The organism is Actinosynnema sp. NPDC002837 (assembly GCF_040295345.1).
In the GTDB taxonomy this organism is placed as follows: Bacteria; Actinomycetota; Actinomycetes; order Mycobacteriales; family Pseudonocardiaceae; genus Actinosynnema.
The window spans coordinates 171,717-223,296 of the sequence record NZ_JBEOVG010000006.1 but is presented as its reverse complement, the minus strand read 5'-3'; the positions used below and the strand labels follow the sequence as shown (position 1 = coordinate 223,296).

The 51,580-nt window shown below is 71.6% G+C and carries 44 protein-coding genes and 2 pseudogenes (1 of these 46 running past the window's edge); 26 read left to right on the top strand and 20 right to left on the bottom strand.

The features are described from left to right. The 5 genes from ABTZ99_RS07325 to ABTZ99_RS07305 all read right to left on the bottom strand — a co-directional run. Positions 1 to 265 (bottom strand): integrase (locus ABTZ99_RS07325; RefSeq protein WP_499609033.1); only part of this gene is annotated, 265 nt, incomplete at its 3' end. Positions 266 to 450: 185 nt separating this feature from the next. Further along, positions 451 to 1,533 (bottom strand): alpha-hydroxy acid oxidase, encoded by a 1,083-nt coding sequence (locus tag ABTZ99_RS07320; RefSeq protein WP_499609031.1) that lies wholly within the window; start codon positions 1,531 to 1,533, stop codon positions 451 to 453. Then, positions 1,526 to 3,313, bottom strand: coding sequence for an ABC transporter ATP-binding protein (locus ABTZ99_RS07315; RefSeq protein WP_498782280.1), 1,788 nt, complete (start codon positions 3,311 to 3,313; stop codon positions 1,526 to 1,528). Before ABTZ99_RS07315 ends, ABTZ99_RS07320 begins: the two co-directional genes overlap by 8 nt. Beyond that, the gene (locus ABTZ99_RS07310) at positions 3,310 to 5,307 is read right to left on the bottom strand and encodes an ABC transporter ATP-binding protein (RefSeq protein ID WP_499609028.1); all 1,998 of its coding nucleotides are present in this window, start codon (positions 5,305 to 5,307) and stop codon (positions 3,310 to 3,312) included. The genes ABTZ99_RS07315 and ABTZ99_RS07310 overlap by 4 nt, the downstream gene beginning before the upstream one ends. Before the next feature lie 641 nt (positions 5,308 to 5,948). Next, positions 5,949 to 7,091 carry a glycosyltransferase gene (locus ABTZ99_RS07305; protein WP_499609026.1) on the bottom strand — a complete coding sequence of 381 codons (1,143 nt, stop codon included), beginning with the start codon at positions 7,089 to 7,091 and terminating at the stop codon, positions 5,949 to 5,951. 523 nt (positions 7,092 to 7,614) lie between these two features. Between ABTZ99_RS07305 and ABTZ99_RS07300 the strand changes: the two genes are divergently transcribed. Then, positions 7,615 to 8,766, top strand: a complete 1,152-nt coding sequence (locus ABTZ99_RS07300) for a serine hydrolase domain-containing protein (RefSeq protein WP_499609024.1) — start codon at positions 7,615 to 7,617, stop codon at positions 8,764 to 8,766. Between the two features lie 240 nt (positions 8,767 to 9,006). Here the strand turns inward: ABTZ99_RS07300 and ABTZ99_RS07295 are convergent, their stop codons facing one another. From ABTZ99_RS07295 to ABTZ99_RS07270, 6 genes are read right to left on the bottom strand one after another with little or no spacing between them, the layout of a single operon-like run. Further along, a complete protein-coding gene (locus ABTZ99_RS07295; RefSeq protein ID WP_499609021.1) occupies positions 9,007 to 10,761 on the bottom strand; it encodes a condensation domain-containing protein in 1,755 nt (584 codons plus the stop codon). Between the two features lie 5 nt (positions 10,762 to 10,766). After that, entirely contained in the window at positions 10,767 to 11,696 is a 930-nt protein-coding gene (locus tag ABTZ99_RS07290) for a thioesterase domain-containing protein (RefSeq protein WP_499609019.1), read from the bottom strand. Beyond that, a complete protein-coding gene (locus ABTZ99_RS07285) occupies positions 11,693 to 13,162 on the bottom strand; it encodes an AMP-binding protein (RefSeq protein WP_498782292.1) in 1,470 nt (489 codons plus the stop codon). Before ABTZ99_RS07285 ends, ABTZ99_RS07290 begins: the two co-directional genes overlap by 4 nt. A gap of 2 nt (positions 13,163 to 13,164) precedes the next feature. After that, on the bottom strand, positions 13,165 to 13,674 hold the full coding sequence (locus tag ABTZ99_RS07280; protein WP_499609016.1) for a phosphopantetheine-binding protein: 510 nt from the start codon (positions 13,672 to 13,674) through the stop codon (positions 13,165 to 13,167). Further along, positions 13,668 to 14,444 (bottom strand): alpha/beta hydrolase family protein, encoded by a 777-nt coding sequence (locus ABTZ99_RS07275; RefSeq protein WP_499609014.1) that lies wholly within the window; start codon positions 14,442 to 14,444, stop codon positions 13,668 to 13,670. The genes ABTZ99_RS07280 and ABTZ99_RS07275 overlap by 7 nt, the downstream gene beginning before the upstream one ends. Then, complete coding sequence (locus ABTZ99_RS07270; RefSeq protein ID WP_498782297.1) at positions 14,444 to 15,853, bottom strand: AMP-binding protein; 1,410 nt, start codon at positions 15,851 to 15,853, stop codon at positions 14,444 to 14,446. Before ABTZ99_RS07270 ends, ABTZ99_RS07275 begins: the two co-directional genes overlap by 1 nt. A gap of 151 nt (positions 15,854 to 16,004) precedes the next feature. Between ABTZ99_RS07270 and ABTZ99_RS07265 the strand changes: the two genes are divergently transcribed. Genes ABTZ99_RS07265 through ABTZ99_RS07255 form a run of 3 tightly spaced genes read left to right on the top strand, consistent with a single transcriptional unit; the run spans position 16,005 to position 18,902 of the window. Continuing rightward, positions 16,005 to 16,265 carry a phosphopantetheine-binding protein gene (locus ABTZ99_RS07265; RefSeq protein ID WP_499609012.1) on the top strand — a complete coding sequence of 87 codons (261 nt, stop codon included), beginning with the start codon at positions 16,005 to 16,007 and terminating at the stop codon, positions 16,263 to 16,265. Further along, positions 16,262 to 17,497, top strand: a complete 1,236-nt coding sequence (locus ABTZ99_RS07260) for a beta-ketoacyl-[acyl-carrier-protein] synthase family protein (RefSeq protein ID WP_499609010.1) — start codon at positions 16,262 to 16,264, stop codon at positions 17,495 to 17,497. The genes ABTZ99_RS07265 and ABTZ99_RS07260 overlap by 4 nt, the downstream gene beginning before the upstream one ends. Beyond that, positions 17,490 to 18,902 (top strand): condensation domain-containing protein, encoded by a 1,413-nt coding sequence (locus tag ABTZ99_RS07255; protein ID WP_499609008.1) that lies wholly within the window; start codon positions 17,490 to 17,492, stop codon positions 18,900 to 18,902. Before ABTZ99_RS07260 ends, ABTZ99_RS07255 begins: the two co-directional genes overlap by 8 nt. A gap of 13 nt (positions 18,903 to 18,915) precedes the next feature. Here the strand turns inward: ABTZ99_RS07255 and ABTZ99_RS07250 are convergent, their stop codons facing one another. From ABTZ99_RS07250 to ABTZ99_RS07240, 3 genes are read right to left on the bottom strand one after another with little or no spacing between them, the layout of a single operon-like run. Beyond that, complete coding sequence (locus tag ABTZ99_RS07250; protein WP_499609005.1) at positions 18,916 to 19,710, bottom strand: hypothetical protein; 795 nt, start codon at positions 19,708 to 19,710, stop codon at positions 18,916 to 18,918. Beyond that, positions 19,707 to 19,988, bottom strand: a complete 282-nt coding sequence (locus tag ABTZ99_RS07245) for a phosphopantetheine-binding protein (protein WP_498782306.1) — start codon at positions 19,986 to 19,988, stop codon at positions 19,707 to 19,709. Before ABTZ99_RS07245 ends, ABTZ99_RS07250 begins: the two co-directional genes overlap by 4 nt. Positions 19,989 to 20,014: 26 nt before the next feature. After that, on the bottom strand, positions 20,015 to 20,941 hold the full coding sequence (locus tag ABTZ99_RS07240; protein WP_499609002.1) for a 3-oxoacyl-[acyl-carrier-protein] synthase III C-terminal domain-containing protein: 927 nt from the start codon (positions 20,939 to 20,941) through the stop codon (positions 20,015 to 20,017). A 57-nt stretch (positions 20,942 to 20,998) separates the two neighbouring features. On the opposite strand from ABTZ99_RS07240, the gene ABTZ99_RS07235 reads away from it, so the two are divergent. From ABTZ99_RS07235 to ABTZ99_RS07165, 15 genes are all read left to right on the top strand, one after another. Continuing rightward, positions 20,999 to 22,141 carry a glycosyltransferase gene (locus tag ABTZ99_RS07235; RefSeq protein WP_499609000.1) on the top strand — a complete coding sequence of 381 codons (1,143 nt, stop codon included), beginning with the start codon at positions 20,999 to 21,001 and terminating at the stop codon, positions 22,139 to 22,141. Beyond that, positions 22,138 to 23,115, top strand: a complete 978-nt coding sequence (locus ABTZ99_RS07230) for an alpha/beta fold hydrolase (RefSeq protein WP_498782312.1) — start codon at positions 22,138 to 22,140, stop codon at positions 23,113 to 23,115. The genes ABTZ99_RS07235 and ABTZ99_RS07230 overlap by 4 nt, the downstream gene beginning before the upstream one ends. Before the next feature lie 162 nt (positions 23,116 to 23,277). Then, positions 23,278 to 24,924, top strand: a complete 1,647-nt coding sequence (locus ABTZ99_RS07225) for a class I adenylate-forming enzyme family protein (protein ID WP_499608996.1) — start codon at positions 23,278 to 23,280, stop codon at positions 24,922 to 24,924. Between the two features lie 3 nt (positions 24,925 to 24,927). Beyond that, the gene (locus ABTZ99_RS07220) at positions 24,928 to 26,574 is read left to right on the top strand and encodes a condensation domain-containing protein (RefSeq protein ID WP_499608994.1); all 1,647 of its coding nucleotides are present in this window, start codon (positions 24,928 to 24,930) and stop codon (positions 26,572 to 26,574) included. After that, the gene (locus ABTZ99_RS07215; RefSeq protein WP_499608992.1) at positions 26,571 to 27,902 is read left to right on the top strand and encodes an aminotransferase-like domain-containing protein; all 1,332 of its coding nucleotides are present in this window, start codon (positions 26,571 to 26,573) and stop codon (positions 27,900 to 27,902) included. The genes ABTZ99_RS07220 and ABTZ99_RS07215 overlap by 4 nt, the downstream gene beginning before the upstream one ends. Before the next feature lie 132 nt (positions 27,903 to 28,034). Next, positions 28,035 to 29,447 (top strand): class I adenylate-forming enzyme family protein, encoded by a 1,413-nt coding sequence (locus tag ABTZ99_RS07210; RefSeq protein ID WP_499608990.1) that lies wholly within the window; start codon positions 28,035 to 28,037, stop codon positions 29,445 to 29,447. Further along, complete coding sequence (locus ABTZ99_RS07205; protein WP_316034295.1) at positions 29,444 to 29,692, top strand: hypothetical protein; 249 nt, start codon at positions 29,444 to 29,446, stop codon at positions 29,690 to 29,692. The genes ABTZ99_RS07210 and ABTZ99_RS07205 overlap by 4 nt, the downstream gene beginning before the upstream one ends. Continuing rightward, on the top strand, positions 29,673 to 30,761 hold the full coding sequence (hppD, locus tag ABTZ99_RS07200; protein WP_498782322.1) for a 4-hydroxyphenylpyruvate dioxygenase: 1,089 nt from the start codon (positions 29,673 to 29,675) through the stop codon (positions 30,759 to 30,761). Before ABTZ99_RS07205 ends, hppD begins: the two co-directional genes overlap by 20 nt. Positions 30,762 to 30,774: 13 nt before the next feature. After that, complete coding sequence (locus ABTZ99_RS07195; RefSeq protein WP_499608986.1) at positions 30,775 to 31,674, top strand: phytanoyl-CoA dioxygenase family protein; 900 nt, start codon at positions 30,775 to 30,777, stop codon at positions 31,672 to 31,674. 5 nt (positions 31,675 to 31,679) lie between these two features. Further along, on the top strand, positions 31,680 to 32,663 hold the full coding sequence (locus tag ABTZ99_RS07190) for a thiamine pyrophosphate-dependent dehydrogenase E1 component subunit alpha (protein WP_499608984.1): 984 nt from the start codon (positions 31,680 to 31,682) through the stop codon (positions 32,661 to 32,663). After that, positions 32,663 to 33,631 (top strand): alpha-ketoacid dehydrogenase subunit beta, encoded by a 969-nt coding sequence (locus ABTZ99_RS07185; RefSeq protein WP_498782328.1) that lies wholly within the window; start codon positions 32,663 to 32,665, stop codon positions 33,629 to 33,631. Before ABTZ99_RS07190 ends, ABTZ99_RS07185 begins: the two co-directional genes overlap by 1 nt. A 14-nt stretch (positions 33,632 to 33,645) precedes the next feature. Further along, positions 33,646 to 34,554: a LipP1 family hormone-sensitive lipase gene (lipP1, locus tag ABTZ99_RS07180; RefSeq protein ID WP_499608982.1), complete on the top strand. Its 909-nt coding sequence runs from the start codon at positions 33,646 to 33,648 to the stop codon at positions 34,552 to 34,554. A gap of 42 nt (positions 34,555 to 34,596) precedes the next feature. Continuing rightward, on the top strand, positions 34,597 to 35,742 hold the full coding sequence (locus tag ABTZ99_RS07175) for a glycosyltransferase (protein WP_499608980.1): 1,146 nt from the start codon (positions 34,597 to 34,599) through the stop codon (positions 35,740 to 35,742). A 318-nt stretch (positions 35,743 to 36,060) separates the two neighbouring features. Continuing rightward, entirely contained in the window at positions 36,061 to 36,384 is a 324-nt protein-coding gene (locus ABTZ99_RS07170) for a VOC family protein (RefSeq protein WP_499608978.1), read from the top strand. A 136-nt stretch (positions 36,385 to 36,520) separates the two neighbouring features. Next, entirely contained in the window at positions 36,521 to 37,546 is a 1,026-nt protein-coding gene (locus ABTZ99_RS07165) for a hypothetical protein (RefSeq protein WP_499608976.1), read from the top strand. A gap of 5 nt (positions 37,547 to 37,551) precedes the next feature. Here ABTZ99_RS07165 and ABTZ99_RS07160 read toward each other — a convergent pair whose 3' ends face one another. Beyond that, entirely contained in the window at positions 37,552 to 38,247 is a 696-nt protein-coding gene (locus ABTZ99_RS07160) for a hypothetical protein (protein WP_499608974.1), read from the bottom strand. Positions 38,248 to 38,506: 259 nt separating this feature from the next. Then, on the bottom strand, positions 38,507 to 40,561 hold the full coding sequence (locus ABTZ99_RS07155; protein ID WP_499608972.1) for an acyltransferase family protein: 2,055 nt from the start codon (positions 40,559 to 40,561) through the stop codon (positions 38,507 to 38,509). A 314-nt stretch (positions 40,562 to 40,875) separates the two neighbouring features. Between ABTZ99_RS07155 and ABTZ99_RS07150 the strand changes: the two genes are divergently transcribed. From ABTZ99_RS07150 to ABTZ99_RS07120, 7 genes are all read left to right on the top strand, one after another. Further along, positions 40,876 to 41,523 (top strand): NAD-binding protein, encoded by a 648-nt coding sequence (locus ABTZ99_RS07150; RefSeq protein WP_499608970.1) that lies wholly within the window; start codon positions 40,876 to 40,878, stop codon positions 41,521 to 41,523. A 364-nt stretch (positions 41,524 to 41,887) separates the two neighbouring features. After that, complete coding sequence (locus tag ABTZ99_RS07145; protein WP_499608968.1) at positions 41,888 to 42,028, top strand: hypothetical protein; 141 nt, start codon at positions 41,888 to 41,890, stop codon at positions 42,026 to 42,028. Between the two features lie 74 nt (positions 42,029 to 42,102). Then, a complete protein-coding gene (locus ABTZ99_RS07140; protein ID WP_499608965.1) occupies positions 42,103 to 43,179 on the top strand; it encodes an IS630 family transposase in 1,077 nt (358 codons plus the stop codon). 68 nt (positions 43,180 to 43,247) lie between these two features. Further along, a complete protein-coding gene (locus ABTZ99_RS07135; protein WP_499608963.1) occupies positions 43,248 to 43,520 on the top strand; it encodes a cellulose binding domain-containing protein in 273 nt (90 codons plus the stop codon). Positions 43,521 to 44,025: 505 nt separating this feature from the next. Beyond that, complete coding sequence (locus tag ABTZ99_RS07130; RefSeq protein WP_499608961.1) at positions 44,026 to 45,264, top strand: hypothetical protein; 1,239 nt, start codon at positions 44,026 to 44,028, stop codon at positions 45,262 to 45,264. Positions 45,265 to 45,459: 195 nt separating this feature from the next. Continuing rightward, positions 45,460 to 45,927 (top strand): calcium-binding protein, encoded by a 468-nt coding sequence (locus tag ABTZ99_RS07125; RefSeq protein ID WP_499608959.1) that lies wholly within the window; start codon positions 45,460 to 45,462, stop codon positions 45,925 to 45,927. Positions 45,928 to 46,208: 281 nt separating this feature from the next. Then, positions 46,209 to 47,039 carry an AfsR/SARP family transcriptional regulator gene (locus ABTZ99_RS07120; RefSeq protein ID WP_499608957.1) on the top strand — a complete coding sequence of 277 codons (831 nt, stop codon included), beginning with the start codon at positions 46,209 to 46,211 and terminating at the stop codon, positions 47,037 to 47,039. 205 nt (positions 47,040 to 47,244) lie between these two features. Here the strand turns inward: ABTZ99_RS07120 and ABTZ99_RS07115 are convergent, their stop codons facing one another. The 4 genes and pseudogenes from ABTZ99_RS07115 to ABTZ99_RS07100 form a co-directional block, all read right to left on the bottom strand. Beyond that, entirely contained in the window at positions 47,245 to 47,796 is a 552-nt protein-coding gene (locus ABTZ99_RS07115; RefSeq protein ID WP_499608955.1) for an EF-hand domain-containing protein, read from the bottom strand. A gap of 755 nt (positions 47,797 to 48,551) precedes the next feature. Then, positions 48,552 to 49,958 (bottom strand): annotated as a pseudogene (locus ABTZ99_RS07110) (molybdopterin-dependent oxidoreductase). Between the two features lie 70 nt (positions 49,959 to 50,028). Next, positions 50,029 to 50,115 (bottom strand): annotated as a pseudogene (locus tag ABTZ99_RS07105) (hypothetical protein); the annotation flags it as partial. 435 nt (positions 50,116 to 50,550) lie between these two features. Beyond that, positions 50,551 to 51,580, bottom strand: partial view of a fatty acid desaturase family protein gene (locus tag ABTZ99_RS07100; RefSeq protein WP_499608952.1) — the 3' portion only. 14 nt of this gene lie beyond the right edge of the window; 1,030 of the gene's 1,044 nt are visible here — the last part of the coding sequence; its start codon lies beyond the right edge, outside the window; its stop codon occupies positions 50,551 to 50,553.

The following is a 51,580-nucleotide window of genomic DNA, read 5'->3' as shown; positions in this document are numbered from 1 at the left end:
CGACCAGGCGTCGGTGCCACCGCAGGACGGTGCCCGGCGTCACCAACCGGTGGAGTCGTAACCAGCCGGGTAGGCGTCGCACCAACGCGGCGAGCGACGCACGATCGGCCCAATCCAGTCGCGGACGAGGGTTGGCCCGACGCAGCACGGCGATCTCGTGCCGCAGCACCAGCAGCTCCACGTCTTTGGTCGCCGACGACCGGCCGAGCAGAACCAGCCAGCCAACGACCCGGGCGAAGATCAGGTACAGCAGTCGTAACGCCACGCTCCATAATCGTGCCCCTACCGCCCATGATGCGCGATCGCTGCAGCTCATCGCCCGAGGGCGGAGTTCTGGAACCCCACAGGGTCCTGCTGCTGTGCGTGGCGGCGACCTGGAGCGGTGCGCTGCGCGGTCTCGACCAGTCCCCGGAGGGCGGTGGGCGACCCGCCTGACGGGTTCACGGCCGGCTATGTCGTGGCACCCGGACTCTCGGCGACGGTCAGCCGGCGTGCCGACGCGACGTCCGGGCAGCCCGCCAGGCGCAAGGCCGTCACGAACTCGAGCCGCAGCACGTCCAGCACCGCTGCCACACCCCGCTCACCGCCCGCCGCGAGCCCCCACAGCACAGGCCTGCCGACCAAGACCGCGGTCGCGCCGAGCGCCAACGCCCGCAGGACGTCCACCCCGCTGCGGACACCGCTGTCCAGCAGTACCGGGCACCGCCCGCGCACCGCGGCGACGACCTGCGGCAGCGCGACCGCGCTCGGCACCGCACCGTCCAACTGCCGCCCACCGTGGTTGGACACCACGACACCCTGCACCCCGAGGTCGACGGCGCGGGCCGCGTCACCGGCGTCGAGCACCCCCTTGAGCACCAGCGGCAGGTTCGTGTGCGCCCGGATCCACTCCAGGTCACGCCAGCTCAACGACGGGTCGAACACCGCGCTGGTGTGCCGGGCGATCACCGAGTCACCGGGCACCCGTCCGCCGACCTCGCCGTCGGTGTTCACCGGCTTGACCCACGACGGCAGCGCGAACCCGTTGCGCAGGTCCCGCAGCCGCCGCCCGAGCACCGGCACGTCGACTGTCAGCACCACCGCACGGCACCCCGCCTCCTCGGCACGGCGCAGCAGCTTCACCACCACCTCGCGGTCGCGCAGCCAGTACAGCTGGAACCACGTCGTGCCGCCCGCCGCGGCCACGTCCTCGATCGGGTCGGAGCTGAGCGTGCTCACCACGTACGGCACACCTGCCGCCGCCGCGGCAGCCGCGACCGCGCGCTCGCCACCGTCGTGGATCAGCCGCTGGTAGGCCATCGGGGCCACGGCCAGCGGCAGGGAGGACGTGACGCCGAACAGCTCGCAGCCCGTGTCACAGGCCGAGACGTCCACCAGCGCCCGCGGCACGACCGCGACCCGGTCCAACGCGGCCCGGTTCGCGGCGAGCGTGACCTCCTCGCCGCTGCCGCCCGCGATGTAGTCCCACACGTCCGGCGCGGACCGCTCGGCGGCCGACCGCTCGACGTCGGCCGTCGACCACACCTCACGCATAAGCTGCCGCCTGCATCGAGTACAGCTCGGCGTACAGGCCGTTCGCGGCCATGAGCTGGTCGTGCGAACCCTGTTCCCGCACGCGTCCGTCGGCCACCACCACGATCAGGTCGGCCATGCGCACGGTGGAGAACCGGTGCGAGACCAGCAACGTGATGGCACCGGTCCGCCGGCCGACCTCACGCGCACCGGCCGCGTACCGCTCGAACAACCGGTGCTCGGCCTGCGCGTCGAGCGCCGCGGTCGGTTCGTCGAGGACCAGCAGCAACGGGTCGCGACGCATCATCGCCCGGCCGAGCGCGAGCTTCTGCCACTGTCCGCCGGACAGCTCCACGCCGTCGGCGTAGGTCTTGCCGAGCTGGGTCTCGACACCGTCCTCGAGGCGGTCCAGGACGTCCTCGGCGCGTGCGCGGCGCAGGGCGTCGTGCACGGCGTCGGCCGACTCGATCTCGGCCAGCTCGCCGACACCGACGTTCTCGCGGGCGAGCAGCTCGAACCGGGCGAAGTCCTGGAACCCGGTGGCGACGCGGGCACGCCACCCGTCCACGGGAAAGCGGGCGAAGTCCGTGCCGTCCAACGAGATCGTGCCCGTGGTGACCGGGTAGAACCGGCACAGCAGCTTGATCAGGGTGGTCTTCCCGGCGCCGTTCTCACCGACGAACGCGACCGTGCCGCCGGCGGGCAGGGTGAGGTCGACGTCGGCGATGACCGGCCGGTCGGTGCCCGGGTAGGTGAACGACACACCACGCACCTCGATGCCCTCGCGGATGCGTCGGGGCACGTCCCGGTCGGGCGGGGGAGGTGCCTGGCTCGCGACCAGCGCGCGGACCCAGCGCACGTTGCCCATGACCCGCCCGGTGCGCTGCATCTCCTGCAACGTGGCGACGGACGAGGTCACCTGCTGGTTCACCTGGGACGCCAAGGTCAGCACGAGCAGGACGTCGCCCACGCCGCGGCGACCGGCCACCGCGTCCCGCAGCACGAGCAGCGTGCCCAGCACGTAGGCCACCGCGAAGAACAGCTCGCCGCTGGTGCGCAGCACCACGGCCCGGCGCTCACCGCGCCACAGCTGTGCCGACGCCTCGTCCCAGGCCCGGCGCTGGCGCGAGCGCAGCTCCGACTGCAGCCCGCTGACGCGCAGCTCCTTGGCCGAGGCCGCGTTCGCGACGAGTTCGAACAGGTGCTTGGCGTGCCGGGACGGCGGTGCCGAACGCTCGCGTGCGGCGTTGACGATCGACTCCGCCCGCCGCCCGAGCAGCAGCGGCGGCACGGCGGCCAGCGGCAGCAGCAACAGCAGCGGGTTGAGCCGTGCCAGCAGGATCGCGGTGATCGAGATCGCCACCAGCAGGCCGAGGCTGTTCAGCAGGCCCTCCATCGAGCCCCACCCGGCCCGGTGCAGTTCCTGGCGCAGCAGCTGGATCTTGTCGGCGTACTCGGGCCGCTCGTGGTGCTCCAACCCGGCCGAGCCGTTGGTCATCTCGATCAGCTCGCGCTCCAGGCGCGGCACGGCGCGGTCGCCCAGCTCGAAGTAGAAGATGTGGGCGAAGTGCCCGGCGGTGAGCGCGGCGATCACCGCGACCACGACCAGCACCGCCGCCACGGTCGCACCCCGGACGTCGCCGGCCAGCGCCGAGTCGGTGAGCGCGGCCAGGGCGGGCGCGGCCAGCGGCATCGCCGACGCCTGGGCGATCATGAGCACGACGGCGAGCACCAACCGGTACCGGCTCTCCTGCCAGGCGATGAGGAACAGCTCCCAGCCACCGCGGACGACCTCGATCACCGGCTGACCCCCTCCACCACGGCGTCCGCCGCCGCGCCGTCGACCGCCGGGTACCCGGTGGCCGTGTCACCGTCCGGCACGTCGTCGGCTTCCGAGTCGTCCAGGCCGTGCGCGAACCGCTTCGCCTGCAAGGTGAACAGGCGCGCGTAGTGGCCGCCCGCCGCGATCAGCTCGTCGTGCGTGCCGCGCTCGACCACGTGCCCGCCGTCCACCACCACGATGTGGTCGGCCCGCCGGACGCTGGAGAACCGGTGCGAGATCAGCAGCGAGGTCACCCCGCGCGTCAGCTCCACGAACCGGTCGAAGAACGCCACCTCGGCGCGGACGTCCAGCGCCGAGGTGGGCTCGTCCAGCACCAGGACCGTGGCACCCGCGTCCAAGGCGTAGAGCGCACGGGCGATGGCGATCCGCTGCCACTGCCCGCCGGACAGGTCCGTCCCGCCCGGGTAGGCCCGCGAGAGCGGCGTGTCCAGGCCGTCGGGCAGGGCGAGCAGTGCTTCGGCGATCCCGGCGCGTTCGGCGGCGCGCAGCACCACCGCGCGGTCGACCGGGACGTGCGCCGCGCCCAGCGCGATGTTCTCCGCCGCGGTCAGCTCGTAGCGCACGAAGTCCTGGAAGATCACGCCGATCTGACGCCGCCAGAGCACCGGGTCGAACTCCGCGATGTCCACGCCGTCCGCGCGCACCGCACCCGATGTCGGCTCGTACAGCCGCGCGAGCAGCTTCACCAGCGTGGTCTTGCCCGCGCCGTTGACGCCAACCACGGCCGTGCACCGCCCGGCGGGCAGGTCCAGCTCGATGCCGTCGAGCACGGTGCGGTCCGAACCGGGGTAGTGGAAGCCGACGCGGTCGAACCTGAGCGACGCGGCCGGCGTGCCCGGCGGCACCTGCGCCCGACCCGGCGGGGGCTGACCGTCGTCCAACTCGTCCAGCCGGTCGCGCAACCGTTGCAGGGCCGTCAGCGACAGCATCGCGAACTGGGTGCTGGTGTCCGCCTCGGCGTAGTAGCCGCCCAGCGAGATCGCCAGCACCACCGCCTGCACCCCGAGCGCCAACGCGGTCAGGCCCACCCGCCCGGTCGCGGCGAGCTGGGCGGCGTACACCATCGCGCCACCCGCCGCCAACAGGCCCAGCGCCGTCAGCAGCAGGTACGGGGTCAGGTAGACGCGGCGGCGCGCACGTTCGAAGGTGTTGCGCACGGTCTCCCACACGGCCGCGTAGCGATCCGCGAGCCAGCCGGTGAGGCCGAACACCCGGATCTCCTTCGCCGCCACGTCGGTCATCGTGAGCTCGTGCAGGTAACCGATCTCGCGCATCCTGCCGATGAGGTCGCGCCCCACCCGCGAGTACTTGCGCAGCCCGCCGCGCTGGCCGTAGCGGAACGCCAGCACCGCCGCACCGACCCCGAGCCCCGCGGGCCAACCGATCGTCAGCCCGATGGCCACCACCAGCGCCACCAGCCGGGTGTAGCGGGCGATCAGCGCCACCAGGCCGAAACACGCCTGCCCCGGTGTGCCCCAGTCGCGCTCGAAAGCGCGCACGGCCTCGTTCAGCTCGTCCAGCGTGCGCTGGTCCTCCAACGGTCCGGTGCCGACCGGCCGCAGCATCAACGCCATCGCGTCGTCCCGCAGCGCGCTGTCCACCCGTCGCCGCAACTGCTGGCCCAGGGCGTTGCCCACGGGGGTGAGGATCTGGGTGAGCAGGAACGCGCCGGCGGCGAGCAGGAAGATCGAGGTCAGCCGGTCCCAGGCCGCGCTGCCGACCCCGCCGCCGACCGCGGCGGGCACCTCGCCGAGCATCACGCTCGTCGCGACCACGAAGGCCACCGGCAACAGGCCCAACACGAAGTGGAGCACGGCCAGGAACACGACCAGCCCCACACCACCGGACGGCAACAGCCTCGCGATCCGCAACCGCGGCCGCACCGCCTCGTCCACCCAGTTCGCCCACGTGACGCGCAACCCGGCCGTCGCGGGAGGTGTTCCGGTCGTCATGGCGCTCCCGCGGATCCTCTGGTGGTGCGGTTCGTCGACCAACCGCTCGTCGAATCGGCCGCAGGTGCATTGCCGCGTTCTCTCACGTCGTACGGGCACCGATCCTCAACCGGCTGCCAGGAGTCCCCGGGGCATACAAGCACAGGGGTGCGAGCACCTCCAAGGAAGTGATTTCGTGGATCCGCACGGTCTTCTCGCGCACCTCACCGGATGTTGCTCCGGTCGGTCCAGCGGCTCGTTGGACTACGGTGATCCGGATGGCGTCTCGTGTGTCCGGTGGAAGTCGCGCGGTTATGGGGAACTTTTGGCCGGCAAGGACGATGTCCCGGGCGGTGAGTTGAACGAGGGCTGTCGTCGGTGCGCGCCGCCGGATGTGCCGTCGCCGTAGTCGTTGTCACCGGCGACGGTGTCCAACGGCTCGGCTCTGCCTGCGTTGACCTGGCGCTGCGACGAGCTGATCGCCACCGGGCAGCTGCTGGAGACGACCAGCATCGACAACGTCGCACTCGTCGGCGGATCGCCGAGCTCGATGCCAAGATGGCGTCCAACGGCGTGCTACCGAGTTGCCGGAGGAGGCCGGGGACCCCAACGTGGTCCGAGGCCACCGAAAGTGCGCCCGAGCCATTCGTTCCACAGTCCCGTCAGGCGTAGTCGGGCAGCGTGCGGGCCACGTCGTGCGGTGACGGCATGGTGGCCACTTCGGCGGCGACGGCCCGGGTCGCGCCGAGCACGGCGTCGTCGGTGAGCAGTCGTTTCGCCTTGGCCGTGAACACCTCGGCGGTCACGTCCGCGCCGAGCACGCGGTCGCCGAGCCCGGCCTCGGTCACCATGTCGGCGTTGTTGAACTGGTCCGCCGCCTGCGGTATGACCAGTTGCGGCACGCCCGCGCCCAGCGTGCCCATGGTCGTGCCGGACCCGCCATGGTGCACCACGAGGTCGACGTGCGGCAGCAGGTCGGCCTGCGGGACCCACGGGAGCACCACGACGTTGTCCGGCAGTTCGCCGAGCGCGTCCGGTTCCACCGTCGGTCCGGTCGCCACGAGCACCTTCACGTCCAACGCGGCCAGACCCTCCACAGCGGTGCGCAGCACCTCCACGACGCCGAAGGCCGTGCCCAGCGTCAGGTACACCAGGGTTTCGCGGTGTTCGAGCACCCACGAAGGCAGCTCGCCGGGCTCGGTGAACGGCACCGGCCGCAGTGGGGTTCGGTGCACCGACGAGGTCAGGAACGCCGGGTTCTGCAACGACGGTGGGCAGATGTCGAGGTACGGGTGGCCGAGCACCAGGGGATCGCTCCGCGGGATCTCGACGCCCAACTCCGCGCCGAGGTCGGTGAGGTGGGCGAGCGCGGCCTCGGCGAAGTCGGGCTCCTGCCACATCCGGCCGAACGAGTGGCACAGCGCGGGTACGCCCGCGACGTCGGCGGCGAGGCCCGCGCCCGGGTTGCCGAACTCGTGCACGACCAGGTTCGGCTTGCGGTCGGCGATGACCGGCGCGAGTTCGGTGGCGAAGCGGCGCGGCATCACCGAGGCGAAGGTGTACGCGACCCGCTCGGTGACGTCCTCCGGCCTCCTCGGCCGGGCGTCACTGGTCGCGATGGCGAACGCCTCAGGCACCTCGATGCCGCCGACGATGTGCTCGATGCCGCGCGCGGTGAGGGTGTTGGCGAACGCGGCGCCGGTGAAGTAGCCGACGTCGTGGCCCAGCTCCCTCGCGGCGATCGCGAGCGGCAACAGGGGGTAGGTGTGCCCGTAATGGCCGAGGCTGGAGAAGAGGATCCGCACGGTACGAGGGTAACCGGGCGATGTCCGGCAGCGGGTGAACCTGTCCGTGTCCGGGACCTTCCCGCATACGGCCCTGAACCTGCGATTCGACGCCCGTCGGTCCCACACTGATCACGCAGCCATTGGTCGGAGATCCTTCTGTCGCAAGAAGATCTCCAACCAAGGGCTGTACCTATGATCAACCAGGGTGCCGAACGATCCCCGATCCTCGGGTCCGGCGAACCCGAGCAGGGTGTCGTCGGCATAGCGGACGTACGGCAACCGCCGGAAGCCCGTCTGCCGATGATTCCGGATCGAGCGGATGCCCGACCACGTGCACCGAACCTGGCATGTCGACGAACATCCGCACATGCCGAAGGGCGTGCAGCCGAACGTGCCGCCAAGCCGTAGTGGCGGGACGAAGTCTTCTCCCGGCCTGGTCGCGGAAGGGCTACGGTCGTTGCGCGACAGGCGAGCGCGGACGGATGGGATGAGGTGCGGGGGAGTGGTCACCGGTGGCTTCTCGTCGAGAGGGCTGGCTCGGGTGCGAGAGCTGCTGGAGCGCCAAGTCGAGTCCGGCTTCGTGCCCGGTGCGGTGGCGGTTCTCGGCCGCCACGGCGAGGTGCACGTCGAAGCGGCGGGCACCATCGCCTTCGAGGGCGAGGGCGCGGGGACGCCGATGGCGGCCGACACGATCTGCCGCACGGCCTCGATGACCAAGCCGATGGTCGCCGCGTGCGCGATGACACTCGTGGACGACGGCACCCTGCGCCTGGACGAGCCGGTTGACGACCTGCTCCCGGAGCTGGCGGACATGACCGTGCTCGCCGATTTCCACGGGCCGCTGGACGACACCGTCGCGGCGCAACGCCCGATCACGCTGTGGGATCTGCTGTCGTTCACCTGCGGCATCGGCATGATCCCGACCAGACCGGGAAGGGTACCGATCGTCGACGCGCTGAACGCACTCGACTACACGTCGCCGGACGAGTGGATGCGAGGGCTGGGCGCGCTTCCGCTCGCCTACCAACCGGGTGAGCGCTGGATGTACGACACCGCCTCCAACGTGATCGGCGTGCTCATCGCCAGGGCCACCGGCATGTCCTTCGGAGACGCCCTCCGCGAGCGGATCTGCGATCCGCTCGGGATGAAGGACACCGCCTTCAGCGTGCGCGGCGAGGACATCGGCCGGTTCGCGACGGCGTACCAACGTGCCAGTGCGGTCACCGGCGGGCAGGTCGTGGACGACGGCCCCGACGGGCAGTGGAGCCGGCCGCCGACGTTCGAATCAGGTGCCGCCGGACTGGTCTCGACCGCCCAGGACTACTTCGCCTTCGCTTCGGCTCTGTTGGCCGGCGGCTCCCACGGCGGCAGGAGGGTGCTCTCCCGACCGTCGGTCACGCTGATGACCACCGACCAGCTCACCTCGGAGCAGCGGGCCGGCTCCGGGTTCCACCCGGGGTTCTTCGACGAGATGGGTTGGGGTCTCGGGATGTCGGTCCGGTCCCACCGCAGCCCGTTCGGCCAGTCGGTCGGCAGCTACGGGTGGTGCGGCTTCTACGGCACCGCCTGGTACAACGATCCTGAGCAGGACATGACGGCGATCTTCTTCATGCAGCGAGCGCACACTGGTGACCAGAGGTTGCCGATGTGGCACGACCTCTGGACCGCTGTCTACCAGGCGATCGAGAACTGACTGCGGGGGTGCTGCCTCACCTGGTGTCGGTACTCGGTGGCGGCCACAGCCCGGTGGCAACCCGCGCCGCACGAGGCCGAACCGCCGTAGTCCAGGATCTTCGGCGGGCCGTACGGCCCGCCGAACTCGCCGCTCGACCACCCGAACGGCCCGCAGGCCCAGTCCGAACCGCGGCAGAACTGCCAAGCGGATCGCTGCACGTCGCGCATGACGCCATTGCCGTGCTGGGCTTCGGAGTGGTCAACGCCCGGTGCCGGTGGTGAGGGGTGGCGGCCACGCGGCGGGGTCCGACGCGTCGGACGGGGCGGTGGGGCACAGGACGTAGTGGCGTGGGGCGATGGCGTTGAGACGGCCGGGTAGTGCGGCCAGGCAACGGGCATGGGCCTGTTCGGGTGTCCGCACGGCGTCGGTCGCGGTCAGGTAGGCGACCAGGTCGCGGCCGTCGACCGAGCCGAAGACGCGGGCCGTCGAAGGCGCCAGGGCTTCGTCCAGCAGTTGTTGCACCTCGGCGAGGTCGACCCAGCACGAGTCGACCAGCACCCAGTTCGAGGTGCGGGTGACGGGGTCCAGGCCGATGACCTCGCGGGTGCGCGAGGCGTCGAGGTCACCCACGGCCGCACCGACCAGCAGGCGCTCGACGGCCAGCAACAACGACTCTACCTCGGCCCGGGGCACCAGTCCGGTGTCCGCGCACCACAGGTCGAGCAGGACCCGGCCGTCCACCTCGTGCAGGTTCAACCGCACCGGCGTCGCGTCGTAGGGCAACGGACGCCACCGCAGCGCCGTCCGCCGCAGCGCGGCGGTGATCTCCTCCGGCCGGTGCCGGAGGCCCGCAGTGACCCCGGACCACGACTCGGGCACGAGGCTGTTGAACAACGGGTCGTAGAGGAAGTGCACACCTCGCTCGTATTGGATCCGCTCGTCCGACGCGCCGCGCTCGACGCCGTCGTACCTGGCGTGCCTGCTCGCCTCCAGCACCGCGGTCCACGTGTGCTTGACCAGTGCGTCGAAGCTCCGGTCGCCGACCTCGACGGCGACGAGGTTGCCCTGCGCCAGGGGACCGACGAAGTCGACCAGGTGGCGGTCGAAGCGGTTGCTCGACAGCGACGGGAACACCAGCTCCCGGTAGCCGGTGCGCCGTGCCAGCACCGCGCACGTCGCGGCGAGCACGACGGAGGACCGGCTGGACCGGGTGCGTGCCGCCACCTGTCGCACCGCCATCGCGGCGGCCGGCGACGACAGCTCCACCGCCAGCGACTCGCCGGACCGCGTGGCCCCCGGCAGCGCGAGCAGGCAGCGGGGTTGCCGCCGCGCCAGCTCCCGCACGTAGTCGTTCGCCGCACGGGTCCGACGCCGCTCGGCGGGTGTCGCCTCCAGCTCGGCCTGGTCCAGCGGCTGGTGGCGGGGCTCGCCCACCTGCCGGAGGTCCGGGTGCGCGAGCATCTCGGTGAACTCGCGCTTGAGCACCTCGATGGCGCCGAAGTCGACGGCCAGGTGAGAGAACCCCGCGACGCAGGCGATGACCGTGCCCTGCTCGTCGGTGGCCACCGCCATCCGCAGCGTGGTGGCCGCCGTGTCGCGCCGTTCCCCCAACCACACGAGCAGCCTCCCGGCCACCGCCGAGCGGTCGCGAGGCCCCCACGGACCCCCGTCGAGGGCGCACACGTGGAGCGTGAACGTGCTCGTCGCCGCGACCACCTGACGGGGGTGCTCGCCCCGGACGTAGGTGGTCCGCAGGGATTCGTGCCTGGCCACCAGCACGGCGGCCGTCTCGACCACGTCGTCCACGGACCTGCCGTCGAGCACGGGCAGTTCGACGCGCAGGACCGCGTTGGGGTGGTCGGCGTCGCGCCCCAACCACTGCAGGATGTTGAGCTGGCCGAGGGTGACGGGTCCCTCGCCCGCGCGCGATCCCTCGGAGCTGACCTGGATGGCGTCGACGGGCGTGAGCCGCACGCGCCGCCTGCGCTGACCGGTGTCGATCGAGGTGCTCATCCCGATCAGCCGATCAACCCGCGCAGCGCGCCGGCCACGTCATGCGGCGTGTGCTCGCGCGTCACCGCCGATGGCCAGTCCGCGAACGCCGGCCGGTCTCCCGACGGGCTGAGGAAGACGTCGAGCGGACCGGAGTACGGCCGGGGTTCCCAGTCGCGGACGGCGACCTCGTTCGCCTGCCACACGCGCGCCGAACGCCGGACGAACTCGGGGGTCGCGTCCGACGGCACGAGGTCGAGTTCCTTCCACCGGTCCAGGACCGCGACCAGGTCATCGGGCGGCTGGTCGAACCGGGGTCCGATGTCCAGGAGCTCGGCGTCGACCAGGACCAGCAGCCGAACCTCGGCGCCGCCCTCGGTGAGCCGGGCGGCCATCTCGTGGGCGACCGCCGCACCGGTAGAACAGCCGCCGAGCAGGTAGGGGCCGGTCGGCCACGCCGCGCGGACGGCTTCGACGTAGGTCTGCGCCAGGGAACCTGCAGAGGCGACCGGGTCGACTTCGGAGTAGAGCCCGGCCGCCTGGAGCCCGAACACGGTGAACTCCTCGCCCAGCGCCTGAGCGAGCCCGGCGTACGGGCCGACCTGCCCGTTGGCCGGGTGGACCAGGAACAACGGGGGAGCGGTCCCGTCGCCGCGCTGGATCTCCACCAGCGGGTCGGACAGCTGCCCGTTGTGGTCGCGCAGCCGGGCGGCGAGGCCTTCCACGGTGGGGTGCTCGGTCATCACGTTCAGGGGCAGCTGGACGCCCAGTTCCTCGAACACGGCGTTGACGACCCGCGCCGCGTCCAGGGAGTTGCCGCCCAGCTCGAAGAAGTTCTCCCGGATGCCGACGGCGAACCCGATGACCTCCTGCCACTGCCGGGCCAGCCACAGCTCCACCGGGTCGCGGGGGTGCCGGTAACCGGTGTCGAGCACGTCGTCCACGGTCGGGTTCATGGTGTGGGTGCACCGCCTTCGTGATCGGCGGCGAGCCGCCAGCGCTGGATCTTCCCGGCCGCCGAGCGGGGGAGTCGGTCGACGAACGCGAAGTGCTTGGGAATCTTGTAGCCGGCCAGGCGCCGGCCGCAGTGCGCGGCGAGTTCGGCCTTGCGGACGCTCACCTCGGGTAGCAGCACCACCTGCACGCCGACCACCGACCCAAGGGTCCCGTGCGGCACGGCCAGCGCGACGGCGTCCACCACCGCGGGGTGGGCCAGCAACGCGGCCTCGACCTCGTTCGGGTCGACCTTCTCACCACCGACGTTGATCGTGCCGTGGTCGCGGGGTTCGAGGTAGAGGTAGCCGTCGCGGTCGAGTCTGCCGCGGTCGCCCACCGTGGCGAACCCGTCCGGGGTGGTGCGGACGACCTGGTCGTTGACGTAGTCGGACCGGCCCACCCGCAGGGGGGTGCGCATGAACACGGTGCCGGCCTCGCCCGGCGCGACGGGCCTGCCGTCGTCGTCCAGGACGCGGAGCTGGGTCAGCACACCGCGCCCGACGGTGCCGGGCCGGGCCAGCCACTCGTCGCCGCGGGCCAGCGTCACGCCGATGCCCTCGGTCGCGCCGTACAGCTCGAAGACCCGCTCGGGGCCGAGCAGGTCGATCCACCCGCGCTTGGTCTCCGCGTCGCAGGCGGCCGCGGTGTGCAGGAGCGCGCGCACGCTGGTGAAGGCCGCCGGGTCCGCGTCGGCGAGCATCAGGATCTCGCGCATGTGCGTCGGCGTCAGCTGCACCCACTCGATGCGGCGCTGCCGCACCAGGTCGACGGTCCACTGCGCAGCGAAGAACGGTTGCAGCACAACGGTGTTCAGGTCCAGCAGCGCGTCCACGAACACGGTGAACGGCGCCGCGTGGTACAGCGGACCGACGATGAGCTGCCGCTGGCCGGTCCGCCAACCGGTCTGCCGGATCACCAGCGACGGCGTCCGCGCGGGGTCGTAGCGCAACGGCCCCGGTCGCGCCGAGACCTTCGGCACGCCCGTGCTCGCGCCGGTCGCCAGCAGGTAGGCCGCGGCGCCGTCCCGGGTTGACGGCGGCGTGGCCGACACGATCGGCGGCCCCGGCCGGTTCCAGGCGTCCATCAGGTGGACGTGCCCGTACCGGCGGCCGATCAGTCCGAACAGGACGTCCCGCTCGGCCGCGGGGGTGGCCGGGTTCAGCGCGAAGACGGGCACCTCGGCCGCGAGCGCCGCCGCGATGCCGGTCGCGGCGGCCAGGGTGTTGGCCGCCTCCACGACGACGCACGACGGCACGTCCGGGTCGAGCGCCGCCCGCAGCGCGGCCACCGCGTCGTCAACCGACCCGGCGAGTTCCCCCCACGACATGGTCTGCTCGGCCAGGTCGGCGTCGAACCCGATCAGGGCCGTCCGACCGGGTTCGGCGCGGGCGATGTCGGCGATCCGCCGGTGCACGGAGAGGGTCATCGCTACCGCAGGACCTCGGCCAGCCGCCGGACGTTGGACGCGCTCATGAACTCGTACACGTCCAACGGCCGGTCGAACTCCGCTTCGAGCGCGGCGATGATGCCGAGCGCGGACAGCGAGTCGCCGCCCAGCTCCAGGAAGTCGTCGGTCGCGCCGACCGGCCGCACGTCCATCTGCGCCGACCAGATCTCCGCGACCCGCCGCTCGACGTCGTCGCGCGGATCCTCGAACAGGGTGCACCGGCCGTCGGCGACGGCCGCCGCCAACTGCCCGGCGTCCACCGCGCCGTCCATCATCGGGACCTGGTCCACGACGAACACACCGTTGAGCCCGCAGTCCTCGCCCAGCTGTCGGTGCACGTGGTTGCGGAGCACCGGCCCGCTCAGGTACTCGGTCAGCTCGACCGCGGCGACCGTGACGTCTCGGCCGTCGTGGCGCACGACGGCGACCTCGGCCCGGCTGACGCCGGGGTGCGCGGACAGGACGTCGGCTATCTCGGCCACGTTCACCACGGGCGCTCTCCTATCAGCAGTTCGGCGACGAGGTCGTGCACCGCGGGCTCGCGCAGCAGGTCGGCGTGGTCGAAGTCCAGCTGGAGGCGTCGGACGTCGTCCACGGGCGGCTCGTGGTCCTTCGAGGACACGGACAACGGCGTCCCGGAGCGCGTGTCGAACCGGCCCTGGGCGGCCAGCAGCATGTAGTCGACGTAAGCGGTGAACCCGCCGGTGAGCTGCTGCCGGAAGAACTGGTTGAGCGACAGCCGGGCGGCGACCTCGCCCATCAACGCGTCGTACCGGTCGACCAGGGCCGCGGCGATGCGGGGCAGGTCGTCCGGGTGCGCCTCGACCAGCCCGTCCGCCAAGGCACGAGCGTCGTCCAGCTCCTCGGCGGTCAGGTGGTCCGCGGAGGTCTCGATGGTGGACGTGAACTGGTCGCCGAACGAACCGGCCGTGGTCGCCGCGGCGTCGAAGAGCAGGGTCACCGGCGCGGGCGCCGACTCGGCGACGGCATCGGCGACGCAGGTGGCCAGCGACGACCCGGCGCAGTACCCCAGCACCGCGCGCACCGGGCGGCCGGTCGCCGCCACGTCTGCCACCCAGCGGTCGACGCACGCGTCGAGCGATGCCGAGCCCGGCTGGGCGATGTGCAGGAAGCAGGCGTCCACCGGGACACCGGACGCCAGGTCCGCGAACCCCGCCGCGGCCCGTCCGCCAGGGAAGTCGAGGCACAGCACGAGGTCCGGGCCGCGATCGGACAGCTGTCGCCAGTGCGTCAGTTCCACTACCCGACCTCCCGGGCGTCCACGGCCGCCGCCAGCGCCGGGTAGTCGACCTTGCCGCCGGGGGTCCGCGGCAGGCGGTCGACGTGGCGGACCGCCACGTGCCGGCTCGGCACCCCCAGCGCCTCGGCGAGGTGCCGCCGCTGCTGCTCGTGCACATCCGGGTCGCCCGCGCCGAACAGGTACACCACGTCGTCGTCGGAGACCACGGCGGACGGGTGGTCGGACCGCTCGACCATCCGCTCCAGGTCGTCCAGGCTCGTGCGGACACCGAGCACCTTGACGATCCGCTTGGTGCGGCCGGTGAGGTAGAGGTAGCCGTCGCGCAGGTATCCGAGGTCGCCCGTGTCCAGGACGTCCACCTCGGCCCCTCGGCCGAGGTCGTCGCGACCGGTCGCGTAGCCGAGCATCACGCCCGGACCGCGGTAGTGCACGGCGCCCTCGCCGGGTGCGGCCCGGCCGTGTGCTTCGACGGGCGCGATGGTGACGACGCCGCCGGGCACCGCCGTCCCGACCGAGCCGAGGCGGTCGGGGAGGGCGGCCGGGTCAAGGCACGTGATCCGCGAGGTGGCCTCGGTCTGGCCGTACATGGGGAAGAACCGGCCCTGCCGCCGCTGCATCATCCGCACCAGCCGCATCGTCAGCTCGTCGCCGAGGCGTGCGCCCGCTTGGGTCATCGTGCGGATCTCGGTGCGTTCCAACAAGTTCACGTGCGCCGGTCCGAACGCCGCGTAGGTCGTCGGCACGGCGGCGAACGAGGTGGCACCCGCCCTCGTCACGTGGTCCCACAGCGCCAACGACAACGGCGACCGGTCGGTCAGCACGATGCTCGCCCCCGCGCTCAGGTGGCTGTTCACCACCGATAAGCCATAGGCATGGGTGATCGGCAACGTGGTCGGCGCCCGTTCGGCGGACGTGACGCCCAACGCGCGGACGATGGCGTCGGCGTTCTCGGCCATCGCGTCGTACGACAGCCGCACCGCTTTGGGGCTCCCCGTCGTACCGGAGGTCGACAGCAGCAGCGCCGTGTCCGGGAAGATGCCACCCGCCGGTCGCGCCGAACGCCTGCGGAAGACGTGCGATCCTCCCACCTCGCCGACGGGCACGTAGCCACGGGCAGCCAGGTCCGACCCGCCGCCGGGCTCCGGCACGACGAATTCCGGGTGGTACTTCGAAAGTATTTCGGAGGAGGTGGGAAGGAATGCGACCGTGTGGCCGAGCCGCAGCGCGGCCAGGTAGGTCAACAGGGTGGGCAGGTCACGATCCCCCGCGCACAGCACCAACGCCTTGGTGTCGTGGCGCAGTGATCTCTCGGCCTCGCCGACGAGCGCGGCCAAGTCGCCGTACGACAGCGTCTTCCCGCCGACGAGGTGGACAGCAGGGGACCCCGGCGGCGCCTCTCCGAGCGTCACGAGATCCAGTATCGCCGAGGGCATGGCGCACATTCTGAGGCTGTTCCGAACCGCGGTCCATAGCCCATATTCGGGTACGGGCTCGTGCTTGACGGCCAAGACCCCCGTGGGGCAGATTCCCGTTGACCTCCCGGAGAGGGGAAGTGCCGCCATGAATTCGGAGATCCGCCAGTTCCTTTTCGACTCGTTGACGATCATGAAGTACAGCACCGCCGACATGGACGACGACACGGTGCTCGGCCCGGCAGGCGCCGACCTCGAGTCGCTGGCCCTGGCCGAGCTCTCGCTGCGGGTGGAGGACCACTTCGGCGTCCGGTTCGACGAGGACGAGGCCGAGCGGTTCGCCGCCATGACGGTCGGCGAGTTCTGCGCCGAGGTGGCCCGGCGCGCGCAGACCGCAACGGCGACGTGAGCGCGAGCGTCGCCGTGACGGGGATCGGGCTGGTCAGTCCGGTCGGCGCGGTGGTCGAGGAGGTCTTCGAGGCGGTGTGCTCCGGTCGGTCCGCGATCGTGCGCCCGCCGGAGGACCACCCGCTGCACGGCGTGCTCGACGCGGCCGCGATCGGACCGGCCATCGACCCGGAAAGCGTTCTGCCGCCGAAGGAATCGCGCGTCGTGGACCGCTCGATCGTGATGGCCGTGCGGGCCGCGGACGACGCCCTGGCCGACGCCGGGATCGAGATCGGCCGCGACGTCGACCCGTACCGCGTCGCGGTGGTGCTCTCCGGGGTCGGCGGGCTCGCGACGCTCGCGGAACAAGCCGTGGAGCGGTCCCGGCGCGGCCGGCTGGGCGTGAGCCCGTTGCTGCTGCCCGGCGTGCTGCCCAACATGGCCGCGGCGCGGGTCGCCATCAAGTTCGGCATCCGGGGGTACACGTCGTCCTCCGGCACTGCGTGCGCCGCCGGTGGGCAGTCCATCGGCGAGGCGATGCGCATCCTCCGGGCGGGCGAAGCGGACGTGGTGGTGTGCGGGTGCACCGAGGCACCGCTGTTCCCGACGTTCGCCGACGCCTTCGGCAACGCGCTCGCCCTCGCCCGCGGTTGGCCCGACCCGACCACCGCGAGCCGCCCGTTCGACCGGCGCCGCAACGGTTTCGTGCTCGGTGAGGGCGCCGGCGTGCTCGTGCTGGAGCGGTCCGACTTCGCGCGGGCGCGCGGCGCGGCAGTGCACGCCGAGGTGCTCGGCTGGGGTGCGACGAGCGACGCGCACCACCCGACCACGCCCCGGCCCGACGGCTCCAGCGCGGCGCAGAGCATGCGGATCGCACTTCGGGATGCCGGACTGTCCACAGGCGACATCGACTACCTCAACGCGCACGGCACGGGCACGAAGGCGGGTGACTCCGCCGAGGCGGCGGCGATCCGCGGCGTGTACGGCGACGCCATGCCGCCGGTCAGCTCGACCAAGGGTGTCACCGGGCACATGCTCGGCGCGTCGGGTGTGGTCGAAGCGGCGATCGGCATCGTCGCCATGCGCAAAGGGCTGCTCCCACCGACCCACAACCTGGACGATCCCGACCCGGCCTGCGACCTCAACCACGTCCGCGGTGAGGCGCTGCCCGCCGCGGTGGGCGCGGTCATGTCCAACTCGTTCGGCTTCGGTGGCCACAACGTGAGCGTGATCTTCGGGAGAGCCGATGGGTAAACGGATCGTCCACGACCTGGTGCCCGTACCGTTCTCCGGGCCCGGAGCGGGAACCGCGCCGCTGACCTGGGGGCAGAAGACCATCCTCCACGACATGCGCACCAGCGACTGGACCTACAACATCTGCGGTGCGCACCACCTGCCGGAGGGCCTCACCGTCGCCGACGTCGCCGATCGCCTGAGCCGGCTGATGAGCAAGCACCCCGCGCTGCGGACGCGGTTCGGCACCGACGACGAGGGCAAGCCGTGCCAGGTGGTGCACGGGTCGGGCGAGATCGACCTGGAAGTCATGACCTTCGCCGACCACCTCGACCGCACCGATGCCGTCGACCACGGCAACAGACTGTGGCTCAAGTGGATGGCGGCCCCGCTGGAAGAGCACACCCCGTGGCCGCTGCGCATGGGCGTGATGCAGTACCGGGGCAAAGCGGTGTACCTGGTGCTCACCCTCGGCCACATGGTCGTGGACGGCGTGGGCGGGTTGCTGCTCATGACCGACCTCGACCTCGGCGAGCTGGTCGGCCGCCCGCTGGACCCGGACGCGGTGCGGCTCGCCGACCTCGCCCGTCGGGAGGCGACGCCGGAGTTGCGGCGGGTCAGCGACCGGGCGATGCGCTACTGGGAGGGCCACCTCCGTTCCCTGCCACCGCTGACGTTCGGCGGGTCGGGTGCGCCGGACTACGAGGCGGGGCGGCGGTGCCGCAACGTGCGGTTCCAGTCGCGGGCCGCTTACTTGGCCGTGGTCGAGATCGCCCGGCGGACCCGCACGGACACCGGACGGGTGTTGCTCGCGGTGATCGCCACCGCGATCGCCCGGACCACCGGCGTCAACCCGCTGACCTTGCACGTGGCCGCGGGCAACCGGTACCGGCCCGGGTTGGCCGATGTCATCGGCTCGGTGGTCCAGAACGCCGTGCTCACCCTCGACCTCGACGGCACGGTCGACGACGTGATCGCGCAGGCGCGCCAGGCCAGCACCGCGGCCCTGATGAACTCCTACTACGACCCCGACCAGTTGGCGGAGCTGGCCGCGCGCCTGGACGCCGAACGCGGCTACCCGGCCCGGATCACGTGCCGGATCAACGACCGGCGGTTCAGCACCAGGGCCCAGGCCGACGCGGTGGCGGACGCCGCGCCCCTCACCGAGGACGAGATCAGGGCCAAGCTCCCCGAAACGCAGGTCATGTGGCACAAGTTCGTCTACCGGTGGACCGACCAGCTGTTCGTCAACATCGAGGACCACCCGGACGCCGTGTACCTCCAGGTGGTCAACGACACCGAGGTCTTCCCTCCCGAGCAGGTGGAAGCGATGTTGTACGCGGTGGAGGAGGTGGCCGTCGAGGCCGCGTTCCGGTCGGACGTGCCGACCGGCGCACAACCCCGACCGGCCGTCACCGGCGCCTGACCGAGGCAGCCGATCAGTCCACTGAGGACTGATCGGCGGCGACCCGGGCGAGGCAGAGGTAGCGCAGTTCCGGGTCGTAGTCGCCCGCCAGCACCGTGTCCTCCTGCGCACCGGCCAGATCCCACCACACACCCGTCGTGGGCTGCCCGGCCGGCGCGCGGGTGTGGTCGGGGTGGTCCGGCCACACCGCGGCGAGCGAGTCGCTCAGCGCGACCCGTGCGCCGGGGTGGCCGGCCGACAGCTCGGCCACCCCTCGCCGAGCCAGTTCGGCTACGGTATCCGGCCCCACGTCGGGGTACTGGAGCACCTCGGTAGCCCGGGCACCCGCGCTCCCCTCGTACAACATGGCCACGCCCCGGTGTGCCAACGGTGTCGCCGCCGCCGACTCGTAGGGCAGCGCGGCCTGTTCGACCACGACCAGCAGCGCCCGCCGCACGCCGTAGTCGCCGATCAACCGCAAACCGGTGAACGGCGACGCGCTGCCCTGGTCGCACACGGCGAACGACATCGGCGTGCCGGGGCAGACGTGGCTGAGGTAGGTCGCCGTCGCCCGGCCCGGCCACACGTCGTGGATCGAGAACGCCAGCACCAGCAGGTCGACCGGCTCCGTCGGGGGCACGACGTCCGACACCAACGCCTTCGCCATCTCGCCGTAGGACTGGCCGGACAGGTCGGTGAGGGGTCCGGCGTCGAAGGGTCGGACGAGGTCCGCGAAGTAGTCGGTCACCTGCGCGCGGTGGTCGTCGTCGGCGAGGACGTCGGCGTTGCCGGTGAAAGCCCTGCGCCTCGCGCAAACCAGACGCATCACCAGGGCCGGCTGTGGCCGGCGATGAACGTGGCCAGCTCGCCGACGGTCAGCAACTCGTCCGGGCGCATCCGCTCCACGTCGATCTGGATGCCGAGCTGCTCCTCCACCTCCAGCAGCAGCTCCAAACCCAGCGACGAGCTGACCCCCAGCTCGTCGGCCATTTGCATGTCCTCGGTGATCGGCTCCTCGCGCTCGACCAGCCGCTTGAGGACGGTGGTCATGGCTTCGACCACGCGTTCCCGTAATGCGCTGTCGACCTGGGCGTCCGGTGCGGTCATGGCGGCCTCCTGAGTGGGACGTGGGATCAGTGCTGGAACACCATCGCGGAGAACGTCGCCCCGGCTCCGGCGCCGACGGTCGCGACGAGGTAGTGGTCGCCCTCGCGGAGCAGGTCGCGCTCCCTGGCGGTGCGGTAGTTGGCGAACGCGTCGGTGCAGAACAGGTGGCCGTGGTCGGGCACGTTCGACAGCAGCACCCGCTGCACCGGGAAATCCATGAGCGAGCAGAGGCGTTGCCAGGTCACGACGTTGACGTTGTGCGGCAGGACCAACCGGATGTCGTCCAGGGTGAGCCCCGCGTCGGCGACGGCCCGGTTGATCACCTCGGCCAGGGACGGGCGGTACTGGCGTTGGAACTCTTCCTCCCGGTCGCCGAACTCGCCGTCGAATTCACCGCGTTGGGCGCACACGAAGGACAACATCCGGTCGCGCGGCCCGTTGGCGCTCACCAGGCACGCGGACGCGCCCTCGCCGAACAGCGACGTGCCGGGAATCAGCCGGGCGTGGCGGGTGAACGCCTTCTCGCCCGTCAGCACCAACGCCAAGGCGTCGTCCGGGTCGCGGGCGAGCAGCCGACCGGCCAGCTCGACCGCCAGCAGCCCGCTCGCACAACTCTGTTGCGTGACGGTGAAAGCCAGCGCGTGACCGAGTCCCAGCTCACGGCAGACGTCGTGCAGCGGGTTGTGCGGGTACGGCACGACGACCGGCATCGCGCGGCCGTGGATCACGTACCGGACCCGGTGCTCCTGGCCGCGCAGTTCGGCGAGCCCTTCCACGGCGGCGCGCAACAGCTCGGCGGGCGAACGGTCCGGGTCGAACCGGACCTGGTCGAGCCCGTGGAACCGCCGGAAGAGCCTGACCTGGATGTCGGTCAGGCCGAGCGGGTCGGCCAAGTCCTCGAGGGGAACGCGGAAAGCCGGTGTGTACACCGACACCGCGTCGAGAGCGGTCACACTTCGGGATCCCACCACGTCGTTCCGGGGAACGTCAATGTGTGCCACCATGTTGCGGTGTCGCGGTTTCTGCTGGTCGTACTGCCGCTGCAAGGCCACCTCTACCCCATGCTCGCGATCGGGCAGGAACTCGCCCGCGCGGGTCACGACGTCGTCTGGTGCGGTCCGGAGAACGTGCTGCGCCCGCTGGTCGGTCCGGACGTGACCGTGCACCCCACCGGCGCACGGGCTTATCGCCGCTACGACGAGATGGGCATGGCCGGGGTGCGGGCGATGTGGGACGGGTACCTGATCCCGTTCACCCGCTTCACCCTCGGCCCCGTCGATGAAGCTGTGCTGGAGCACAAGCCGGACGTCGTCGTCACCGAGCAGTACGCGCTGGCCGGTGCGTTGGTGGCGCACCGGCACGGCATTCCGTGGGCGACCCTGTGCACGGGCACGCTGGAGCTGACCCCGCCCGAAGACCTCGTCGGGTTCGAGGACTACCTGGCCGACAAGATGGCGCAGGCGGTGGCGATGGCGGGCCTGTCCGACGAGCCGATCGACCCCCGGTTCTCGCCGCACCTGGTGATCGCCCTGATGACGCCCGGACTCGTGGGCGACGCTGTGCTGCCGGACCGCTGCGTACTCACCGGCGCGGCGCTGGGTACCCGGCCGAACGCGCCCGATTTCCCCTGGCACCGCTGGGATCCCGACCGCAGGCACGTGCTGGTGACGGTCGGCACGCTGGTCGGCCACATGATCGGCGACTTCTACGACCGGGCCGCCGCGGTGCTCGCACCCATGGCGGACGAGGTGCAGGCGGTGTTCGTGACTTCGGGCGTGGCCGCGGAGTCCTTCCCGGACGACGCCATCACCGCCGAGCTGGTGCCGATGCTCGACCTGATGCCGAAGCTGGACGCGGTGGTGTGCCACGCGGGTGGCGCCGTCAACGAAGCGCTCACCTTCGGGGTGCCGATGGTCGTCGCGCCCGTCCGGGCCGAGCAAGTGGCGCTGGCGCGGCAGGTGGCCCGGTCGGGCGCGGGCATCGAGGTGCCGATCCTCGACGTCACAGTGGCCGAACTGGACGCCGCCGTGCGGGCGGTGCTCGACGAGCCGGACTACCGGCGCAACGCCCGTCGGATCGGGGCGGAGTTCGCCGCCGCCGGTGGCGCGGCGGCCGCCGCCGCCCACCTGGTCGAGTTGGCGTCCGGCACGTGACCACACGCGAGCGGGAGGACGGTCCGGTGGACGGGTCCAGGGTGAAGGCGCTGCCGGCGGCCGAGGAGTTCGCGTGGGCGAGACAGCGGCGGGCCGACATCCGCCGCGCCGGTGGCGTCCTGGACCTGGTGCTGCCGCTGCGGGAGGGCGGTGGCGGCCCCGCGCTGTTCTGCGCGCCGCCGTTGGTCGGTGCGAGCTGGTGCTACCTCGCGCTGCTGCCGCACCTCGCGCCCGAGCACCCGGTGTACGGCCTGCAACTGCGCGGTCTGCGCAGGCCCGAACCGCTCCCGGTGGACATGGCCGAGGTGGCGCGGGATTTCGCCGACCGGATCAGGCTCACCCAGCCGCACGGCCCGTACCACCTGTTCGGGTGGTCGATCGGCGGCAACACGGCGCACGCGATCGCCGAGGAACTGGAGCGCCGCGGCCACGAGGTAGGCCTGCTCGTCATCGGTGACACGCTGCCCGGCCTGCCGAACAGCCTCAGCGTGGCCGATGACGACCTGTGGCTGGTGTGCGACTTCGTGCTCCGCGAGCTCGGCTACCAGCCGGTGGTCGAGCCGGACGACCCCGACCCGGTGCGCCGGATGCTGGAGGTGGTCCGCGGTCGGCCCGGGCTGGGGCTGCACGACTGGCCGGATCGCCAACTGCTCGCCTTGCCGCACGTGATCCGGAACAACCTCGCGGTGGCACAACGGCATCGCCCCGGTCGGGTCCGCTGCCCCGTGCTGTTCCTGTCCGCCACCGAGGACGAGCAGACCACCGAGGCGAAGGTGGGCTCGTGGGACGACTGCGTGAGCGGACCGGTCGACGTGGTCGAAGTGGACTGCCTGCACGAGCACATGCTGCTGCCGGAGCCGGTCGCGCGGATCGGCGCCGCGATCACGGCCCGGCTGGCCGGGAACCCGAAGTCCTCCGCAGCCACTGCGGACACGTCCGAAAGCCTGATTGCCACAGGGGAATCGCGAACCTAGTCTCGGTGCACACGCCCGCGCCCGCGGTCGCCAGGTTCACGAGACCGGCGATCGCCACCGCCGCAGTTCGCCGAGCGCCACCGCCCCACCGCCGCCGATGCGGGAACCCGACTTGGTGTCTTCCGTTCGGTGGTCCACTGTTCTCCGCAAACGGGAGGTCTGATGAGTCGGGCGAACCTGCGCACCGCGCTGGCACAGGACATGCGGGTCGGCGCGGGCAACGTGCTGCCCATGCTGCTGGAGCACGGCGCCGACCTGGACGCCCCCCGGCTGACCTTCGACGTCGACGTGGACGGCATCCCCGCGTGGACGCCGCTGTCGCTGCGCGACCTGGCCGAACGCGTCGCCGCGCGCGCGGACTGGTTCGCCCGCAAGGGGATCGGCCGACGTGACCCCGTCGCCGTGTTCGTCACGTCGGCGGCCGACGTGTTCCTCAACTTCTTCGCGCTCAACCACCTCGGTGCGATCCCGGCGCTGATGAACGGGAGCATGCCGATCGAGGTCGCCGCGGAGTTCGTCCGCCGGCTGCGCGGCGTCGGCGTGCTGGTCGACGCCGACCACGCCGCGCTGCGGGACCACGAACTGGGCGTGCCGGTCCTGGGTGACGCCGCGGAGACCGGCACCGGTGACCCCGCCCAGGCACCCCCGCCCTACCGCCACCACGGCGACGACCCGGTGGCGATCACGCACTCGTCGGGCACCACCCGGATGCCGACGCCGGTCGTGCACTCGCACCACTCCCTGTTCGCCGCGGTGCGCGCGGTGCGGCTCACCGAAGCCAGGCCGCACGGGCAGGTGCGCGAGCTGTCCGTGCTGCCCGCCGCCCACGCCGCCGGGATCATCGTGGTGAACCAGGCGCTGTGCAACGGCTACGAGCTGCTGTGCCTGTCCGGGCAGGGCGGGCCGTTCGAGCACAGCGGCGAGGTGGTCCTGGACGCCATCGAGCGGTGGCGGCCCACCGGGGTGTTCGGTTTCGCGGTCACCTGGGCGGAGCTGGCTCGGTTCGACCTGTCCCGACGCGACCTGAGCTCGGTGCGCAACTGGTCCAGCACCGGCGACTGCGCGCACGAGGCGCACATCCGCAAGCTCGTCGCGGTCGGCAGCCACCCCGTGTGGACGGCGGACGGCGTGGTCGACGTGCCGGGCTCGAAGTTCATCGACACGCTGGGCTCGACCGAGATGGGCCACGCCGCGTTCGCCATGAGCCACCGGCTCGGCAGCGACCGCTACGACCGCTGCGTCGGCAAGCCGTACCCGTTCGCGGAAGTGGCGTTGCTGGACGTGACGACGGGCGAGGAGGTGCCGGTGGGCCAGGTCGGTCAGTGCGGGCTCAAGTCGCCGACGCTCGCGCCCGGCTACTGGAACGACTCCACCGCCACCTACCGCAACCGACTCAACGGCTACTACCTGACCGGTGACCTGATGTACCGGGACGAGGAGGGCTACTACTACCACCTCGACCGGGCCAGTGACGCGGTGGACCTCGGCGACGGGAACTGGCTCTACACCGCGTTGACCGAGGAGCGCATCCTCGCCCGGTGCCCGGACGTCCGCGACTGCACGGTCCTGGCGACCAGGCGGGAGGACGGTCCGCCGATCACCGACGTGCTGCTGGTGCTGCACGAGGGCGCCGACCCCGCGCTGGACCGGGGTGAGGAGGTCCGCGCCGCGGTCGGCGAGGCGGTGGCGCGCACGGTGCGCCGGGTCGACGTGGTGCCCGACGCTCAGCTGACGGTCGGGCCGACCGGGAAGGTCCGCAAGTTCCTCATGCGGCAACGGGCTCTGGCGGACGCGCCCCACGGGAGGTAGTTCGTGCGGTATCCGCTGTCGTTCGCGCAGGAGCACGCACTGTCGCTGCCCGAGCCCCTGTCCCACGCGACCTGGCTGGACGGTCCGGTCGATCCCGTCGCGCTGCAACGGGCGATGGACGTCGTGGTCGCCCGGCACCCGACGCTCCGGACGAGCGTCAGCGCCTCCGGCGAGCAGGTCGTCTCGGAGACCGGTCGCGTGGTGGTGGAGCACGTCGTCGTGCCCGGTGACGTCGAACGGGCCGAGTCGATGGCCGCGGCGCTGGTCGGGCAGCCGTTCGAGCTCTCCCGTGAGCCGTTGCTGAGAGCCTCGGTGATCGAGGTCGGCGCGGACCTGTTCCTGTTCGCGCTGGTGGCGCACCGGGTCATCGCCGACCGCTCCGCACTGGCGATGCTGATCGCCGATCTGTCCACTGTGTACGGCGAAGGGCTGTCCGAGCTGTCTCCGTCGTGGATGGACTACGGGGATTACGCCGTGTGGCAGCGTGAGCGGTTGGACGGCGAGGAGTTGGCGCGTCAGCTGGAGCACTGGCGCGAGGTGTTGCGTGACGTGCCCGCACCACTGCGGCTCCCGACCGGACACCGTGCCGACCGGGTGACGGCGGCGGTCGACCCCGCCGCGGTCCGACGACTGGTCGACGTGGCGGAAGGCGTCGGAGCCACCTTGTCCACGGTGTCCCTCGCCGCGTACGCCGTGGTGCTGTCCCGGTACGCCCGGGTGGACGACCTCGTGGTCGAAGTGCCGGTGAGCGGTCGCGTGCGGGTGGAGCTGGAGCCGATCGCGGGCCCGTTCGCCGACGCGGTCCCCGTCCGGGTGTCCCTGGCGGGCGAACCGGCGTTCGGCGACCTGCTGGTCCGGGTGCGGAACGCCACCGCGCACGCGGTGTCGCACGACGAGGTCCCGCTGACGAAGCTCGCCGAGGAACTCGAGGTCGACCTGTCCGCGCCGCGGTTCACCTTCGGGCCGCGTGCCGCACCGGCGCTGGACCTGCCCGGCGTGACCGTGCGCGGCCACGCCGTCCTGACGGGCACCGCCGAAGCCGACCTCGACCTGCGGGCGGACGAGCACGGCACGCTGACCCTGGAGCACCGCACCGACCCGGGGTTCGCCGCCTGGTTGCTGCGGTCGGTGGTGGCGGTGCTGGAGCACGCCTCCGCGGACACCGCGGTGGCGGAGCTACCGGTGCCCGCTCCCGAGGGGGACTGGTCGGCGGTGACCGAGCCGTCGCCGAACGGCGTGGTCAGGCCCGTCACCGCGGAGCCGGAGGCGGACGAGGACCCGGTGCCGTCGCGTGACCGGATCGAGGAGACCATGGCCGGGATCTGGGCTGAGCTCCTGCGCACCACCGAACCGATCGGCCCGCACGACAACCTGTTCGCCCGCGGCAGCGGGTCTCTGACCGCGGTCCGGTTCGCCGCCCGCATCGCCGACCTCTACGGCGTCACCCTGCCGATGGACCGCATCGTCACTTCGCCCACGATCGCGGCCCTCGCCGAGGTCGTGTCGGCCGAACTCGCTCCCGGCCCGCCCGACGACACCGCCCGCGACGCCGCGCTGGCCGACCTCTCCGACGACGAGCTGGACGACCTGCTGCGCGCGGTCGTGGCCGCCCGCGAGCGCCGTCGGACCACGGAGGGGGACCTCCGGTGAGCACACCGCCGGTCACCGCGGAGAACATCGCGGACCTGACCACCGGGACGTTGTTCGGCGCGTTGGAGGACCCGGCGCTCAACTCGATGAATTTCCTCAACGAGGTCGCGATCCACTATCCGGAGGCGATACCGCTGGCGGCCGGCCGGCCGAGCGAGGAGTTCTTCGACCTGGAGGACGTGCACCGATATCTGCGCGAGTTCTGCCGCTATCTCGCACAAGATCTCGAGCGGACCGAAGAACAGGTGCGGCGCATCGTATTGCAGTACGGTCGGACCAAGGGGATCATCCACGAACTGGTCGCGGAAAACCTGCGGCTGGACGAGGGCATCGCGATCGACCCGGAATCGGTGGTGGTCACCGTGGGGTGCCAGGAGGCGATGTTCCTCGTGCTGCGCGCGCTGCGCGCCGACGAGCGTGACGTCCTGCTCGCGGTGTCACCGACCTACGTCGGATTGACCGGCGCGGCGCGGCTGGTCGACCTGCCCGTCCGCCCGGTGCGCACCGGCGAGCACGGGGTCGACCTGGACGACCTGGTCGCCGTGATCCGGCGGGAGCGCGCCGCCGGTCGCAGGCCGCGCGCCTGCTACGTGGTGCCCGACTTCGCCAACCCGTCGGGGCTGAGCCTGGACGTGGCGACCAGGCGGCGACTGCTGGAGGTGGCCGCCGCCGAGGACGTCCTGCTGATCGAGGACAACCCCTACGGGCTGTTCCACGGCGACTCGGACCGGATACCCACGCTCAAAGCCCTGGACGAGGACCGGCGGGTCGTCTACCTGGGCTCCTTCGCCAAGTCCGTGCTGCCCGGCGCCCGGGTGGGCTACGCGGTCGCCGACCAGCGGGTGGTCGGCGCCGACGGCGTGGTCGGCCTGTTCGCGGACCAGCTGTCCAAGATCAAGAGCATGCTGACGGTGAACACCTCGCCGATCGCGCAGGCCGTCGTCGGCGGCAAGCTGCTGGCGCACGGCTGCCGCCTCACCACGGCGACCGCGCCGGAGCGGCAGCTCTACGACCGGAACCTGCGGCACCTCGTGACCGGGCTGGCCGAGCGCTTCCCGCCCGGTACGGACGTCACCTGGACCGTGCCGACCGGTGGGTTCTTCGTCGTGGTCACCGTCCCGTTCGGGGTCGACGACGCGCTCCTGGAACGCTCCGCCCGCGACTACGGCGTGCTGTGGACACCAATGGGGCATTTCTATGACGACAGTTCGGAAGTCCGCGCCCTGCGCCTTTCCTGCAGTGTCGTATCGGTCGACCTGATCGACCGCGGTCTCGATCGGCTGGCCGCATTGATCAATGACCGGCGGGCCGATCGGGGAACCCGATGATTCATCACGACCGATTGGCCGATGGTGCGTCGGGTGAACCCTGACGTACGATTCGGCTCACTCGGTCCGCGGCTGAGTCGAAAGTTCCGCGCAACATTTTCGAATGACCTCCGGAACCAGGCGGGAGAACTGATGACAAAAGGCCTGGCGTCGGCCGGATCGGCCCTCGTGGCGAGTTCGGAATGGGTCGACGAGATCCTGCTGCGCGGCGCGGACGACGAGAGCTGCCTCCACTCGTGCGGACCGGTCGACCGGGCCGCGCTGCGCCGGTTGGTCGCGCAACGGCAGGCACGCCTGGCGGAGGCGGGGCTGCGCGCGGGCGGGTCGCTCGCGCTGCGCCTGCCGCCCTCGATCGCGTACGTGGCCAACCTCCTCGCCGGGTGGCGCATCGGCGCCCAGGTGAGCCTGCTCGACCACCGGCTCACCGCGTTCGAGGTCGACGCCGCGCTCGGCAGGCTCGCGCCGCAGGTGGTGGTCGAGCCGGGACGGATCACGAGCAGCCCGCTGAGCCCGTTCGCGGACGTGGAGGAGACCGTCACGGCCCGCCCCGGCCGTCCCGCCGCGACACCGCACGCGGTGATCCAGCTCAGCTCCGGCTCCACCGGCCCGTCCAAGGTGATCGGCCGCACGGCCGCCGACCTGGTCGCCGAGATCGAGCGGTACACCCGGATCGACGGCGTGCCGCAGCCCGGCGAGCGGATCGTCGTGCTGGCCTCGATGGTGCACGTGCTCGGCCTGGTCGGCGCCCTGCTGTACGGCCTGCACGCCGGTGTCCAGGTCAGGCCGCCCGAACGGCTCACCGGCGACAGCGTGCTGGACGCGGTCGCGGCTGAACCGACCCCGGCGACGGTGCTGGGCGTGCCGTTCCACATCGGACTGCTCGCGTCCGTGGTGGACCCGCCGTCCCTGCCGCAGCTCAAGCGGATGACCACCGGCGGCGAAGCGGTGCCCGCCGCGACCGCCGCCGCCTTCACCGCGAAGTACGGCGTGCCGCTGGGCAACATGTGGGGGATGACCGAAGTCGGCGTGATCGCCACCGACCTGTTCGGCGAGCACCGGCCGGCCCTGACCCCGGCACCCGGGCTGTCGGTCGTCGAGCGGGACGGCGAGCTGCTGGTGAGCCGGGCGGAGTCGCCGTACGTCGGCTTGTCCGACCCGGACCGGTGGGCGGACGGCTGGCTGCACACCAGGGACGCGGGCGAGGTCGACCCGGACACCGGGCTCGTCACCGTCAAGGGCCGCCTCGACTCCCAGGTGTCGGTCGGCGGCCTGAAGGTCGACCTGACCGAGGTGGAGGCGACGTTGGCCGAACTGCCGGGCGTGGTGGCCGCAGTGGTGCTGCACGACGACGTCATCACCGCCTACGCCCAGCTCGACGCGCCCGCCACGGCGGCATCCGTCCAAGCGGCCCTGGCCGAACGGCTCGCTCCCTACAAGCGACCGCGACGGCTGCAAGTCCTCGACGCGATGCCGCGCACCACCACCGGGAAGCTGGTCCGCGACCGCTCGGTGCTCCGCCACGCCGCGCAGGAGGTGGCGCGATGAGCGCGCCGCCCGACCGCGAGGACATCCTGGCGATGCTCGCGAGCCTGCACGGCAGGCCCGCGCAGGACGTCCCCGAGCTGATCGAATCGATGGAACTGGCCTGGCTGGTGCACCAGGTCGAACAGCGCTACGGCGTGCGCATGGAACTCGACAGCGGTCAGTACGGCCGCATGACCACCGTCTCGGGAGCCGCTGACGTGCTCCGGGAAGTGATCGGGATGCCTGATGAACATTTCCGGGATTGACCACATCGAGTTATACGTGGGCGACGCGAGGCAGGCGGCATTCTACCTCTGCACCGCCTTCGGGTTCAAGATCTGCGGTCAGGGCGGGCCCGAGACCGGGCTGGACGGCGTGCGCTCGTTGTTGTTGCGGCAGGGCGACATCCAGGTCGTCCTGACCACTGGCCTGGTCCCCGACCACCCCGCGACCGAGTACGTGCGCAAGCACGGCGACGGCGTGGCGGTCGTGGGCATCGGCGTGGACGACGTCGAAGCCGCCTACCGCGGCCTCACCGAGCGCGGCGCCGAGCCGGTGTCGCCACCGCGCGAGTACGTGACCGGGGGACCGGGCGGGCGCGACCAGCGGGTCGTCGTGGCCGAGGTCTCCGGGTTCTCCGACGTGACGCACCGGCTGGTCGAGCGGCACGGCTCGCCGAAGGAGTTCCTGCCCGGCGCGATCGAGGTCACCGACCCCGAGCCGCACACCGACGACAAGCTGCTGCGCGCGATCGACCACCTGGCGATCTGCGTGCCCGCGGGCGGCCTCACCCCGACCGCCCAGTACTACGTGGACGTGTTCGGGTTCACGCAGGTCTTCGAGGAGTACGTCGAGGTCGGCGGCCAGGGCATGGACTCCAAGGTGGTGCAGAGCCCGTCCGGGAACGTCACGTTCACGTTGATCGAGCCGGACCCGCAGCGCCAACCCGGTCAGATCGACAACTTCCTGACCTGGCACGCGGGCGCGGGCGTGCAGCACGTCGCGTTCGGCACCGACGACATCGTCAAGGCGGTGAGCACGCTCGGCGACAAGGGCGTGCGGTTCCTCGGCACGCCGGGCACCTACTACGACGCGCTCGAAGAACGGGTCGGACACCTGGACGCGCCGCTGGACGAGCTGCGCAGGCTCGGCGTGCTGGTCGACCGGGACCACTGGGGGCAGTTGCTGCAGATCTTCACCGAGTCGATGCACGTGCGCCGGACGCTCTTCCTGGAGATCATCGAGCGGCGGGGCGCGCTGACCTTCGGCAGCGGGAACATCAAGGCGCTGTACGAGGCGAAGCAGGGCGAGCTGTCCGGCACGACGGCCGGCTGAAGGGGAGAGCACCGTGAACGAGTTCGCGCTGACCGAGCAGGAGCGCGCCCTGCTCCCGACCGACGACGAGGTCCGGTTCTACGCCGAGCACGGCTGGTACCTGTCGAAGAAGCTGTTCTCCGACGACGAGGTGGACGAGCTGGCCGCCGCGGTCGACCGGTACTACGCGGGGGAGCGCAGCCGCTTGCTGCCGACGCGCCCGCCCCGGCTGGCCTATTGGACGCCCGAGCACGGTGATGTCCAGCGCCACAACGACTACGTGCACTACGAGAGCGACGCGATCGCCAAGGCGCTGCTCAAGCCGCTGATCGGCGCGGTGGCCGCGCGGCTGGCGGAGGCTGACGAGATCCGGGTGTTCCAGTCGACCCTGATCTACAAGCCGCCGATCGCCGAGGAGCCGTCCAACGTCGTGCCCTGGCACTTCGACAAGCACTACTGGTCGTCGTCCTCGTCGGACCGGATGCTCACCGCGTTCATCCCGTTCCACGACTGCGACGAGGAACTGGGCACGATCACCATGGTCGACGGCAGCCACGTCTGGGAGGAGGTCGGCTCGGACGACAGCGCCACCAAGCACTTCGCCGAACGGGACCCGGACCACCTGGAGAACCTGCTCACGGCCAACGCAGAGCACAACGGCACCACGGTCCGGAAGATCCCGATGATCATCCCCAAGGGGCACATGAGCTTCCACCACTGCCGGACCTACCACGGCAGCGGGCCCAACCGCTCCACCCGGCCCCGCCAGGCCATCTCGCTGCACCTGCAGGACGGTGACAACGCCTACCGCGAGTTCCCCCTGTCCGACGGCAACCTCGCCTTCTACAACCACGACTCGCTCGTGCGGCGCACCGCGGACGGCAAGCCGGACTACGCCGACCCGGAGTTCTGCCCGCCCGTGTGGCGCGCCTGACCGCCGTGGCGGCACACGCCCCGGACACCGACGTCGGCCTGTACCGCACGGTGCGGCTGATCCGCCGGTTCGAGGAGCGGGCGGTCGAGCTCGTCCGCTCCGGTGACATCATCGGCGGCATCCACCCGTACACGGGCCAGGAGGCCATCGCCGCCGGTGTGTGCGCGGCGCTGCGCGTGGACGACATGATCACCAGCACCCACCGCGGGCACGGGCACGTGCTCGCGAAGGGCGCCGATCCGGCCCGGGTGCTCGCCGAGCTGGCCGGTCGTGCCACCGGGTTGAACAAGGGGCGCGGCGGGTCGATGCACGCCGCGGACTTCGCGCTGGGCATCCTCGGGGCGAACGCGATCGTCGGCGCCAACGGCGCGATCACGGCGGGCGCGGCCTGGGCCGCCCGGCAGGAGGGGAGTGACCGGGTCGCGGTGAGCTTCTTCGGCGACGGCGCGGTCAACCAGGGCGTGCTGCTGGAAGCCATGAACCTGGCCGCCCTGTGGCGGCTGCCGGTGCTGTTCGTCTGCGAGAACAACGGCTACGCCACCACCCTGACCGTGTCGGACGCCGTCGCGGGCACGATCACCGGGCGTGGCGAGGCGTTCGGGATACCGTCGGTGACGGTGGACGGGATGGACCCGCGCACGGTGCTCGCCGCAACGCGCGAGGCGGTGGACCGCGCCCGCGCGGGCAGTGGGCCGTCACTGGTCGAGTGCCTGACCTACCGGTTCGACGCGCACCACACGTGGGAGCACAAAGCCCGGGTCCGCTACCGGGACGACGACGAGGTCCTCAGTGGACGCGAGAGAGATCCGGTGGAGATCCAGGGTGCTCGGCTGACCGACGGTGAGCGGGAACTCCTCGACGCGGAGGTCGAGTCCCTTGTGGACGCGGCGGTCGCCTTCGCGCTCGACAGCCCGCACCCCGACCCCGTCGGCGCGCTCGACCACCTCTACGCGACCGGGATGCGAGCGCGTCCGGGCGGTGGTGGGTGATGCCGTGGCTGTCCTACCAGAAGGCGCTCAACCGCGCGCTCGGCGACGAACTGGCCCGCGACCCTTCGGTGTTCGTGCTGGGTGAGGACGTCCGGGTCGCGGTCTCCAACGTGACCGCGGGCCTGCTCAAGCGGTTCGGGCCGGACCGGGTGCTGGACACGCCGCTGTCGGAGCAGGCGTTCACGAGCTTCGCCACCGGTGCGGCGCTGGCCGGGCGGCGGCCGGTGATCGAGTTCCAGATCCCGGCGCTGCTGTACTTGGCGTTCGAGCAGATCGTCAACCAGGCGCACAAGTTCTCGCTGATGACCGGTGGTCAGACCCGCGTGCCGGTGACGTACCTGGTACCCGGCTCCGGGTCGAAGACGGGTTGGGCCGGGCAGCACTCCGACCACCCGTACGCCCTGTTCGCCCACGCCGGGGTGAAGACGGTGGTGCCCGCCACGCCCGAGGACGCCTACGGCCTGCTGACCACGGCGATCCGGGACGACGACCCGGTGGTGGTGTTCGCACCGGCGGCGGCGCTCGGCGTCCGGGTCGACCTCGACCACGACGGGCTGGCCCCGGTGCCGCTCGGTGTCGGCCGGGTCCACCGCGAGGGCGGTGACGTCACGGTCGTGGCGGTCGGGCACCTCGTGCACGACGCGTTGGCGGTCGCCGAGGAGTTGGCCGGTGACGTCTCGGTGGAGGTGTTCGACCCGCGCACCGTGTACCCGTTCGACTGGGAGGGGCTGGCGGCCTCGGTGGCCAAGACCGGTCGGCTGGTGGTGGTCGACGACTCCAACCGCATGTGCGGCATCGCGGCCGAGGTCATCGCCACTGCGGCCGAGCGGTGCGCCCTGGTCGCGCCGCCCGTCCGGGTGACCAGGCCGGACGGCGCCGTGGTGCCGTTCGCCCTCGGGCTCGACCTCGCCGTGCAACCCGATCGCGCCCAGCTCACCGCCGCCATCCAGAAGGTGCTCAAGCAGTGACGACGGAGGCCCGCATGCCACTGGACCCGCCGCTCGGGAAGCCGGCCTCCGCGCCGCTCTACACCCTTTCGATCGAACAGGCGCGGGCCGCCGACCTCGCCGCGATCCGGGCGGCGGCGGGCGCGGGCGAGCCGGTGCGCCACGTCACCGATCGGCACCTGCCCGGACCGGGCGGCGACCTGCCGATCCGGATCTACCGCCCGGTGGACGCGGCCGGACCCCTGCCCACCCTGGTCTACTTCTTCGGCGGCGGTTGGGCGCTGGGCAGCATCGAGACCTCCGACGAGATCTGCCGCGCCCTGGCCAACGCGGTGCCCTGCCAGGTGATCACCGTCGGCTACCGGCTGGCGCCCGAGCACAAGTTCCCCGCCGCCGTGGACGACTGCCGCACGGCCGTCGCCTGGATCGCCGCGCACGCGGCAGAGCTCGGCGTCGACCCCGACCGCCTCGCCGTGGCGGGCGACAGCGCAGGCGGCAACCTCGCGGCCGTGGTGACCCTCGACCGCAGCGGCCCCGCACTGGCCGCCCAGGTGCTGGTCTACCCCAACACCGACCACCGCGGCGACACCGAGTCCATGCGCGAGAACGACGACCCCGCCGCGTTCAACCGCCGATCCGTCGCCTGGTACTGGGGGCACTACCTGGCGAGCCCGGACGACGGCCGGGACCCGCGGGCCTCACCCCTGCTCGCCGAGGACCTGACCGGCCTGCCGCCGGCGCTCGTCATCACCGCCGAGCACGACCCGCTGCGCGACGAGGGCGAGCGGTACGCCGAACGACTGCGCGCGGCCGGTGTGCCCGTGATCGCGACGCGGTATGCGGGGGTGGCGCACGGCTTCTTCGCCATGTCGGGCGTGGTGGATGCGGCTCGTGAGGCGCGGGCCGAGGTCGCGGCGTTCCTGCGCACCTACCTCGGTCGGTGAAACCCATGCCACCGACACCACGTTCGAAAGGGATCTGAACCCGTGCGCATCCTCTTCTCCAGCCTCGGTCTGTACGGGCACACCTTCCCCCTGCTGCCGCTCGCCGTCGCCGCCCGGGAGCTCGGCCACGACGTCGACTACTTCACCGGCAGCCTCTTCGCGGACGTCCTGGCCACGCACGGCATCGGGCACATCCGGGGCGGCATGTCGCCGCGCAAGGCGTTCGAGTCCGCGATGGCGGGCGTGGAGTTCTCGACAGCGGGTGACGTCGACGCCGAGCGGGTCGCGTTCACGTTCGCCTCGGTGCTGCCGCGCAGCTTCGCCACCGGGCTCGCGCCGGTCCTCGCCGAGCGCAAGCCGGACCTGGTCGTGCACGAGTTCGGCAACCCCGGCGCGGGCCTGGCCGCGAAGGTCGCGGGCGTGCCCGCGCTGTGCCACTCGTACGGTCGGATGTGGCAGGAACCCGACTTCGCCGAACCCGCCCGCGACTACCTCACCGCCCTCGGCGCGGAGCTGGGCGTCGAGGTGCCCCGGACCGATCCCATGACGCTGGGCCACCCGTACCTCGACATCTGCCCGCCTTCGGTGCAGAACCAGGCTTTCCTGGCCTCGTCGGCGCACCGGATCCCGTTGCGGCCGGTGGCGTTCGCCACACCGGGCGAGTTGCCGTCGTGGGTCGTGGAACACCGAGAACCCCTGGTGTACCTGACTTTGGGCACGGCGTTCAGCGAGGCGTCACTGTTGCGCACCGCCATCGACGGCCTGGCGGTGGTGGGCGCGCGGGTGCTCGTGTCCGCCGGACGGAGGGCCGACCCGGCGGCGCTGAGCGACCTGCCGGACAACGTCGTGGTGCTGCCGTGGGTGCCCCAAGCCGACCTGCTGCCCCACGCGGACCTCGTGGTCCACCACGGGGGCGCGGGCACCACGTTGGGCACGTTCGGCGCGGGCGTGCCACAGCTCGTCCTGCCGCAGGCGGCCGACCAGTTCAACAACGCCGATGTGGTGACCGAGGCCGGCCTGGGCGACCACCTGCTACCCGGAGACATGACCGCCGAGGCGATCGCGACCAAGGCACGCCGACTGCTCACCGACGACGCCGTGCACCACGCGGCCCGCGCGATGGCCACCGAGGTGGCCGCCATGCCGTCACCGCACGACGTGGCCCGCACCCTGCCCGACCACACCTGACCGGCGGCGGTGCGCACGCCTGCTGCGACAACCAGTGCAGGCGATCCTCATCCGGCTGTCTCAGGATCGCGCTCACGTCCGGAGGAGACGGATCATGCGCACATCGAAGACATCGACCAATCCCGCGCGGAAGAAGCTCATGGCAGTGGCCGGCGGCCCCTGATCGGAGCTGTGTCGTGGCACCGGCCCGGCGCCACGACCGCGAATCGTCAGCACGATCGTGGTGCCGAACGTCCGGTTGACCTCACCGCGTGCGCTGCCCGAGCGAGAGGTGGCGCCGGTCCTGCGGTTGGCTCGGAGCGTTGACAGACTGGCGTTATGCGGATCAAGTACCAGGTCGTGACGTTCGATGCCGCCGATCTCGCCGCCGAGAGCCGGTTCTGGGCGGGGGTGCTCGGTGGTGAGGTGGACGAGGATGGTGACTGGCACATGGTGGTGGTCGACGGGGCGCCCCGTGTCGGGGTGCAGCTCGCGCCCGACCACGTGCCTCCGCATTGGCCGGACGGCCCGACCAAGCAGCAGGTGCACCTCGACCTGTGGGTCGAGGACTTCGCCGAAGCGCACGAACAGGTGTCGTCTGCTGGAGGACATCCCGGTTGCTGCGGCGTCCGCGGGTTTCGCGCGGTCGGCCGTGGGCGCTGACATGGTGGTGTTACTGCGCGAGAAGGACATGACTGTTGTCTGTGGGCACCAAGGGATCGAAGTCGTTGGAGGTCTGATGCCTGCCCTGTCGTCACGGGGTTCGGCGCTGACCGGCGATGCACTACGGTGAGCGGCCATGTCCGTGGGTGAACAGGACGCGGTGGGTTCCGCGATCTCGGGTGCCGTGCCTCCACGGTCCCGGGAGGCGGAGGGGCGGCTGTTGTTGCGTCGTCTGGTCGCTCCGTTGGTGCGGGCGGGCTGGTCGCAAGTTGCGGTCGAGGAGTGGTACGACGACCAGGATCCGGACCGGGGAGGTGCCGAGGTCGCGGAGGTCACGGTCGAGGTGGAGCGGTCGGGCTTCCACCTGCTTGTGTCGTGGAATCCGGTGACGGGTCAACTGGTGGTCGCGGACCCGACCGAGGGTTGGGATTGGGACGACGGGCTCTTGCCGCCGCTGTTCCCGCTTGACGAGGAGATCACCGTAGACCTGGCAGGCGGGAGTTCGCAGGCCGTTCGTGCCGAGACCGCACGTCGGGTGTTCGCGGCCGCAGGACTGCTGGACGCCACGAGGATCCGGCTGTCCGAACCGGCTACCTCCCTGCACGCCGATCTGGTCATGTCCTTCCGGGCCGACTACGTGCATGACGTGGCCATACGTCACCGTGGGCGCGACGACCTCGCTGGGGTGTTCGCGTCGCTGGGCGAGGAGTTCTCCTGGCGGATCGCCTCGGGGATGCGCGCCTGTCCGCTGATCGTCCCCGCGGCGGTGCCGTCGGCGGCGGCGCGGGGCATCGCGGAGTGGTGCTGGCGCCGGGAGAGCGAGGTCGAGCAGTGGCACCACAAGGTCGGTGATCTGACCATGGCGCGTGCCAACATCGCCACCACGCGGGCGGTCCTGCCCCACGTGCACCTCGAAGGTGTCGACTGGCCCGCCGTGCAGGCTCGGACGTTAGCCGCCCGACGACGTTGCTGTGAGTGTTTTGCCGTATTCGTCCCGTCATCAGGTGGTCGCACCCCGTGCCCAGCGGTCTTTTCGGGTCAGCACCAGGTTTCGGACCAGCAGGGCGTCGTGGACGGGGATCATCCAGTCGCCGGAGGTGGTTCGCACCAGCACCGCAGGGCCGGGCGGCGCGTGGAGCGCGGTGCCGTCCGGCAGGTGTAGCCAGGTCAGGGGGTGGGTCGCGGTGGCAGCGTGGTCGGGACGATGTCACGCAGGTCGGCGAAGTGGACGATGTGCTCGGCGCGCGGGCCGGCGCCCCTGCCCCGGTGCAGGCGGGCGGACCACGTGAGCCGGTCTGCCTCGACGTCGAGCCGCGCTGAGGCGAGGTCGGGGGTGGTGAGCGCGAACCGGACGGCGAGCGCGAGCGTGAAACCGGTGGCGCCCAGTTCCGGTACCAGGGGCGTGGTGAGGGACCGGTTCGCCCGGTGGGCGAGCACGCAGGACGCGACCGCGCAGGCGAGCGCCGCGGCGAACAGCGAGCCGGCGAGTGCCTGAGCGATGTCACCGGAGGTTGAGGAGAGTGCGAGTCCGAGGCCGGGGATGACGCCCAGCAGCGTCTGGCCGCCTGCGACCAGGAATGCCGAGGGGAGCCAAGACGGTGGCTGTGTCAGTCCACGCCGGCGCAACCGCCACGCGCCGCCTGCGGCGACCGAGGTTGTCGCGATCGCCGGCAGCGCCGTCCACCACGACCCAGCGAGCAGGGCGAACGCTGCGCAGACGGCCGCGACGGTCGACGGCAGCACCACCGCCGACCACCACAACAGCGTTGTCGTCCGCATCCACCTCGGCTGCAGCGTCGACACGGCGCCGAAATCGGTCACACCGGGAATCGTGCTGGGGAGCGCCATCAGGCCGCCGTCCACAGGGACGGGATGCGCGAGGAAGTCCGCTGGGGTCCGAAACGGCGGCGCTTCGCCGGGTGACGCATGAGGCCCTCCGCCCACGTCGAACAGCCCACCGCGGTTGCGAGTGGGTGTGCCGACCAGACTTCCCGGCGCTCCGAGGGGAGAGATGCCCTACCCGGTGGTCGCCTCGCAAGCGAATGGTGAAACCGTGCCGGTTCGACGGGTGCGGACCGCTGTCCTGCGGTGACGGACGGGTGGTCGTCCAGATCGCCGCGGCTCATAGGTCCCCGCCAGTGTGGGCGAAGCGCTCGTCGAGCACCCGTTCGAGGATCGGCGACATCGTGCTCGTGTAGGTGGCGCTGACGTGGCTGTCGTCGAGGTAGACGTAGACGTTCCCGATCACCGGTGGGCAGTGGTCGCCGGGGCAGAAGTAGTCGCTGAAGTCGAGGAAGTCCACGTTGGACGGCAGGTCGGGGATGCGCGCGTACGGCGGTTCCGCGCTGAGCACGTCGGCCCGGGGAGTGCTGCAGCGAGGTGCCTCGGCGCCGTGGGTATTCGCGCATTCCGAGGGTTTGAAGAGGTGGCGTGGGTTGTCGCGCACGGCCGCGACGGCGATCCCGACCTCCTCCAGTTTCCGCCACTGGGCGACGAACCCCGGCGGTGTCTCCTCAGTGAGCCCGGAGCGGACGTCGCGGGTGCCGTTGGCCAGCACGAGGTCGGGCCGCAGGGACACGATCTTGTCGACCGCGTCGGCGTTCCACTTGAGGCACTTCACGTCACCGGGCATCGCGTTGGACTCGGTGGAGAACGGGCAGGCGCCCTTGTTCATCGCGATGACCTCCCAGTTGCGGCGTTTGGCGACCTGGTCGAGAGCGGCGAGGTACTGCTGCATGTGGGAGTCGCCGACGACGACGATCCGCTTGTCGGGCACGCCGGTCACCGGGCTGTGGCAGTACGTCAGCTCCTTGTTGTAGGACGCCGTGGTGCAGGTGCCGCTGTCGATGCCCGCGAAGTCCTTCGGCAGGGCGACCAGTGGCGGTGCGACGGAGGGGTGTTCCGCGCCCCAGTACTCGAAGCCCAGTTCGAGGGCCATGGCGCCGGGGTGGTCGGGGTCGTCGACGACCGCGGCGTGCAGGGCCGCCTTGCGCTCGGCGACCAGCTGCCAGCCACCGGCCGCCACGAGCACCGGGGCCAGCGCGAGTGCGGCGAAGCGGTAGGCGCCCCATCCGGTGGACACGCGCAGCGGAGAACGGAGCACCGGCTTCTCCACGAGGTGGTGCGTCGTCACGGACAAGGCCAGCGACAAGCCGATGACGGCCGCACCGCCGAGCAGGCCCGGTTCGGTCCGGTCGCGGACGACGAGGTAGAAGACCAGCACCGGCCAGTGCCACAGGTAGAGGGTGTAGCTGAGGTCGCCGAGGTAGCGGGCGGGCCGGGTGGCGAGCAGCCGGTCGACGCCGAACGCGCTCCCGCTGCCGCCCGCGGCGATGACCGCGGCGGCGCACAGCGTCGGCCACAGCGCGGCGTAGCCGGGAAAGACGCTGCCGACGCGGAGCACGAGACCGCAGGCGACGAGCCCCGCCAGGCCGATCCAGCCCAACGCCAGCCGCACGAGTGCGGTGAGGCTGAACGCGTTGAGGCCCAGGGCGAGCAACCCGCCGAGCGCGAACTCCCACGCCCTGGTGAGCGAGTGGAAGTAGGCCAGCGGCTGGTCGGTGGAGGTGAGCACCACCGACCAGGCGAGCGAGGCGGCGAACACGACCGACAGGCAGACCGCCACCGCACGGTGCGCTACGTGCCCACCGCGGCGGGCCACCACGACGACCAGCGCGATCAGGAGTGGCCAGACCAGGTAGAACTGGCCTTGGATGGACAGCGACCAGTAGTGCTGGACGACGCTGGCCCCGTTGTGCTGCCCGAAGTAGTCCGCCGAGTCCGCGACCAGCTGCCAGTTCTCCAGGTACAGCGCGGCGGCGACGACCTCGCGGATGGTCTGGAACCACTGGTTCTCCGGCAGCAGCACGAAGCCCGTGACCAGGACGGCTGTGAGGACGGTCAGCGCCGCGGGGAACAGCCTCGTGATCATCCGTCCCCACAGCGTCCGGAACGCGATTCCGCCGCCCGCCGCCGCGCGCAGCAGCTGTCCGGTCACCAGGAAGCCGGAGATCAGGAAGAACACGTCCACGCCACCCGACACGCGGCCGAGCCAGACGTGGTACACGACGACCAGGACCGCCGCGACGCCGCGCAGACCCTGCAGTTCGGGACGAAAACGGCCGGCCGCGGGTGCAGACGGGTGGTTGCGGGCGCGGGCCGCGGTGGGGACGGGCACGGAGCAACTCCTGGAGACGGTCGGTCACGGACGCCGACCAGACTTCCCGGCACACCAGCCGCCCACGTGGAACGCGGTCCGGCGGTCCGAACGCTACCGAGTGGGCGTGCTGCGGCCAAACCGGCAGCGCGCAGGCGGTGACCGGCCGCCTACCGCCTGGGCGGGGCCGGATCTCGGGCCGCGGGCCGGACGGTACGAGCCACGGTGGCCGGATGAGGAGCGTGGCGGCGTGCGTCGGGCGGTACGATCGTGCTCGGTGTGCCGGGAAGCCTGGTCGGCGTGGGTTCGTCGCCGTCCTGGACCGGGAGCCGCTCATGATCGGGCACATCGTCATCGTCGGCTACGACGCGCAGGGACGTGACGCCCTCCGCACCGTGCCCGACGACGATCGCCGACGCGGCGTGGTCGTGATCGACCTCGACGTCGACCGCGCGAGCTCGGCAGCCGTGGCCGGCGCGGAGGCGATCGCCGGCGACGGCACCGACACCGCTGTGCTCCGGCGTGCCGGAGTGCCGGGTGCGCATTCCGTGCTGATCTGCGTGGCGTCCGACGGCGACGCGTTGCAGATCACCTGGATGGCACGTCTGCTCGACCCGGTGGCCTCGATCGTGGTCACGGTGCAGGACCACCTGTGGGCGAGTGCGGCGATGGACCTGGGTGCCGACCGCGTCGTGTGTCGCGATCCGGTCGCGTCGAGGCTGGTCGGTCTCCGGGTGCCCGTCGTCGGCGGGCGATGTCGTCGCCTGCTCGCCTCGGTGGTGGGCCTCGTCGTCACCGAGCGTTCCGTGCTGCCCGCGGAGGTGGGCCGTGCGCCGGCGGCTTGTGGGCCGTCGGTGGTCGCCGTGGTGCGTGACGGCGCGCGTCACTGGTGCGAACACCCCGCGGTGGCCGAGTTGCGGGAGTGCGACCGGCTGCTGGTGCTCGGCGCCGTCCCGTCCGGGACCGGAGAGGTCGACCTGTGAGGAAGGAGTCGGTCATGGCGGACAGGGCGGCGGGAACGGCGGTCGGGCCCATGGTGATCGCGGCGGTGGAGCAGCACCGCTCACCGGGGCAACGTCTCCTTCACGACCCGTTGGCGGTCTCGGTGCTGCCGCCGTTGTCGAGGTGGGTGGTGGGACTGGCCCGACGACCGAGGGTCCGTGCGGCGCTGATCAGGGCGTCGGAGCGGGCCGCGCCCGGTGTCTGGGGTGGTGTCGCGTGCCGCAAGCGCTATTGTTCCGGAATGGCCATCCCGGGTGGATCCGCGCCATCTCGGGTCGGTCGTGTGAGATCCCGTCGCGTGCGCGGGGTGTCGTGTCGCGGAGCGCCGGGTGGCGGCGCGCACCCATGGCTCGGAGGGTCCGCGCGTCCTCGTCCGCCGCCGCACCGGCTGACCCTGGCCACCTCGACGGTGTGGTCGTCGACGACGCCAGGGTGTGCAACAACAAGCTCAAGCGATGGGAGGACTACTACAACTACAGATCTTGAAAGGCCAGGGTTGATCGTGTGGTTCCCGGCGTGTCCTGCGCGGTCGTGATCGGCGTGTGGTCTGCGCAGGGGTGATGAGGTGCGCGGACGGTGGTGGTCTGTCCGAGCGGGGCAGGGTCAAACGTGAGCGGGTCCGGTTACAGGCGGCGGAATGGTCCGGCCAGGACGTGCCCGTGGCGGAGGTCGCCCGTCGGCTGCGGGTGTCGGCCAACGCGGTCTGCACGTGGCGGTGTCGATGGCGTGCCGAGGGTGAGGCCGGGTTGGCGTCGAGGGGGCCGGGTGGGTCGTCGTGCCGGCTGGACGAGCGGCGGTTGCAGCGGCTGGTCGAAGCCCTGGAGCGTGGTCGGGCCGTGCACGGATTCGGTGAGGACCGGCGGTGGACCCTGGCCGGGGTCTCCGGTCTGATCGCGCGCCTGTTCCGTACCCGCTACGCGTTGCGCGGGGTGTCGTATCCGTTGCACCACATGAGGTTCTCGCCACAGGTGCCCGCGCACCGGGCGATCGGGCGCGACGAGCGGGCGGTCGTGACCTGGCGGAGGGAGACGTGGCCGGCGGGAAAATCGGTAGCGGCGGAGCGGGGCGCCTGGCCGTGCTTCGAGGACGAGGCCGGTCAGACACCGCGCCCGCCGAAGACGCGGGCCCGGGGGCGGCGCGGGCGGACTCCGACCGTGGCGGTGTCGGGCAAGGGCTCGGGGCGGGTCTCGATCGTCGGGCTGGTGTGCGTGCGTCCCGGGCACCGCCCCCGATCGATCTACCGCACGGTGGTCCACCGCGGACGCGAGGGTGAACGGCGCAGCTTCGGCGAAACCGACCACGCGGCCCTGCTCGACGCCGCCCACCAACAACTCGACGGTCCGATCGTGCTGGTCCGGGACGATCTGAACACCCACACCAGCCATGCGATGCGGGCCCTGATCGCGGCCCGGGACTGGCTGCACGTGATCCGGCTACCTCCGTACGCCCCGGAGCTCAACCCGACCGAGCACGTCTGGTCACACCTCAAGCGCAGCCTGGGAAATCTCCTTGTCCACGGCATCGACCACCTGGTCACGATCGTGAAGAACCGGCTCAAGCGGATCCAGTACCGGCCCGAGCTGATCGACGCCTTCTTCGCCCACACCGGGTCGGACCTCAAGCCTGAACCACCGTAATGCCAGCCTTTCAAGATCTGTACCTGGGCCCGCCGGAAAGCCACCGCGCGTCCGGGTGCACGGCGTCGGTGTCACTGAACTCGTGGAACGGCGGCTTCACCGCCACCGTGAAGGTCACCGCCGGGCCGTCGGACCTCAACGGCTGGACGGTGACGCTCCCCCTGCCGACGGGCGCGACGGTCACCAACGCGTGGAACGCCCGACGCGACGGCGATACCGGCACCATCCGGTGGACGAACATGCCCGACAACGGCCGGGCCAAGGCCGGACGCTCCGTCGTGTCCGGCTTCCGGGGCACCGGTGTCGGTACGGGCATCACACCGAGCTGCACCACCGGCTGACCGCCACACCGGGTCGGCGGGAACCGTCCGGGTTCCCGCCGACCCGGTGTGCGAGGCGGCCGCGACCGTCGAGCAACTGCTGCCAGACGAATTCATCAGGTAGTCGAACGGCGACCGTCCCATCAGCCGATGAACACCCTGATCACGTATGGGATGACTTGCTCGGAGTCGTTCGGATGACGCTGGAACTGTGGTTCTCGTTGGCATTCAGGGGGGTGGCGCCCGCATTCGGGTGGTCGGCGGCGTCGCATCTTCTCCTTGCCCGAGGGCACGCGCACGCTGTCGCCTTGAGGGTGTTGGTCGGATTCCGGTGCCCTCGTCATCCGCACCGGACACGTGACCCCGGACCCCGGTCATCATCGGATCACCCCTGCGGGTCCGCGGCATCAGCTCGGACCCACCTCACGGGTGGAGATCGATCATGACATCGACAGCGCGTACACGCACGGCCCGCCGTTTGGGTCGGGCTCTGGTCGGTTTGGGCACGGTGGCGGGGTTCGCCCTGGTGGCACCGGGAACGGCCCAGGCCATCCCGCCGGGGTGCACGCAAACGGGCAACAACTTCGTCTGCACCGCAGGCATCCCCGCCGGCCAGGTCCTCGACGGCACCTCGGCCAACAACATCATCACCATCACCGGCGGCCCGGTCAACGGCACCGTCAACGGCCTCGGCGGCAACGACACGATCACCGTCACCGGCGTCGCGGGTGTCGCCGGCCCGAACGGGGCTCCCGGTGCGAACGGCACCGCGGGCACCCCGGCCGGCAGCGCCGGCGGCAACGGCGGCGTCGGAACCGGCGGCGGTGTCGCCGTCGGCGGCACCGGGATCATCGACGGCGGCGCGGGCGCCGACAGCATCACCGTCACCGGCGGCGCGGGTGGCAACGGCGGCAACGGTGGAACCGGCGGGACCGGGCTGGGCAGTGGGGCCGGCGGCGCCGGTGGCAACGGCGGTGTCGGCGGGGTCGGCGGCGCGGGCAACGCCGGACTGATCCACGGCGGGGCGGGCAACGACACCGTCAAGGCCACCGGTGGCAAGGGCGGCAACGGCGGACTCGGCGCGCTCGGCGGCAACGGCGGCCTCACGGCGGGCGGCGCGGGTGCCGGTGGCATCGGCGGCGCAGCTGGTGTCGGCGGCGTCGGCAACTCCGGCACCATCAACGGCGGCACCGCCGACGCGGGTCTCGACACCGTCACCGCCACCGGCGGTGCGGGCGGAGCCGGTGCCGCGGGCGGTGTCGGCGGCTGCGGCAGCGGCAGCGGCGGCGGCGCGGGCGGCGTCGGCGGCGCGGGCGGCGCGGGCGGCATCGGCAACTCCGGCACGATCAACGGCGGCGCCGGGGTCGACACCCTCAAGGCCAACGGCGGTCTCGGCGGCGCCGGTGGTGTCGGTGGCAAGGGCGGCAACGGCATCAGCGCCACCCAGCCCGGCGGCGCCGGTGGCGTCGGCGGCGCGGGCGGAGCGGGCGGCGTCGGCAACTCCGGAGCCGTCAACGGCGACCTGGGTGCCGATGTCATCACCGTCACCGGCGGTAACGGCGGCAACGGCGGTGCCGGCGGTAACGGCGGCACCGGGTGCAGCGGTCCCGGCGGCGCCGGCGGACTCGGCGGGGCAGCGGGCGCGGGTGGCCTGGGCAACACCGGCACCGTCGAAGCCGGCACCACCATCGTCAACGGGTCGCCCGGCACCGCCGGCCCCAACGGCGTTGCGGGCGTGAACAACGGCGGAGTCTGCTCCTGCTGACCCGACCTCGGTGACGTGAAACCACCTCGGGGCTCCGGACTTGTGGCTGCACCAGCACAAGACCGGGGCCCCGGCGGCCGCGACGCAGCGAGAAGCACTGTGCCAACAGCGAGGACGTTCGCCCGGCGTCACGCGGCGGTGACGCCTCGCGGAACACGCTGTCCGTCGATATCCGAACACGACACGGAGGTCACAGTGCGAAGTCGACGGTTTTACCCAATCGTGGCTGCGAGCGTCATGGTGATGGGTGGTGTGGCAGGTGCGGGTAGCGCTTCGGCGGCGGTCCCCTGCACGATCGGTCCCGGTGTGACGCAGACGGACACCACCGTGATCGGATCCGGTGGCAACGACACCATCGACTGCACCAGCGCCAATCCGGGAAAGACGATCTACGGCAACGGTGGCAACGACACCATCACCGGCACTTCCTACGCCGACACGATCCACGGCGGCGACGGTGACGACACGCTGACCGGCGGGGTCGGCAACGACACCCTCAACGGCGACCTCGGCACGGACACGCTGAACGGCTCCGCGGGCAACGACAGGCTCAGGGGCCCCGGCACCGACTTCGCCGAGGACACCCTCAACGGCGGCCTCGGCACCGACTCCTGCGGCCCTGTCGGGGTTCCCCCCGACCTCCGCAGCAGCTGCGAGTCGTAGCACCAGGCACCGAGAACGGTCGCTCACATGACGCCGGTTCACGACCCGGCCCCGGAAAGGGGACGGGTCGTGAACCGGCGTGTTCCGGTTTCCTGCAGCGGACCCGAAAGGGTGGTTTGAGGCGGTGCCCCACACGCGCGCACGCGTGCCGGATCCGAGTGGCGGGAGGGAATCCCGACAGCCAGCGCCATCCCGCGCGCCCACGCACGTAGCATGACCGACAGCAGGATCGGCCGACGGATCGGGCCGCGGACGGCTCCGGCAGCGGACGTGCGCGGCACGTGCGGGACGGGTCGGACACCTTCGTGATCATCCTCGACGACACCGGTACCAGACTCATGGCCTCACTCGTGACGACGAACGCGCACTCGCCCCGGGTCCGCCGAGCGGGGTTGCGCGTCGCACTCCTCGACGGCTTCCGGCTCACCGGCGGAGCCGACGTCATCCCGGCTCCCGGAGGTGTGGAGCGCCTGTTGGCGTTCGTGGGGCTGCGCCACCGGGCGGTGGGACGCCTGCTCGTGGCGGGCTCCCTGTGGGCGGAGGCGACCGACGGCCACGCCTACGCGGCCCTGCGGTCGGCCCTGGCCCGGACGAACCGCGTCTGCCCGGACGCACTGCTGGTCACCCCGTCCAGCCTGGAGCTCGCGCCCCATGTGTCGGTCGACCTGCGCGACGCCCAGGCGCTGGCCCATCGCCTGCTGGAAGCCGGTCCGCACGCCGCGGTGGATCTCAGCAGGCAGGCGGTCGCCGTCCTGTCGTCGGAGTTGTTGCCCCACTGGTACGACGACTGGGTCGTCTCCGAGGCCGAGGACTGGCGTCAACTGCGGTTGCACGCGTTGGAGGCGGTGGTGGACGGCCTGGTCGAGGCACGGCGCTTCGGCGACGCCACGGCGGCCGCGAGCGTGCTCGTCCGGGCCGACCCGCTGCGTGAGAGCGCTCAGGCGGCCCTCATCCGCGTCCACCTCGCCGAGGGCAACCAGTCCGAGGCGATACGGGTGTTCGACCGGTTCAGCCACCTGCTGCGCACGGACCTGGGCCTGGTCCCCACTCCAGGGCTCCGGGACCTGGTCGAGAGCCGGGCGAGCCCGCTGCGGGGATGGTCGACCGGCTGACCGGTGGGCTGCGGGCCGTCGACGGTGGCGGTCTCCTCGAGGCGTTGCGGGGCGGGGACCTGCCGGACCCGGCACCGTCGTCGCGGGATTCACCCGCAACACCCGTCCGCACGCTGCCGAGGACGTTCGACCCAGGAGGCCGCGGCGCCCGGAGCGGCCTACTCGGAGCGGCCTACTCGGAGCGGCCCGCCCGGAGCACCAGCGGTCAGCCGGCGATCCTGCCGAACAGGTGCGCGGCGGGGGCGTCCGGGTCGTCGCCGTAGAAGAACTCCGCGAGCGCCCGGTGGAACTCGGCGCGATTCAGCCCGCCCGAGCCGTCGAGGTCCAGCGCCTCGAAGACCGCGGCGCAGTCCTCCGGGGACACGTTGCCCGCCAAGCCGAAGATCTGCCCGAACTCCGCTTGGTCGATCCTGTCGTCCCCGTCCAGGTCGATCAGGTCGAAGTAGCAGTCGGCCACCGGTCCGACCTGCTGCGGGTACTCGGCGGGATCGGTCAGCGCCCGCCGGAACCCTTCGGTCATCTCCCGCAGGTCGACCCTCCCGTCACGGTCCTGGTCCATCGGCGCGATCACGTTGGCCCAGAACGCGTCCAACCCACCGGTCAGCCGGAGGGCGGTCTCGGACTCCGGCGCGGCGTCACGGGCCGCGATGTAGCGCTCGCCCATCAACCGGACGTCCTCCTGGGTGATCACCCCGTCGCCGTCGACGTCCGCGCCGTTGAACCACTGGCGGCACTTGAGATCCCGAATTCCAGTCATGACCGCGCAACGTAGTCAAGCAGCGACCCGGTGCCCAGTCGGCGCGACCACCGGGAGGACCGGATCACTCGTTCGAGTGTCACGCCGCCGCCGGCCGCGGTGACGTCAGCCGGGCGGGACGAGGTTCGGTGGTGCGAAGGCGACCACATCGGGGAGGGGGGCCGTCGTAGGGCTCGACGTCGACCAGGGCGCTGAGGGCGCTCGGTCCTTGCGGCAGGCGTGAGCACGGCCGATCCGCGGTGAGGGTGTTCGGGTTGCCGTGCCGGTCCAGGGTACCGCTCGAGCCCGGCTGGACCGGGTCCCACCACGCGCCCGTGGACAGTTGCACGACACCCGGCGGCGTCCGCCGGGTTGGTCGTCACGGGCTCACGACCGCGGATCTTCGAGCCGAGGTTGTGGTCACCGTTGTCGTACTGGCCGTGCAGGCGTGAGGCGGGCTGGTTCGAGATCAGGTGCAGCGGGAACCGGCCCGACAGGTCGGCACGGAGCCACTCCACCGGTTCGTACCGCTTCGGGTGTCCGGCGCAGTCGTCGTAGCCGAACGGGTCGATCGTCTCGGAGAAGATCTCGATCCGGCCGGACGGCGTCGACAGGGGGAAGCCCTGTGGATCTGACCGGAGGTCCTCGAAACTCCCGGGGAACGGCCCGGTCGACGCCGGCAGTTCGACGGTGGACCGCCGCCAGAAGTCGTCGAAGTCCGGCAGGGCGGTGTCCCCGGCGAGCTTGGCCCTCGTCTGCTCGTAGAGGTGCCGGACTCATTCCGTCTCGGAGCGCGACTCCGTGAACTCGTGTTCGAACCCGAGCCGGGAGGCCAGGTCGGCGAAGATCTGGTGGTCGGTGCGCGACTTGCCCGCCGGCTCGCGGACCTTCGGCATCGCGACGAGGTGGGGGTCGGAGAACCCGGCGGCGAAGTCGTCGCGCTCCAGGCTGGTGGCGACGGGCAGGACGATGTCCGCGAACTTGGCCGTCGTGTTCCACTAGGCCTCGTGCGCCACCACCGTGTCGGGGACCTGCCAGGCGCGGGTCAACCGGTGGAGGTCCTGGTGGTGGTGGAACGGGTTGCCCCCGCCCCAGTAGATCAGGTGGAGCTCGGGCAACGTCAGGCGCTCGCCGTCGTAGTCGACGACCTCGCCCGGGTGCAGCAGGGCGTCGGCGATCCTGGCGTCGGGGATGAAGTCCCCGGCGGGGTCGGCAGGCGCGGGTATCGTCGCCACGAAGGGGCGGTCCGGGGCAACCCCGTTGGCGTCCATCGTCGCGTAACCCGCGCCCCACCCGCACCCGGGCCGACCCATCGAGCCCGCCATGGCGGCCAGCACGACGGACATCCAGATCGGTTGTTCCCCGTGGTCCGCTCGCTGCACCGCGTAGTTGACCATGATGAGGGAACGTCGGGTGGCGAGGCGGCGGGCGAGGTCGGTGATCGCGTCGCGGCCGATGCCCGTGATCCCGGCCGCCCAGGCGGCGTCCTTGGTGATGCCGTCGAGGTCGCCGACCAGGTAGGAGGCGAAGCGGTCGAACCCGACGCAGCACCGGCGCAGGAAGTCCTCGTCGTGCCACCCGTTGACCAGCATCGTGTGGGCGATGCCGAGCATCGCGGCGGTGTCGGTGTTGGGGGTGACGGGCAACCACTCGGCGTCGAGGAAGCCGGCCGTGTCACTGCGGACGGGGCTGATGTTCACGAACCCCACCCCGGCCTCGCGGCACCGGCGTTGCAGGCCCTGCGTCTGGTGCCTGGCCAGCCCGCCCGGGTTGATCTGGCTGTTTCTGAGGGCCAGCCCCCCGAACGCCACCACGAGCTCGCAGTTCTCGGCGATCTCGTCCCACATCGGCATCCGACTCTGGTAGCTCCACGGATGACCGCCGATCACGTGGGGGAGGATGACCTCCAGAGCCGCGGTGCTGTAGGTGTTGCGGGAGTCGGTGTAGCCCCCGTCCAGCGCCAGGAACCGGTGCAGTTGCCCCTGCGCGTTGTGGAAACTGCCCGCACTCGCCCAACCGTAGGACCCGCCGAACACCGCGCTGTCCCCGTGCTCCGAACGAACCCGACGGAGCTCGTCGCTCACCAGCGTGATCGCATCGTCCCAGCTCACCTCCACGAAGGCGTCCGCGCCCCTGGCCGCACCGTGAGTGCGGGGCTCGCCGTTCAGCCAGCCCCTGCGCACCGCGGGGCGCAACACGCGAGCACCGTCCTCGGCGGCCGTCACCATCCCGGGACCGATGGGGGGACGGAGCGGGGTCGTCCTGCCTCGGTTCGATCCACACCAACCGGTCGGAATCGACCACGGCGACGAAACTGCCCCAGTGCGTCGCGACCGACATGCGTCGTTTCACGGTGCATCAACTCCGACCCTGAAGTTTCCTCGATCCCGGACAGCGGTTGCCCACGTCGCGGGGGCGATGTGCGGCGAAGGAGGCCTGTGGCTCACGTCGGACGACCCGGGGGAGGAGTCGGTGCCCGGCTGTGCGAGCGGGGAGAGCCCCGCGCGGGGTCGCTCATCGGCGGAGTCTCCGTCCCCGCCGTCCGTCGGGCCGTGCGGTGCGGCTCGTGGCGGGCGACGTGGCAGCCACGCTAGCCCCGATAACCGCCGGGCCGTAGACGCCGTCGGGCTTCGTCCGGCTGCACCCGGCGGTCCTCACCTGCCTCCGCCACGGGTCGTCGCCCACGGGACCAGCGGCAGTGCCACTCCTCCGACCGCGACCCCCGGGTGGCCGCCAGGGGATCGCGGTCGGCTCGTCAGGACCGGATGGCGGCGCTCACCCGGTGGACGACCTGCGCAGGGGCGCGCCGGCGTCGTGCAGGTGGCGCAGCACCTGGGCGTAGGAGCGGCGCATGGTGGTCTTGCTGTAGGGGATGCCGTGCCGGGCGCAGAAGTCCTCGACGACGGGCTGGGCGCGGCGCAGGTTGGGGCGGGGCATGTGCGGGTAGAGGTGGTGCTCGACCTGGTGGTTGAGGCCGCCGAGCAGGGCGTCGACCCACCGGCCGCCGGTGACGTTGCGGGAGGTCAGCACCTGCTTGTGCAGGTGGTCCAGGCGCTGACCGGCGGCGATGATCGGCATGCCCTTGTGGTTGGGCGCGAACGAGCACCCCAGGTAGACACCCATCAGGCCCTGGTGCACGGCGATGAACACGAGCGCCTTCACCGGGGACAGCACCAGGAACACCGCCACCAGGTACGCCGCCGCGGGCACGAGCTGGAGCGCGGCCTCGCGCCACGGGTTGCGCAGTTCCCGCCGCCACAGCGCCACGAGCCCCGACAGCCGCAGCACGGCGGCCTCGGCCAGCAGCAGGGGGAAGAACAGGAACGCCTGGTACTTGGTGATCCAGCGGTACACGCCCCGCTTCTCCCCCGCCTGCGCGCGGCTGAAGGCGATGGCGTGGATCTCGATGTCGGGATCCTCGTCCTCGTGGTTGGGGTTGGCGTGGTGGCGGTTGTGCTTGGCCACCCACCACTGGTAGCTGATGCCCGTGAGGCTGCCGTGCAGGTGCCCGACCACGTCGTTGTGGCGGTGGCTGCGGAAGATCTGCCGGTGTCCGGCGTCGTGGCCGATGAACGCCAGCTGCGTCGACACCACGGCCAGGACCACGGCCGTGGCCACCTGCCACCACGAGTCGCCCAGCACCGCGAACACCGTCGCGACGGCTGCGAGCATCACCGCGTTGACCGCCATCCGCAGCAGGTAGTAGCCGCGTCGCCGGTCCAGCAGCCCGGCGGCTTTGATCTCCTTGGTCAGCCGGGAGAAGTCGCTGCCGCGCGGGAGTTCCGCGGTGTCGTCCGGGATGGTG

Bases quoted from the DNA above. Each gene is read 5' to 3' on its own strand.
- ABTZ99_RS07320 (WP_499609031.1), bottom strand. From the start codon at position 1,533: ATGCGTGAGGTGTGGTCGACGGCCGACGTCGAGCGGTCGGCCGCCGAG.
- ABTZ99_RS07310 (WP_499609028.1), bottom strand. From the start codon at position 5,307: ATGACGACCGGAACACCTCCCGCGACGGCCGGGTTGCGCGTCACGTGG.
- ABTZ99_RS07295 (WP_499609021.1), bottom strand. From the start codon at position 10,761: ATGAGCACCTCGATCGACACCGGTCAGCGCAGGCGGCGCGTGCGGCTC.
- ABTZ99_RS07290 (WP_499609019.1), bottom strand. From the start codon at position 11,696: ATGAACCCGACCGTGGACGACGTGCTCGACACCGGTTACCGGCACCCC.
- ABTZ99_RS07285 (WP_498782292.1), bottom strand. From the start codon at position 13,162: ATGACCCTCTCCGTGCACCGGCGGATCGCCGACATCGCCCGCGCCGAA.
- ABTZ99_RS07265 (WP_499609012.1), top strand. From the start codon at position 16,005: ATGAATTCGGAGATCCGCCAGTTCCTTTTCGACTCGTTGACGATCATG.
- ABTZ99_RS07255 (WP_499609008.1), top strand. From the start codon at position 17,490: ATGGGTAAACGGATCGTCCACGACCTGGTGCCCGTACCGTTCTCCGGG.
- ABTZ99_RS07245 (WP_498782306.1), bottom strand. From the start codon at position 19,988: ATGACCGCACCGGACGCCCAGGTCGACAGCGCATTACGGGAACGCGTG.
- ABTZ99_RS07225 (WP_499608996.1), top strand. From the start codon at position 23,278: ATGAGTCGGGCGAACCTGCGCACCGCGCTGGCACAGGACATGCGGGTC.
- ABTZ99_RS07210 (WP_499608990.1), top strand. From the start codon at position 28,035: ATGACAAAAGGCCTGGCGTCGGCCGGATCGGCCCTCGTGGCGAGTTCG.
- ABTZ99_RS07205 (WP_316034295.1), top strand. From the start codon at position 29,444: ATGAGCGCGCCGCCCGACCGCGAGGACATCCTGGCGATGCTCGCGAGC.
- hppD (WP_498782322.1), top strand. From the start codon at position 29,673: ATGAACATTTCCGGGATTGACCACATCGAGTTATACGTGGGCGACGCG.
- ABTZ99_RS07185 (WP_498782328.1), top strand. From the start codon at position 32,663: ATGCCGTGGCTGTCCTACCAGAAGGCGCTCAACCGCGCGCTCGGCGAC.
- lipP1 (WP_499608982.1), top strand. From the start codon at position 33,646: ATGCCACTGGACCCGCCGCTCGGGAAGCCGGCCTCCGCGCCGCTCTAC.
- ABTZ99_RS07170 (WP_499608978.1), top strand. From the start codon at position 36,061: ATGCGGATCAAGTACCAGGTCGTGACGTTCGATGCCGCCGATCTCGCC.
- ABTZ99_RS07165 (WP_499608976.1), top strand. From the start codon at position 36,521: ATGTCCGTGGGTGAACAGGACGCGGTGGGTTCCGCGATCTCGGGTGCC.
- ABTZ99_RS07150 (WP_499608970.1), top strand. From the start codon at position 40,876: ATGATCGGGCACATCGTCATCGTCGGCTACGACGCGCAGGGACGTGAC.
- ABTZ99_RS07145 (WP_499608968.1), top strand. From the start codon at position 41,888: ATGGCTCGGAGGGTCCGCGCGTCCTCGTCCGCCGCCGCACCGGCTGAC.
- ABTZ99_RS07140 (WP_499608965.1), top strand. From the start codon at position 42,103: ATGAGGTGCGCGGACGGTGGTGGTCTGTCCGAGCGGGGCAGGGTCAAA.
- ABTZ99_RS07115 (WP_499608955.1), bottom strand. From the start codon at position 47,796: ATGACTGGAATTCGGGATCTCAAGTGCCGCCAGTGGTTCAACGGCGCG.